This is a genomic window from Streptomyces puniciscabiei (genome assembly GCF_006715785.1).
GTDB classification, from domain to species: Bacteria; Actinomycetota; Actinomycetes; order Streptomycetales; family Streptomycetaceae; genus Streptomyces; species Streptomyces puniciscabiei.
Genome location: NZ_VFNX01000001.1, coordinates 2,787,500 through 2,845,170 on the forward strand (window position 1 = coordinate 2,787,500; position 57,671 = coordinate 2,845,170).

At 69.7% G+C, this 57,671-nt stretch carries 46 protein-coding genes and 3 pseudogenes (2 of these 49 running past the window's edge); 33 read left to right on the forward strand and 16 right to left on the reverse strand.

Translation table 11 applies throughout. From position 1 onward, the window contains the following. The 7 genes and pseudogenes from FB563_RS12690 to FB563_RS12720 form a co-directional block, all read left to right on the forward strand. A protein-coding gene (locus FB563_RS12690) for a transcriptional regulator (protein WP_199832732.1) crosses the window boundary here: on the forward strand, positions 1 to 137 show its 3' portion. It extends 1,093 nt beyond the left edge of the window; 137 of the gene's 1,230 nt are visible here — the last part of the coding sequence; its start codon lies off the left edge, out of view; the stop codon is at positions 135 to 137. 10 nt (positions 138 to 147) lie between these two features. Beyond that, the gene (locus tag FB563_RS12695; protein ID WP_079048563.1) at positions 148 to 639 is read left to right on the forward strand and encodes an NUDIX domain-containing protein; all 492 of its coding nucleotides are present in this window, start codon (positions 148 to 150) and stop codon (positions 637 to 639) included. A gap of 62 nt (positions 640 to 701) precedes the next feature. After that, entirely contained in the window at positions 702 to 2,813 is a 2,112-nt protein-coding gene (locus FB563_RS12700) for a hypothetical protein (RefSeq protein WP_055704529.1), read from the forward strand. Between the two features lie 194 nt (positions 2,814 to 3,007). Then, complete coding sequence (locus tag FB563_RS12705; RefSeq protein ID WP_142218652.1) at positions 3,008 to 3,736, forward strand: hypothetical protein; 729 nt, start codon at positions 3,008 to 3,010, stop codon at positions 3,734 to 3,736. A 528-nt stretch (positions 3,737 to 4,264) separates the two neighbouring features. Beyond that, positions 4,265 to 5,575, forward strand: coding sequence for an aspartate--tRNA(Asn) ligase (gene aspS, locus FB563_RS12710; RefSeq protein ID WP_055704532.1), 1,311 nt, complete (start codon positions 4,265 to 4,267; stop codon positions 5,573 to 5,575). A 71-nt stretch (positions 5,576 to 5,646) separates the two neighbouring features. After that, positions 5,647 to 6,270 (forward strand): nucleotidyltransferase domain-containing protein, encoded by a 624-nt coding sequence (locus FB563_RS12715; RefSeq protein WP_055704533.1) that lies wholly within the window; start codon positions 5,647 to 5,649, stop codon positions 6,268 to 6,270. An 81-nt stretch (positions 6,271 to 6,351) separates the two neighbouring features. Next, positions 6,352 to 7,208: pseudogene (locus tag FB563_RS12720) on the forward strand (hypothetical protein). A gap of 88 nt (positions 7,209 to 7,296) precedes the next feature. Here FB563_RS12720 and FB563_RS12725 read toward each other — a convergent pair. Next, positions 7,297 to 7,947, reverse strand: a complete 651-nt coding sequence (locus FB563_RS12725) for a hypothetical protein (RefSeq protein WP_055704534.1) — start codon at positions 7,945 to 7,947, stop codon at positions 7,297 to 7,299. A 494-nt stretch (positions 7,948 to 8,441) separates the two neighbouring features. Between FB563_RS12725 and FB563_RS12730 the strand changes: the two genes are divergently transcribed. From FB563_RS12730 to FB563_RS12745, 4 genes are all read left to right on the forward strand, one after another. Further along, a complete protein-coding gene (locus tag FB563_RS12730; RefSeq protein ID WP_055704535.1) occupies positions 8,442 to 9,917 on the forward strand; it encodes an ATP-binding protein in 1,476 nt (491 codons plus the stop codon). Between the two features lie 63 nt (positions 9,918 to 9,980). Further along, on the forward strand, positions 9,981 to 12,752 hold the full coding sequence (locus FB563_RS12735; protein ID WP_055704536.1) for a Z1 domain-containing protein: 2,772 nt from the start codon (positions 9,981 to 9,983) through the stop codon (positions 12,750 to 12,752). Beyond that, complete coding sequence (locus FB563_RS12740) at positions 12,749 to 13,759, forward strand: PD-(D/E)XK motif protein (protein ID WP_055704537.1); 1,011 nt, start codon at positions 12,749 to 12,751, stop codon at positions 13,757 to 13,759. The genes FB563_RS12735 and FB563_RS12740 overlap by 4 nt, the downstream gene beginning before the upstream one ends. Continuing rightward, positions 13,752 to 15,761 carry an AIPR family protein gene (locus FB563_RS12745; protein ID WP_055704538.1) on the forward strand — a complete coding sequence of 670 codons (2,010 nt, stop codon included), beginning with the start codon at positions 13,752 to 13,754 and terminating at the stop codon, positions 15,759 to 15,761. Before FB563_RS12740 ends, FB563_RS12745 begins: the two co-directional genes overlap by 8 nt. A 28-nt stretch (positions 15,762 to 15,789) precedes the next feature. On the opposite strand, the gene FB563_RS12750 is transcribed toward FB563_RS12745, so the two are convergent. Next, positions 15,790 to 15,978: an AbrB/MazE/SpoVT family DNA-binding domain-containing protein gene (locus FB563_RS12750; RefSeq protein WP_004939606.1), complete on the reverse strand. Its 189-nt coding sequence runs from the start codon at positions 15,976 to 15,978 to the stop codon at positions 15,790 to 15,792. A 55-nt stretch (positions 15,979 to 16,033) separates the two neighbouring features. On the opposite strand from FB563_RS12750, the gene FB563_RS12755 reads away from it, so the two are divergent. After that, the gene (locus FB563_RS12755; RefSeq protein WP_004939603.1) at positions 16,034 to 16,531 is read left to right on the forward strand and encodes a very short patch repair endonuclease; all 498 of its coding nucleotides are present in this window, start codon (positions 16,034 to 16,036) and stop codon (positions 16,529 to 16,531) included. Here the strand turns inward: FB563_RS12755 and dcm are convergent. Beyond that, positions 16,470 to 18,437 carry a DNA (cytosine-5-)-methyltransferase gene (gene dcm / locus FB563_RS12760; protein ID WP_055704539.1) on the reverse strand — a complete coding sequence of 656 codons (1,968 nt, stop codon included), beginning with the start codon at positions 18,435 to 18,437 and terminating at the stop codon, positions 16,470 to 16,472. The two genes, FB563_RS12755 and dcm, sit on opposite strands and share 62 nt — an antisense overlap. A gap of 421 nt (positions 18,438 to 18,858) precedes the next feature. Between dcm and FB563_RS12765 the strand changes: the two genes are divergently transcribed. From FB563_RS12765 to FB563_RS12775, 3 genes and pseudogenes are all read left to right on the forward strand, one after another. Further along, positions 18,859 to 21,099, forward strand: a complete 2,241-nt coding sequence (locus FB563_RS12765; protein WP_055704540.1) for a sensor histidine kinase — start codon at positions 18,859 to 18,861, stop codon at positions 21,097 to 21,099. Beyond that, positions 21,096 to 22,331 carry a DNA-binding transcriptional response regulator gene (locus FB563_RS12770; protein WP_055704541.1) on the forward strand — a complete coding sequence of 412 codons (1,236 nt, stop codon included), beginning with the start codon at positions 21,096 to 21,098 and terminating at the stop codon, positions 22,329 to 22,331. The genes FB563_RS12765 and FB563_RS12770 overlap by 4 nt, the downstream gene beginning before the upstream one ends. Positions 22,332 to 22,767: 436 nt before the next feature. Further along, positions 22,768 to 23,190 (forward strand): annotated as a pseudogene (locus FB563_RS12775) (DUF488 family protein); the annotation flags it as partial. Between the two features lie 53 nt (positions 23,191 to 23,243). Here the strand turns inward: FB563_RS12775 and FB563_RS12780 are convergent. Then, entirely contained in the window at positions 23,244 to 23,930 is a 687-nt protein-coding gene (locus FB563_RS12780) for a rhomboid-like protein (RefSeq protein WP_159045445.1), read from the reverse strand. A 114-nt stretch (positions 23,931 to 24,044) separates the two neighbouring features. Between FB563_RS12780 and FB563_RS12785 the strand changes: the two genes are divergently transcribed. Genes FB563_RS12785 through FB563_RS12790 form a run of 3 tightly spaced genes read left to right on the forward strand, consistent with a single transcriptional unit; the run spans position 24,045 to position 25,932 of the window. Further along, positions 24,045 to 25,097 carry a sensor histidine kinase gene (locus tag FB563_RS12785; protein ID WP_159045446.1) on the forward strand — a complete coding sequence of 351 codons (1,053 nt, stop codon included), beginning with the start codon at positions 24,045 to 24,047 and terminating at the stop codon, positions 25,095 to 25,097. A gap of 5 nt (positions 25,098 to 25,102) precedes the next feature. Continuing rightward, the gene (locus FB563_RS42895; protein WP_159045447.1) at positions 25,103 to 25,249 is read left to right on the forward strand and encodes an ATP-binding protein; all 147 of its coding nucleotides are present in this window, start codon (positions 25,103 to 25,105) and stop codon (positions 25,247 to 25,249) included. Next, positions 25,246 to 25,932, forward strand: a complete 687-nt coding sequence (locus FB563_RS12790) for a response regulator (RefSeq protein WP_055704544.1) — start codon at positions 25,246 to 25,248, stop codon at positions 25,930 to 25,932. The genes FB563_RS42895 and FB563_RS12790 overlap by 4 nt, the downstream gene beginning before the upstream one ends. Before the next feature lie 149 nt (positions 25,933 to 26,081). Here FB563_RS12790 and FB563_RS45445 read toward each other — a convergent pair. The 3 genes and pseudogenes from FB563_RS45445 to FB563_RS12805 form a co-directional block, all read right to left on the reverse strand. Beyond that, positions 26,082 to 26,251: pseudogene (locus FB563_RS45445) on the reverse strand (site-specific integrase); the annotation flags it as partial. A 17-nt stretch (positions 26,252 to 26,268) separates the two neighbouring features. Then, positions 26,269 to 27,834, reverse strand: a complete 1,566-nt coding sequence (locus FB563_RS12800; protein ID WP_055704545.1) for a hypothetical protein — start codon at positions 27,832 to 27,834, stop codon at positions 26,269 to 26,271. A gap of 262 nt (positions 27,835 to 28,096) precedes the next feature. Then, complete coding sequence (locus FB563_RS12805; RefSeq protein WP_055704546.1) at positions 28,097 to 29,338, reverse strand: serine/threonine-protein kinase; 1,242 nt, start codon at positions 29,336 to 29,338, stop codon at positions 28,097 to 28,099. A gap of 753 nt (positions 29,339 to 30,091) precedes the next feature. On the opposite strand from FB563_RS12805, the gene FB563_RS12810 reads away from it, so the two are divergent. From FB563_RS12810 to FB563_RS12850, 7 genes are all read left to right on the forward strand, one after another. Then, positions 30,092 to 30,316 carry a hypothetical protein gene (locus FB563_RS12810; RefSeq protein WP_107100526.1) on the forward strand — a complete coding sequence of 75 codons (225 nt, stop codon included), beginning with the start codon at positions 30,092 to 30,094 and terminating at the stop codon, positions 30,314 to 30,316. A 119-nt stretch (positions 30,317 to 30,435) separates the two neighbouring features. Beyond that, positions 30,436 to 31,299: an SCO2400 family protein gene (locus FB563_RS42900; RefSeq protein ID WP_079048565.1), complete on the forward strand. Its 864-nt coding sequence runs from the start codon at positions 30,436 to 30,438 to the stop codon at positions 31,297 to 31,299. Positions 31,300 to 32,267: 968 nt separating this feature from the next. Further along, positions 32,268 to 32,924, forward strand: coding sequence for a YeeE/YedE family protein (locus FB563_RS12830; RefSeq protein WP_055704548.1), 657 nt, complete (start codon positions 32,268 to 32,270; stop codon positions 32,922 to 32,924). Next, the gene (locus FB563_RS12835) at positions 32,924 to 33,340 is read left to right on the forward strand and encodes a YeeE/YedE thiosulfate transporter family protein (protein WP_055704549.1); all 417 of its coding nucleotides are present in this window, start codon (positions 32,924 to 32,926) and stop codon (positions 33,338 to 33,340) included. The genes FB563_RS12830 and FB563_RS12835 overlap by 1 nt, the downstream gene beginning before the upstream one ends. A gap of 224 nt (positions 33,341 to 33,564) precedes the next feature. Continuing rightward, positions 33,565 to 33,912 carry a beta propeller repeat protein gene (locus tag FB563_RS12840; RefSeq protein WP_055704550.1) on the forward strand — a complete coding sequence of 116 codons (348 nt, stop codon included), beginning with the start codon at positions 33,565 to 33,567 and terminating at the stop codon, positions 33,910 to 33,912. A 146-nt stretch (positions 33,913 to 34,058) separates the two neighbouring features. Further along, positions 34,059 to 34,553 carry a hypothetical protein gene (locus FB563_RS12845; protein ID WP_055704551.1) on the forward strand — a complete coding sequence of 165 codons (495 nt, stop codon included), beginning with the start codon at positions 34,059 to 34,061 and terminating at the stop codon, positions 34,551 to 34,553. Positions 34,554 to 34,649: 96 nt separating this feature from the next. After that, positions 34,650 to 35,579, forward strand: coding sequence for a hypothetical protein (locus FB563_RS12850; protein WP_055704552.1), 930 nt, complete (start codon positions 34,650 to 34,652; stop codon positions 35,577 to 35,579). Positions 35,580 to 35,628: 49 nt separating this feature from the next. Here FB563_RS12850 and FB563_RS12855 read toward each other — a convergent pair whose 3' ends face one another. From FB563_RS12855 to FB563_RS12865, 3 genes are read right to left on the reverse strand one after another with little or no spacing between them, the layout of a single operon-like run. Next, positions 35,629 to 36,480 carry a phosphatase PAP2 family protein gene (locus tag FB563_RS12855; RefSeq protein ID WP_055704553.1) on the reverse strand — a complete coding sequence of 284 codons (852 nt, stop codon included), beginning with the start codon at positions 36,478 to 36,480 and terminating at the stop codon, positions 35,629 to 35,631. Beyond that, positions 36,477 to 37,289 (reverse strand): polyphosphate polymerase domain-containing protein, encoded by an 813-nt coding sequence (locus FB563_RS12860; RefSeq protein WP_055704554.1) that lies wholly within the window; start codon positions 37,287 to 37,289, stop codon positions 36,477 to 36,479. Before FB563_RS12860 ends, FB563_RS12855 begins: the two co-directional genes overlap by 4 nt. Then, positions 37,286 to 37,978: a DUF4956 domain-containing protein gene (locus FB563_RS12865; RefSeq protein WP_055704555.1), complete on the reverse strand. Its 693-nt coding sequence runs from the start codon at positions 37,976 to 37,978 to the stop codon at positions 37,286 to 37,288. The genes FB563_RS12860 and FB563_RS12865 overlap by 4 nt, the downstream gene beginning before the upstream one ends. 152 nt (positions 37,979 to 38,130) lie before the next feature. On the opposite strand from FB563_RS12865, the gene FB563_RS12870 reads away from it, so the two are divergent. From FB563_RS12870 to FB563_RS12895, 6 genes are all read left to right on the forward strand, one after another. Beyond that, on the forward strand, positions 38,131 to 38,802 hold the full coding sequence (locus FB563_RS12870; RefSeq protein WP_079048567.1) for a response regulator transcription factor: 672 nt from the start codon (positions 38,131 to 38,133) through the stop codon (positions 38,800 to 38,802). After that, positions 38,799 to 40,172 (forward strand): sensor histidine kinase, encoded by a 1,374-nt coding sequence (locus tag FB563_RS12875; RefSeq protein ID WP_055704557.1) that lies wholly within the window; start codon positions 38,799 to 38,801, stop codon positions 40,170 to 40,172. Before FB563_RS12870 ends, FB563_RS12875 begins: the two co-directional genes overlap by 4 nt. 145 nt (positions 40,173 to 40,317) lie before the next feature. Beyond that, positions 40,318 to 41,889, forward strand: a complete 1,572-nt coding sequence (locus tag FB563_RS12880; RefSeq protein WP_055704558.1) for a Na+/H+ antiporter — start codon at positions 40,318 to 40,320, stop codon at positions 41,887 to 41,889. Positions 41,890 to 42,098: 209 nt separating this feature from the next. Continuing rightward, on the forward strand, positions 42,099 to 44,057 hold the full coding sequence (locus tag FB563_RS12885; RefSeq protein ID WP_055704559.1) for an APC family permease: 1,959 nt from the start codon (positions 42,099 to 42,101) through the stop codon (positions 44,055 to 44,057). A 112-nt stretch (positions 44,058 to 44,169) separates the two neighbouring features. Beyond that, positions 44,170 to 44,688: a hypothetical protein gene (locus tag FB563_RS12890; protein WP_055704560.1), complete on the forward strand. Its 519-nt coding sequence runs from the start codon at positions 44,170 to 44,172 to the stop codon at positions 44,686 to 44,688. Positions 44,689 to 44,708: 20 nt separating this feature from the next. Then, complete coding sequence (locus FB563_RS12895) at positions 44,709 to 47,891, forward strand: ATP-binding protein (protein WP_055704561.1); 3,183 nt, start codon at positions 44,709 to 44,711, stop codon at positions 47,889 to 47,891. Here the strand turns inward: FB563_RS12895 and FB563_RS12900 are convergent. After that, on the reverse strand, positions 47,869 to 48,657 hold the full coding sequence (locus FB563_RS12900) for an ABC transporter permease (protein ID WP_055704562.1): 789 nt from the start codon (positions 48,655 to 48,657) through the stop codon (positions 47,869 to 47,871). The two genes, FB563_RS12895 and FB563_RS12900, sit on opposite strands and share 23 nt — an antisense overlap. Next, positions 48,654 to 49,628 (reverse strand): ATP-binding cassette domain-containing protein, encoded by a 975-nt coding sequence (locus tag FB563_RS12905; RefSeq protein WP_142218654.1) that lies wholly within the window; start codon positions 49,626 to 49,628, stop codon positions 48,654 to 48,656. Before FB563_RS12905 ends, FB563_RS12900 begins: the two co-directional genes overlap by 4 nt. A 177-nt stretch (positions 49,629 to 49,805) precedes the next feature. On the opposite strand from FB563_RS12905, the gene FB563_RS12910 reads away from it, so the two are divergent. Then, positions 49,806 to 51,857 carry an NAD(+) synthase gene (locus FB563_RS12910; protein ID WP_055710655.1) on the forward strand — a complete coding sequence of 684 codons (2,052 nt, stop codon included), beginning with the start codon at positions 49,806 to 49,808 and terminating at the stop codon, positions 51,855 to 51,857. 21 nt (positions 51,858 to 51,878) lie between these two features. Here FB563_RS12910 and FB563_RS12915 read toward each other — a convergent pair whose 3' ends face one another. From FB563_RS12915 to FB563_RS12925, 3 genes are all read right to left on the reverse strand, one after another. Next, positions 51,879 to 53,090 (reverse strand): PH domain-containing protein, encoded by a 1,212-nt coding sequence (locus tag FB563_RS12915; protein ID WP_142218655.1) that lies wholly within the window; start codon positions 53,088 to 53,090, stop codon positions 51,879 to 51,881. An 85-nt stretch (positions 53,091 to 53,175) separates the two neighbouring features. After that, positions 53,176 to 53,892, reverse strand: coding sequence for a TIGR03943 family putative permease subunit (locus FB563_RS12920; RefSeq protein WP_055708296.1), 717 nt, complete (start codon positions 53,890 to 53,892; stop codon positions 53,176 to 53,178). Further along, entirely contained in the window at positions 53,889 to 54,911 is a 1,023-nt protein-coding gene (locus FB563_RS12925; RefSeq protein WP_055708297.1) for a permease, read from the reverse strand. The genes FB563_RS12920 and FB563_RS12925 overlap by 4 nt, the downstream gene beginning before the upstream one ends. 154 nt (positions 54,912 to 55,065) lie before the next feature. Between FB563_RS12925 and FB563_RS12930 the strand changes: the two genes are divergently transcribed. After that, entirely contained in the window at positions 55,066 to 56,868 is a 1,803-nt protein-coding gene (locus FB563_RS12930; RefSeq protein ID WP_055708298.1) for an NAD-binding protein, read from the forward strand. A 21-nt stretch (positions 56,869 to 56,889) separates the two neighbouring features. Here FB563_RS12930 and FB563_RS12935 read toward each other — a convergent pair whose 3' ends face one another. Continuing rightward, positions 56,890 to 57,671, reverse strand: the 3' portion of a protein-coding gene (locus tag FB563_RS12935) for a S9 family peptidase (protein WP_142218656.1). The gene runs 1,033 nt beyond the window's last position; 782 of the gene's 1,815 nt are visible here — the last part of the coding sequence; its start codon lies off the right edge, out of view — the gene reads right to left on this strand; it ends in the stop codon at positions 56,890 to 56,892.

A 57,671-nucleotide genomic window follows, 5' to 3' on the forward strand; every position in this document is an offset into this window, starting at 1 on the left:
AACGAGCCGCTCCCGAACAGGTACGCCACCACTACCTGAGTCGGGAACTGGTCATCGGCTGGATCCGCGGCACCCGTGGCCGCCCGTCCCAACCCGTGGCGGACCTGGCACGCAGACTCGGCGTCGTGGGTGGCTAGAGTCCATCCCGTGAGCGAAAACGAGCACGAAGCGAAGATGGCCCACCCGCGCATGGCAGCAGGCGCACTCTTCTTCGACGACGCCGACCGAATCCTGCTCATCGAACCCTCGTACAAGGACTATCGCGATATCCCCGGCGGATACGTCGAGCACGGGGAGTCGCCCCTGCAAGCCTGCGTGCGCGAAGTCCACGAGGAGCTAGGCATCAAGCCCCCCATCGGTCGCCTGCTCGTCGTGGACTGGGCACCGAACCCGGGAGAGGGCGACAAGGTCCTCTATCTCTTCGACGGGGGCCGCCTCAGTGCAGGCCAACGCCAGCAGATCGCGCTGCAAGCCGACGAGCTCCGCGGCTTCGGCTTTCACCACGCCGAAGAGCTGCCCGAGATCACCATCCCCCGCCTCGTACGCCGAATCACTGCCGGCATCCAGGCCCGCGCGAGCGGCTTGACCGCCTACTTGGAACACGGGATGTCGCCAGGAGCAGGGGCGGAACGCCGCTGAACATGGAGTTCAAGAGGGCGAAACAGGGTTAGCGCCTTCCCGGTGCTGCCAGGATCGTCTGCATGGATCGAAGGGACTATCTCGGCCAGTCAATGATGCAGGCCGCTGTGCTGCCGGCGCGCGCCGCCTATCTCATCCGCGTGGGAAGCGACACCGGTTTCCGTCGCGCAGTGCAGGAAGCGAGCACTCGGTGGGGCGGGATGACCGAACCCATCCTTGCCATTCCGGAGAACGGCGAGATCCCCGACGAGCTGCGGCAGACGGTAGCCACCGCGAAGGTCGAAGCTGTCGTCAACGTGGACGTCGACGACGCGCTCGCCCAGCGCGCGGCTGCCGCCCTGAGCCTGACCTGCATCCCGATCGCCCAGATCGACCATGCTGGCGCCGCGATGTTCACCTGCCATCCGCTGCACGTCAACCCCCCTGTGCAGCCATCCACCCTGCCGGTCGTCGCTGTGGAGGGAGCGCCGCTGTGGCAAGTGGCTGCTGCTGGCCTCCTCAGCGAGGACCAGGCGGATGAGCTGCGACACACCGCTCTCGCCGTGCGCTCGGGCCTGCCCGACGAGTACGGCCGGACGCAGCTGTACGGAGCCACCCATCTGCAGAGCACGATCGCGCAGTTCGGCGAGCACCGCAGCAACGCCTTCGGATCGCTGCCCGCAGCCGTGTGGGTCACCGCGCCCGACGACGTCGAGGACTGCCTAGCGTTCTGGAACGCCCGCGCGCTCCGGCCGGCCAGCCGCGCCGGGATGCCTATGCTGCTGCTACCTACCGGACAGGTCCAGCACTGGCTGGGCCTCGCCCAGCAGCTGACCGGTATGCTCAGCCGACCTGCGGAATTCGCCCCCGATGTGATGCTGCTCAGCAGAAACGTCCCCCAAGAGCAATTGCACGAGATCGCCAAGGTCCTGGAGCTGCAGCACACGGAGGAAGAGGTCAGGGCCGGCACAGAGTTCCCCACTCCCGCGCTTCGGCAGGCTCCCTTCACCTACCGGACCGACCTAGATCCACGCCAGTGGCTGCTGCGGGAGCGCGAGTACGGATTGTCGACCTCGTTCGACGCACACGTGTTCGCCGGAGATGCGAGCACACTTCGGTTCACCTCGCCCGTGCACTTCCACACCCAAGGCAGCTGGGCGCTGATCCGGGCATGGGGTAGCCCGTTCGACGGCCTCCCACGGCGCAACTGCGTCGCGACGCTGGTCGAGAAGGCCGCGGAGTGGCGCGGCGACAGCATTCAGCTGCGCTCTCACGCACAGAACGAGTACATCTTTTCGATCACCGTGCCCACGCTCGCGCAGGCCGCCGAAGCAGTGTTGGCGGAGGCGAGCACCCGCCACACCCTGTCTGACAAGGGCAAGCTCGGGGTCGCGTTGCAAGCACAGGCCGAGATCGCCGCTCTGCTCGAACCAGGGGTGTACGAAGCGGTGATCGCCCTCACGACTCCCCGGTCCAAGGAACTCCTCAAGGAGCTGCGGAAGATCAAAGCGGAAGGATCGGACGACTTCGCACAGTTGGTCGAGCTGGCATCAATGTGGGGTGGCCGTGCCGAGCGTCGCTACCGCCCCACCACGAAGTTGGAGCTGCCGCCGAAGCGAGCCTCCGAGGCGGCTGAGCGCCTGTGCGCGCTCGGCTGGGCCGAACGCGGGGTGGAAACAAACTGTGTCCAGTGCGGCGTCCGCACCTTCCACCCCTTCGAGCAGACCCAACGCCGACCGGTGTGCCCAGGCTGCTCCGCCCCTTCCCGCTACGAGACCACTGCGGACGGGCTATCCGTCTTCTACCGGCTGGACAGCTTCGTGGACCGCGCCAGCGACCAGGGCCTCCTCCCCCACCTGCTCGTCATCGCCGCACTGACAGAGAGGGAGCCGAACTCGTACTTCCTGCCCGGCGTCAACCTGTGGTTCTCCGACCAGACACGCGGCGAGGCCGATGTCTTCGGCCTCTACGGCGGGCGCGTGCTGTCCGGCGAGGTCAAGACGTCCGCGTCCCAGTTCACGACCGAACAGCTCACCCACGACATCGCCCTAAGCGCCCGCCTCGGTGTCGATATCCACCTCCTCGCCGCCGTCGACACCGTCCTCCGGGCCACCCGCGAGCAGGCCGCCGAGCTCTGCTCCGACGCCGGGCTGGAGCTCCTCGTCCTCGACAAGAGCAAGCTCCGGCGTTCCTGACGCCGGCTCGACCCGGGCGCACTCCCTTCGACGTGCTCAGGATCGGATCGGCATGCCGTCTGAGATCAATTCCGGTCAGTTGTCTTTCTTGATCAGTTATCTCAAGACATACGGAAGCGCAGGACGGTCAAAGCAACGGGACTGCGGACCTTCTGTCTCACACTGGGCCCGCGAGCAATAGACCGGAGGCCACCGTGGGCAAACTGACGGAGGAGCAGCGGCAGCAGCGGGCCCGAGCGGGAGCCCGCAGAAAAGCACTGCAGGCTGAGGAGGACGACCGGCGCCAGGAGGAAAAGCGCGAGCAGTGGCAACGGGAAGGCATGTACCTGAGCCGTGAGGAGCTGATAGCGGGGCATCCCTGCCGTGGCTGCGGCGAGCCGATTCTCGACGGCCTCGGCGACCGGCCACCGCTGTTGCGGATGACGTCTGAAGAACGGGCCGAGTACGACGCGGAGGAGGCCCGATACAAGGAGCGGCATGGCGAGTGTCGAGCCCATCGCTGGACGGTGAGTGGGTCCCGCACCCAGCATTGTGGCCACTGCTGCCCACCTCCTCCCATGGGTGAGGAACAGGCGAGGGCCATCGCAAAGATCCTTTTCGGCCATAAGACCGACAAGCGGGATTTGAACGACTGGGACCTCACACTCACTTGTGACCACACCGTTCGCCGCACCCAACACCGCGACCACCAGCACTACTCGACATCCGTTGTGCAATGCCCGACCTGCGGGGAGCGGCGAGGCGTGATCGAGGCCGCGCTCGTCGGGCCCACGGAGGACTCCGACGGCAAGGTCCAGCAGGAGCGCTTGGCTACCGAGCTTCGGGCAGCTAAGGCGAAACTGGAGCGTCAGCGCAAGGCCGCGATCAAGACGGAGCAGCGGATCGCCGACATCGCCAAGGAGCTCGGAGGCACTCAAGGGTAGATCCGGCGGTGGCCCGAAGGGGACGAGTAGATTCCCGAGTCCCAGCAACACCAGGTTCTCCGCGACGTCCTGCTCTACCGGAACGATGCGGCATCGACATTCATCTGGGCGACGGAGTAGCAAGGGCGGGGGCCCCGAGCCAGGCTGCGGCCAACAAGGACGGGCGGATATCCGATCTCAGGCAGTATGAGGCCGACCGCGTACGCTGGGTGCATTCTCGATTGCGGACGCGATCGCGGCGTTCGCATCCTTCCGGGCAACGCGTTGACGGAGACGAGTAGCCAGGGACCACGCGAGCAGAGAGAGCCGCCGGCAGCTGGGAAGGCGGTCTCGCGCCCCGAGGCGAAGACCCTCCCGAGCGCGGGGAGGAACGGCCTCTCTTATGGCCCAATGCCCCGCCGGCTGGCCCCCGTCACCGGGCCAGAACGAGGCCGCCACCTGGTGGCGGTGAAAGTGCGGTGGTACCGCGAGTTGCCCTTCTCGCCCGCACTCCCAAGGGATCATGACGATGTCCTTCGGAGGACCGCAATGATCCAAAGCCGCGTACACGTCTCCGACCTGCGAGAACACGTCGGCCGTACCGTCACCGTCTTCGGCTGGGTGAACACCCTGCGCCTGCAGAGCAAGATGCAATTCGTCGTCGTACGCGACGGAACCGGCATGGTGCAGGTGACCCACAAGCGTGACAACGGGCCGCTGGAGGCCCGGCTCCAAGCCCTCACTCCCGAATCCGCCTTCAAGATCACCGGACGGGTCACGGACGCCGCCCAGGTCAAGCTAGGCGGCCTGGAGATCGTTCCGGAGACCGTCGAGGTCCCCAACCCGGTCGCCACCCCGCTGCCGATCGACGAGCAGACGGGCATCGAGCACCGGCTGGACTGGCGCTTCCTGGACGTGCGCCGCCGTCCCGCCGCCCAGCTGATGTTCGCCGTGCAGACCACCCTGGAACAGGGGCTGCGCGAGTACGCCTACGCGCAGGGCGCCACGGAGATGCACACCCCCAAGCTCATGGGCACCGCCTCGGAATCCGGAGCGGAGGTCTTCGAGCTCGGCTACTTCGGCCGCAGCGCCTACCTGGCCCAGTCGCCGCAGTTCTACAAGCAGATGGCGATCTCGGCCGGCATCGAGAAGGTCTTCGAGATCGGCCCCGTCTTTCGTGCCGAGCCGTCGTTCACCTCCCGGCACGCCACCGAGTTCACCGGCGTCGACGTCGAGCTCGCCTGGATCGACGGCATCGATGACGTCATGGCGTTCGAGGAGCGGATGCTCACCCCCGCCATCGCCAAAGTCGCCGACACCCACGGCGAGGCCGTCCGCGAGCGGTTCTGTGTGGAGATCACGGTCCCCACGACGCCCTTCCCCCGCATCACCATGGCCGAGGCGCACGAGATCCTGCGCAAGGGCGGCTGGACCCCGGAGGGGATCAAGGAGGACCTAGGCCCGGAGGGCGAGCGACGCATCAGCGCCCATATCCAGCAGGCCACCGGCCACGAGTTCGTGTTCATCACCCACTATCCCGTCAGCAGCCGACCCTTCTACCACATGCGGCCGGCCGACGACCCCAGCGTGACCCTGAGCTTCGACCTGCTCTGGAAGGGCCTGGAGATCACCACCGGCGCCCAGCGCGAGCACCGCTACGACGTGTTGCTGAAGCAGGCCGCCGAGAAGGGCATGAGCCCGGAGCCGATGCAGGACTACCTGAACGCGTTCCGGTACGGGTGCCCGCCACACGGCGGGCTGGGCATGGGCCTCGGACGCGTACTGATGGTCATGCTCGGCCTGGAGTCGATCCGCGAGGCCACCTTCCTCTTCCGCGGACCAAACCGGCTCACCCCATAGCCGACCACTGCATTCTGCCTACCTGTGATGTCCCCCTCTACCAGAGCCTCGTTCGCTGAAAGCATGGACGGATGAGTGTTCACGAACTGGGGCCTTGGGTGCCGACGCGCCCGGAGGACCTGGCCGCGATGTTCGCCGAAGCCGACTTCCCGTGGTGGATCGCCGGCGGGTACGCGATCGAACTCGCCGTCGGTCGCGAGCTACGCCCGCACTGCGATCTCGACGTCCTGGTCCTCCGCCGCGACCAGGCGCTCGCGCGAGAGATGCTGAGCGACTGGGACATGCACGTTGCGGACCCGCCTGGCGCGGGGCACCTGCGTCCCTGGCGTCCGGGCGAGATGCTTGAAGCGCCCCTCCACGACATCTGGTGCAGACGCACACGTAAGGCGCCCTGGTCGGTGCAACTCATGCTGGACGAGGCCGAGGGCGCCCAGTGGGTCTCGCGGCGCAACCCAGGGGTCCGACTTCCGCTCGCGCGATTGGGGCGGAGGAGTCCGACCGGAATCCCTTACCTTGCGCCCGAGGTGCAGCTCTTCTACAAGACGAAGGCCACACGGGACAAGGACGAGACTGACTTCGAAGCGGTATTGCCGCTCCTGGACGAGTCACAACGCGTCTGGCTAGCGGATTCGATCGCGATGACCGCCCCGGACCATCCCTGGCGGAAACGTCTCTTGTCCGCAGACCGAACCTGAGAGGCCAGCCGTCTTCGCCGTGTCGCACGCCGATACCTCGACTGCCTGAGCCGGGCTCGCTCCGCTGCTACGGTCGCCGATATGGCGCTCTCAAGTCCCGCAACGCAGCCAGTTGATCTACGGGTGGAGCCGGTCGACGAGGTTCTTGATCGGGTTGAGCGGTGTCTCCAGGTGTCCCTACTCCCGGATTCGGTGATCCGCAAGCGTCGGACCGTCGGGGCCCGGACAGACCGTGATACGTGGATCCGGGTGGAGCGGCGCGCACACGCCCAGATCCCAGAACAGGGGTGGAACGGCACAGAGTGTGCCGCACGTCTCGAAGGCGTCGCCCAGCCCGAATGGCACGGATGTATGGTCTGGCGAGCGGGAGACGGCTCGGCGATGTGGCGGGCAGACGAGACCGAGCTCCTGCCGAGCCCTCCTGTCGGCACCGCTGTGCTGAGCCAGGCTCCGAAGCTTCCGAACGAGTGGTGGAATGCGTTGAACGCCACATTGGACGCGCTGGCGTCGCAGCCCACGAGGCGGATCGCTACGCCGGACACCGCCGCCATCACCCAGGAGCTCGTCACTGCGTCCATCCGCAGTGTTTTCCCCGAGGACTTCGACACGACCGTCGAGCGGTGGGTGCCAGCCCACGCCGACCTGAACTGGGCCAATATCACCGCACCGGTGTTCAGCCTCTTCGACTGGGAGGACTGGGGCACGCGCCGCTGGGGCTGGACAGCGCGACATTGTGGGCGAGTTCCCTTGTGATCCCAGCCTTGGCTGATCGCGTGTGGCGGGAGCGCCGGCGCGACTTCGAGACTCGGGACGGCAAGCTGATGACGCTGTTCGTTTGCTCAAGGCTTCTTGGTCCGTACGCGCACCCTGAGGATCCCCGGCTGCGGCCAGCAGGACGCATGGCCGAGGAGGTCATCAAGCAGCTCCAGGCCGGGTGATCGCGAGAGGTAGCTCTGCACGCCGAAGCCGGGGCATGTTCGACGGATGCTGCTCAAGATCGAAAACCGCCGATCCGGCAACAGCTACCTACCTGCGAGGGGACTGCCGCTCCACCTGCCCCAGTATGCGGCTGGCCAAGTCCATGAAGTTCGTGATCGACGGCGCTTCCACGATCAACAACCGTCCGTGGCTACTGCCGTCGTCGAAACCGCATCCTGTGTCGCGGACCAACGGTGTCAGCCAGTGGACGGTCGGGCGCTCCGCTGCGAAGTAGACAACCGGCCGCGGAGACCATGAGTGATCGGACAGGTGGCTCCGGCAGCTTGCCGCAGTGAAGCAGCCAATGGATGTAAGGGCATACGAGAGGCCCGCCACGCCGAGTTCAAGGGAGCCGAGAAGTGGTTCGGCGGTATAGCCGTCCCCGACGAGTTCGACGATCTCACTCTCGGGATGCTCGGCGACAAAGCCTGCTGGCAGGCTGTCCGGGTCGTTTGACTCCAACGCGTTGGCGATTGCCTCGAAGTCAACGTGGGTCAGCGCGGCACGGTCGACCAGGTTGGAGAGGTGTCGCTCCTCCTTGACCATGGCGACGGCCTCCTCGTGGCTCACATCGCCGATGTCCCACACTCCCCGAAAGAACCCGTATCCCTCTTCATCGATCTCGTCCTCAGGTGGCAGACCTAACGCCACATTGGCAGGAAAGCTGGGGTCAACCTCTATGTCCACGACCGGAATCACGGGCGGCTCCAAGTAGTTGTCAGCGACCTTCTACCCCACCGTAACCCTGCCCTTGGCCCATTCACATCAGTCGCTTGCACGCCTGGTTGCGCTGACGATTGCCATCGCCGCTCTCGTCTCGTTCCGGTCTGGCCCCATGGCACAGGTATCCGGCGGGCCGCCGAGGCGCGGGTCTAGAACACAGCCCGAACGCGCTCTGTACTTCCGAGCGATGGCCGGGTCGCGGGAGTAGCTGAAGCGGACGCGCAGCCAGCCTCGGGGCGCCTGCATCATGTCGCTCCGAAGCTGCAGCACAACGACTGCTCCTGGCTGCGGACATACGGAGGTCCTGTTCCTCCGTGCCAGTACCATTAGCGGCGGGTGGGGGGAGCCCTGCGGGACCGGCCTGGCAGGCGTGTTCCAGTCGCGGTCTCTGTCCGCCTGGTGCCTCTGGCTCTCCGGGACAGCTGTGCACCGACCGAGGGTCCCGGGGAGAAGTGGGACTGGGACCACACATGACGTACGACATCGCAGCTCCCGAGCCCGCCGGGATGGTCGCCTCGCTGAGCTCGCTGGGCTACTCGTTGCCGGCAGCGATTGCCGATCTCGTCGACAACAGCATCTCCGCGAAGGCACAGAACATCGACGTCGAGTTCGCCTGGGCCGGAAGCGACTCCTGGATCGCGGTCGTGGACGATGGCGACGGCATGAGCCAGGAGGAACTCGTCACGGCCATGACCGTGGCGGCGCGAGGACCGGCAACGCCTCGCTCGCCCACTGATCTGGGGCGGTTCGGGGTCGGTCTGAAGTCCGCGTCGTTCTCGCAGGCGAGACAGCTCACCGTGGCGACAGCCTGCGACGGCCAGTGGCACACGCGCACGTGGGACCTCGACGTGGTCGAGAAGTACGGCGAGTGGCGGTTGCTCCACGGGGCCGACGACGACACCGCCGCCATTCTCCAGAGAGTCCGGCCTTGCGGCGGCCATGGCACGGTGGTGCTGTGGCGTCGGCTCAACGGCTATCACACCGTCGCTGTCACCGAGGACGACGAGCGTACCCAGAAGCAGTTCTACGCCGAGGCGACACGCACCGAGGCGCATCTCGGCATGGTCTTCGCACGGTTCCTCGTGGGAACCCGGCGACGCGCTCTAAGGGTTTCAGGAACCGCCGTACAGCCCTGGGACCCCTTCATGACTGCTCATCCCTCGGTCCAGCGGCTGCCTGCCGAGGAACTTCCCCTGGGTAACGGATCGGTGAGGGTCGAAGCGTTCGTCCTCCCGAGCGCCCACCGCCTGACTCCTGATGAGTTCAGCCATGCGGCAGGACCGCAGGGATGGCTTGATCAGCAGGGCTTCTACGTGTACCGGCGCAACCGTCTGATTCTTGCGGGGGACTGGTTGGGGCAGCGCGGGATGCGTCGCGAGGAGAAGTACAACCTCGCTCGCATATCTGTCGACATCCCGGCTGAGTCAGACGCCGAGTGGGGAGTAGACGTGCGAAAGTCCAGCGTCGTCCCGCCTGTCAGCCTACGACCCCACCTTCATCGCATCGCACGTCAGGCCCGCACGAGGGCCGCAGAGGTGCTGCGACACCGCGGCCAGGTCGCCGCACGTACACACGGCGATCCCCTGGTGTACGTCTGGAACGTACGTCGTGCGGACGGCCGGCTCACCTGCCGGATCAACCGCAGTCATCCGCTGGTCCAGGCCACGCTGAGGCAGGGAGGCGCGAACCCGGCTGACGTCCGTGCTCTGATCCGTCTCCTGGAGGAGACGGTACCCGTCGCCACACTCCGTGTGATGCACGAGACCGACACCAGCGACGATCCCGATCCCTTCGGCGGGGCGGGTCCCGCTGACGAGACTGCGACCGAGGTCGCACAGCGCATCTACGAGTCCCTTGTCTCAGGTGGCCGTTCGCCTGCTGCAGCGCGCGAACGGCTGCGCACCATGTCTCCCTTCGACCAGCTACAGGGGTTCTGGAGTACCTGAGCCTGTTGTCGGTGGTCCCCCATACTCTGCTCCATACCGTCTCAGACCAGTTGGAGGTTCCCCGTGAGCTCCACCCCCGACGAACCCCTCGCAAAGGCGAAGCGGTTGGTACGCAGCTTCCTGCCACAGGACCGGCAGCCCAGCCCGGACGAGGTGCAGATCGCGGTCAACGCGATCTTCGGCATGCTGGCCGCACAGGGGGAAACTCTGGACCGGGACCAGCTGGCCAAGGAGATCGAGGCCATGATCACGGTGTTCCAGGAGCGTTCCCTGGGACTCGTTGACCCCAAGGGGCACGAGCCCTGGCTCCCTGAGGCGAAGAACAACCGTTCCTGGGATTTCTGGGAGCGATACCGCTGGTTCCTCGAGGATGTCGAGGACCTGCCGCTTTCGGTCGTGCGACGGCTGGACCAGACCTCGGACGAGGTCTTGAGTCAACTGGAGGATCCGCGGCGGCCTGGCCCCTGGCGCCGCAAGGGGCTCGTGATCGGCCAGGTGCAGTCAGGCAAGACCGGACAGTACATCGGACTCGCTTCCAAGGCGGTTGACGCGGGCTACAAGCTCGTCGTTGTTCTCGCTGGCATCCACAACGACCTCCGGAGCCAGACGCAACTGCGCATAGACGAGGGCCTGCTGGGCTTCGACACCCAGCACCAGATGCGCTCCAACGAGAACGGGGACTCCCGCACCATCGGTGCTGGACTCATGCCGCTGCAGGGCAAGAAGCTCGACATCGCGTCTCCGACGAACAGCTCCGAGAAGGGAGACTTCGGACGCCAGGCCGCAGCCACGATCAACTTCCCGCTCGGCAGCTTTCCTGTAGTGCTCGTCGTCAAGAAGCACTGGAAGATTCTCGAGTACCTGCGCAGGTGGGTGACCGACGTGCAGGGCACCGAGGGCGAGAACGGCCGCAAGATCGTGCGCGACGTTCCGCTCCTGGTCATCGACGACGAGGCCGACAACGCGTCGATCAACACGGTCCGCGATCCTGACGACGACCCCACCAGGACAAACAGGGCGATCCGAGACCTCATCAACAGTTTCGACAGGGCGGCGTACGTCGGGTACACGGCCACTCCGTTCGCCAACATCTACATCGACCCCGACGCAGACCACGACGAGGTGGGCGGGGATCTCTTCCCGGAGAGCTTCATCCGCAGCCTCCCCTCGCCCTCGAACTATCTCGGACCGGAGCGCGTGTTTGGACTCCAGGTGGATGACGAGGATGAGGAGGACGTGGATCCGTTGCCGCTGGTGCGTCACGTGAACGACTCCGACAGCTGGTTGCCGAGCCGGCACAAGGCCGGCGACAGGCCCCGTGGGGATCTCCCTCGGTCTCTACGTGAGGCCGTTGCGTCGTTCGTGCTCTCGTGCGCGGCTCGCCGGGCCAGGGGCCAGGTAAGGGTGCACAACTCCATGTTGGTGCACGTGACCCGGTTCACGGCTGTGCAGAGCCTTGTCCGCGAACAGGTGGAGGACCACCTGCACTTCCTTGTGGACTCGCTCCGTGACCGGTACGGGAAAGGGCCGAAGCTTCTTGCGGAGTTCCAGGAACTCTGGGAGCGCGACTTCGTTCCCACCACCGCGCACTTCCCGGCTGACGAGGCTGAACCTCTGACCTGGGAGCAGGTGTCGACGGAGCTTCTGGACGCGATCAGGAAGATCCAGGTCAAGGCGGTGAACGGCACTTCCCGGGACGCTCTCGACTACTACGACAACCGCAAGGACGGCCTCTCTGTCATCGCCATCGGCGGCCAGAAGCTGTCCCGGGGCCTCACGCTTTCAGGGCTCACGGTCAGTTACTACCTGCGCTGGGCCAACACGTACGACACGCTGCTCCAGATGGGCAGGTGGTTCGGGTACCGACCCGGGTACGAGGACCTGTGCAGGCTGTACACCACGCCTGCCGTCGAGGACGCCTACGTGGAGGTCACGGCTGCGACCGACGAACTACGCCGCGAGGTCGAGGAGATGGCCACGCTCGGTCTTACACCCCGGCAGTTCGGTCTGAAGGTCCGCTCGTCGTCGCTGGGGCTCATGGTCACTGCGGCGAACAAGATGAGGCAGAGTGAGAGGATCCTGCTCAGTTACTCCGGCGAGGGGCCGGAGACGGTGATCTTCAACCTTGCCGACCGAGCTGTGAAGCGTAACTTCAAGTCGCTCGAGGACCTGGTGCGGCACCTCGACGGCATCACGGACCCCGAAACGGCGGTCAGCGGCGGCACGGTGATGTGGCGGGGGGTACCGCCGGAAGTGGTCTCCGAGTTCGTGGCCTCCTACGAGACCGACCGCATGGCCCAGAGGGTCCGTCCCCGACTCATCGCAAAGTACATCGAACAGTGTGCCAAGGTGGGTGAGCTGGGCAACTGGACCGTCTGCCTGGTAGGCAAGTCGGCGGCCACTCACGTGGACGTCGCCGGGCATTCGGTCGGACCAGTTACGCGTGCCCCGCTCAACCCGGAGTTCAGAGCAGAGGGGCGGTACACGATCCGTCGTGTCCTCAGCCCGCGCGACGAGGGCCTCGACCTCGACGAAGCACAGCTTGAAGCGGCACGGGCGGCCGCTGGGAAGGCAGCGAAGCAGAAGGAGAAGACCTCGGTCCCGAAGCACCCGTCGGGTCCGTACCTCCGTCGTCAGCGACGTCCCGACCAAGCCCTGCTACTCATCTATCCCATTGAAGTACCGGGATCCGAGGACGACTCCCCGGAGCTGCCGCTGGTGGGCTTCCAGGTGAGCTTTCCCTACTCCCGTAACCAGTCGAAGACCGAGTACGTGGCGAACAGCATCTACCTGCAGGAGGACATCTACGCCCTCGACGAGGAGGACGAGGCGTGACGGTCACCGAGGAGGACTGGCACGAGCTTGAGCGCCCTCACGACTCGCCAGGACGCTCCAGCCGTCGGTTGCATCCGGACTCCCCGCTGGACGTGTTCCTCTCCGTCGCCCATCCGGGGGGACAGCGCATGCTGGTACTCAGGGCCGACGCCCGCTCGGCAGACCACATCGTGCGTTCGGTTGGGCGACTGCCCCGGGCGGCCGGCATCGAGATGCAGCTGAGTGCGGTGTCCCGTCTCGAGTACGAGCTCCAGTTGGTCCTTACGGCGAACGACCTCCGGGAAGTGTTCAACCCACTCGTGACCGACGTTGCCGACACCGCGCGTTCAGCGCCGGCCGCTGCCGACGCTCTGACAGCCGCCGTGAGCAGGTTCGAGCGCTGGCAGGATCTCCTGCGCACGGTTGGCACGGACGGGCTGGGAGCGGAGGCGCGGAGGGGGCTCTACGGGGAACTTCTGGTGCTTGGTGACCACCTCCTGAGCACCCTGTCCGAGACCGAGGCTGTGGAGTCCTGGACGGGACCGACAGGCGCCAACCAGGACTTCCAGCTCCCTGGAGTCGCGATCGAGGTCAAGGCCAGTGCCGCGAAGCACCCCCGCAGCGTCCGCATAGCGAGTGAGCGACAGCTGGACGACACCGGTGTCCCGCACCTGCTGCTGTGCATGATGGTGCTCGACGAACGACGGGGTGGGTCCGGCGAGAGCCTGAACCATCGTGTGGAGCGCGTCCGGGGGCACCTTGCCAGCGCTGCTGCCAGGGCCCGATTCGACGGCCTGCTTATCCAGGCAGGATACCTGCCCGGACATCACGATCTCTATGACGAACCTCGATACACCGTTCGTGACCTACGCTTCTGGCACGTTCGGGATGGCTTTCCCAGGCTTGTCGAGTCGGACCTTCCCGAGGGCGTCAGCGACTGCACCTACCACGTGACCGTCTCGGGGTTGGACAGCTATCTGGCGTCAGTCGACGATGTGAGCATGTTGATCGGGGGAGCCCATGAGTGAGCAGGACCTGGCCGAGTACTCCCGGAGCCTCGTCGCTGACGTTCAGGCGACCGCGGACGCCGAGGGAACGACAACTCCGGAGGCGTTCACACACAGGGTCCTGTTCGACCTGGAGAAGGCCGGCGTCGTCTCCAACACCTTCAGCGCGTACCACAAGGCCCACGGTCACGAGGTCCATGCGTACGGCATCGGAGAGGCGGGTGAGTCCTTGGACCTCTTCCTCACCGATTTCCACCTGGCCCCGCTGGAGACGAAACTCACCAAGGCCCAGACCGAAACCTCGTTCAAACGGCTGTTGACCTTCGCACGTCGTTGCCAGGAGGGCCTGCAGCAACATATTGACGAGTCCTTCGACGTGTACGACATGTGCGAGGCGGTCGAGAAGGCCCTGACCGAGGTGCAGAGGATCAGGCTCTTCCTCCTCAGCAACCGCGTCGCCACGACCGTGGAGGTCCCACCCACCCACTTCGACGGCCTCCCGGTCGTCCACGAGGTGTGGGACCTGGCGCGGCTGCACCGTCACGAGACGTCGGGATCGCTCAGCGAGCCCATCGTGGTTCCCTTCACGCCTCCGCTGCCCTGCGTTTCCGCTCCGAGTTCGGAGCGGGACCATTCCGTCGTGCTCGCTGTGATACCCGGAGAGTTGCTGGCGGAGCTGTACGCGGAGCACGGGACACGGCTTCTCGAACTCAATGTGCGTTCGTTCCTGCAGGCCCGTGGTTCCGTGAACCGAGGCATCCGGGAGACCCTGTTGCACGCGCCCGGCCGCTTCCTGGCCTACAACAACGGGATCACGGCAACGGCCTCCCAGGTCGACTTCGTGACAGGCCCGGACGGAGAGCCGACCCACATCTCCCGCGTACACGGCCTCCAGATCGTCAACGGCGGGCAGACCACGGCGTCACTCCACTATGCCCGGTCACGGGACAAGGCCGACTTGTCCCAGGTCCGGGTCCAGATGAAGTTGACGGAGGTCTCGCCCGAGCGTCTCACCGAGATTGTTCCCAAGATCTCGGAGTACTCGAACACGCAGAACCGGGTGACCCAGGTCGACTTCAGCTCGAACCACGAGTATCACGTGGCGATCCAGCGGATCACCCGTTCCCTCTGGGCTCCCGCAGCCGACGGCAGTGGTCAGGAGACCCACTGGTTCTACGAGCGGGCACGCGGCCAGTACACGGACGAGCTCGCCAAAGCCCGTACGCCTGCCCGACAACGCCAGTTCAAGAGGATCAATCCGACGAAGAAGAGGTTCACCAAGGCCGATCTGGCGAAGTTCGTCCACTCGTGGATCCAGCTGCCCCACCTGGTGAGTCGGGGTGCACAGAAGAACTTTGTCGAGTTCATGCTGCGTATCGACGAGGCGCCACCACGTGTCGACATCCAGTACTGCCAGCGGGTGATCGCAATGGCGATCCTGTTCAAGGCCGTGGACCAGGTTGCCGCCGGCCATGGAGCGGGCAGTCACAAGAGCCTTGTGACGACGTACACGATGGCGAGGCTGTCCCTGGCCACCAAGCAGCGGATCGACCTTGACCGGATCTGGCGTGAGCAGGGGATCTCCGCCGCCCTGGAAGCCGCGGTGGACGATCTGTGCCCCCGCGTCATGGAGGCGGTGACGAACCCGCTGGAGGGCAACCACGTGGGCGAGTGGGCCAAGAAGGTGGGGTGTTGGGACGCCGTTTCACGAGTGCGCTGGGCGGTCCCCGATGCCCTGGCGGCCGAACTCCTGGACCTGCCCCTGGACGAAGCAGCACTGGCCGGCGGCAGCCCGGACGCCGAGGGGGCGGTCGAGGAACTCCTGGTTGTGCCAACCGGCGAGTGGTACGCGCTGGAGCGGTGGGCCAAGGAGACGCACAACCTCGAACCCTGGCAGAGGCAGCTGGCCCAGTCCGTCGGGAGACGGATGGAGAACGGCCAAGAGGTGCCCGAGACACAAGCACTCCAGGCCCTTCACGCGCGTAGCGAGGCTCTGCGCCTGGGGTTCACTCCTGCTCAGTGATGGGACCACGCAGGTCCTGAGTCCTCGGTCAGAGCATGCCCTTCTCGACCAGGTCCCTGACAGCGTCCTCGGCCCGCCTCAGGACAATCCGTCCGTCACCGTCACTGAAGGCGACGAGATCGGAGCCCGGTGCGATGCCGGCCTCCGCCAGCAGGCCGAGCGGCAGCTCGACCCGACCCTGATCATCGACATGGAGTTCGGCTGGTTCCCGGAGCATGGGAAGAGTGTGGCACCCTCCGAGTCGAGGACGTCTACAGACTGGGAATGTGGTCATGAGTGGAGGAGGGCTGACGCCGGACCGTGGGTGGGTCGCCACTCCGGAGGGTGAGCACCTTCGCGGCCGGCGCGTGAGGGACACCAGGCCGGAGGTGGCCCTCAGGAAGGCGGTGCACCGGCTGGGCCTCAGGTTCCGCCTTCACCAGAGGGTGGCTCCCAGGTGCACGGCCGACTTCGTGCTTCCCAGATACCACGTGGCCGTCTTTGTTGACGGCTGCTTCTGGCACGGCTGCCCGAAGCACGGCCCCAAGGTGTTCCGCGGACCGAACGCCGAGCGTTGGACGGACAAGATCGAGACCAACAGGGCCCGAGACAGACGCAACACGGAAGCAGCGGAGGCCGCCGGATGGACCGTGCTCCGGGTCTGGGAGTGCGAGGTCAAGGCCAGTCCAGCGGCGGCAGCACTCATGGTTGCCGAGCGGTGTCCGGCTCCTACTCGCGTGACTGGGCAGGAACAGGCTGCCGACCGTGCGTCCCACTCAGAGCATCCGTGACCAGGTCACCCGCAGCACTTTCCCTGCCCGCGCAGTAGCTACTGAGAGGACACTGGTCACAGAGAGGATTCTTCGCGTTGCACAGGGTGCTTCCGATGAGTCGTAGCGCAGCCATGCGCAGGGGGGCCTTTTCTCCTGCACCGACGAGCTTCACCAAGTGCACCCGGCCGTCACTGAGCCGGTTGGTGCGGTCAGAGTCGCTGTCGTGCAGCCGGGCAGCGACGCGCAGCGCACTCTGTCCCACCCACAGAAGGTCGTCATCGATCAGCAGCCGGTAGAGCGCGCCCTCGGCTGGTTTCATCCCCAGGCGCTTGGGCAGCTCCTTCTGCTTCTCCTCGTCCTCGGACCAGACACTTGACTTGCCGGCCACGGCGGTCAGCCTGTCGAGGCGCGCCCGAACGGCTGCCGTGGGGGCTGATTCAAGGAGAGTGCGCAGAGCGGACTTGGTCAGAGTCGCGTGCTCCCGGATCGTCTCGAGCATCTCGTGCATCTGACCAGGCTGCACCCGGGTTCCCGCCAGCACCGCCACGACCGCCGCGTGCACTGACGACAGCTTGGGCAACTGGTACCAGTTCTCCCCGTTGCGCTGCCGTTCCGCCCAGGCAGTCAGGTCCTCGCGGGCCGTGCGCCAGCGGGGCTGGAGTCCGCCTTCCCCGGCCTGGCACCCCTCGACAGGCAACAGCACTTCCGCGGCGGCCTTGCCCAGAAGGGGTGGCACCGCGTTGCCGATCTGCCGGAAGGCGTCACTACGTGTCCCAGCGAACCTGAACCGGTCCGGGAAGGTCTGTACCCGTGCCGCCTCCCGAACGGTCAGGGTGCGGTTCTGGTCCGGATGGATGTACCAGTAGCCGTCCTTGGCGATGTGGGCGGTGATCGACCTGCTCAGGTCGTCCCAGTCAAGCTTCTTGTACTTGTCGGTGAAGTGCTCGGCGCTGTACCGCTGGAGCTCCGGGTCGATGTCCGAGTACAGGGTGTCGGAGTCCATGCTGTCGAAGATCACCCAGTCGTCCGGCCTGACCCTCCGAGTCATGTGGTCGAAGACGACCTCACGCTTCGCGCGCTTGCGCATCTCCCTGGCAAAGTCGGACAGATCTTCGGAGGGGGTGCCGTAGGCCATCTCACGCTCGCCGACACGCTCCGTGGGCACCACGGTGAGGGGAGGGAGGTCACCAATGGCGTGGCGCAGGGTGGTGCGTTCGTCCTCGGCGACCTCCTGCTGCCACTCGAACCTCTCGATGTCGTTCCTGGCCAGAAGGATGAGCCGCTTCCGGTGCTGGGGTACTCCGTAGCGCCATGCGTCGACAAGGCGTACCTGGGTTGCGTAGCCGAGCTCCTCGAGCTGCTGCTCGATCACGCGGACCACGAAGAAGTCGTCGCCGAGGCCCATGTCCGGGACGTTCTCCATGAGGACGGCGCGCGGCCTGATCCTCTTTATGACGTCCAGGTACGCGCTCCACAGCTCTTTACGGAGGTCGTGAGGGTCGCGGCCATGGTGCTCTACGAGGTGGCGGATCTTGCTCCGCCCAGCCCTGCTGAACGGCTGGCACGGCGGGCCCCCCGCCACCAGATCGATCTTCCCCTTCGCCGGCTCCAGCAGCTCCTCGAGCCTGTCACGCTCGGCTGGGTTCCCCAGGTCCATGTGCAGACTCATGCCGGGGAAGTTGGCCGCATGGGTCTCAAGGGCACGCTCGTCGAAGTCGACAGCGGCTGCAGTGGTCCAGCCAGCTCGCTGAAGCCCAAGACTCAGACCGCCTGCTCCGGAGAAGAGGTCCACGGCGAGGCGACGCCCCTTGCCGTACCCTTCGAGCCACTTTGCGAACCGCTCGGGCCTGCAGCTGTGCCGGTGCCGCGGGAGCTTGAGATAGTCGCTCCGTTCCAGGGGTACGCCATAGTGCGACTCCTGCACAGCACGCACCTCCACACCAGCGAGAACAACGAGCACCAGGAGATCACAGACGCGCTGGTGGAGGCAAGGATTCCACCACGCTGACCTCCGGAAATCCCGTGAGACCGATGCTGCGCTCTGCCGGGTACCGGCGCGAGTCCGCGCGGCCCCCCAGTCCTCGGCTTCGAACCGACGTTCTGGTGCGTTACCAGAGGCAATCGTAGAGGACAGCAGTGACAGCGTCGCTCCCGGGGCCCGGATTGGCCGGACAAGCTGGTCAACGATCCGGCGGGGCTGAAGACACGTTCGAGTCGGCCTGAACCTGTGCACGGTTTCGGCCACTTACGAGAGCCGCCCACCTAGCTCGCTGATGGGTAGTTAGTAGAATCTTGCCCGCCACACACTGCGGAACATGGCTGACAGTTGACGAGCGGGGGCATGGGTGGACTCCGAGAACGCGAAGGCGTATCTCCGGCCGCGGGCCAGGCTCATGAGCACGCTCGGCGAAGAACTGATCAGCAACGAACGCGTCGCCCTCACCGAGCTGGTGAAGAACGCCTACGACGCGGACGCCAGCCTCGTCCTGATCCGCTTCAACCCTCCCCTCGAAGAGGGTGAGGGCTCGATCGAGGTCTGGGACAACGGGCACGGCATGTCGCCGGCCACAGTGCGCGGCACGTGGATGGAGATCGCCACCCCGCACAGGCACCGGAACCCACGCAGTGAGTCAGGTGGGCGTCGCGTGCTGGGCGCCAAGGGCATCGGCCGGTTCGCCTCGGCTCGACTTGGCCATACCGCCACAATCACGACTCGACGGGTCGATGAGCAGGAGGTCACCCTTCGCATCGACTGGGGGGACTTCACGGATGGTGACGCGTACCTGGATGAGGTTCCGGTCTCCCTGTCCACGACCACTCCGAGCGTCTTCGTAGACGGAGGCATAGCAGCGCAGACCTTTTCCGAGGTCCTCCGGGAATTTCAGTCAGCGCCTGCTACAGCCGTCGGCACGGCGCATGGCACCGTGGTCCGACTCGAGAGGCTTCGCACGGCTTGGGGCACGAACGAGATCGAGGCCCTCAAGCGTTCCCTGTCCAGGCTCCTCCCCCCGCCGCCTCCCGCCGAGCTCTCTGTGCCGGACCAGCCTGAGTTCTCGATCTACATCGACACTCCGGAGGGGCCGCTCCGCCACCACAGCGGGTTCGTTTCTGCGAGTGAGACACTGGCCCATCCCCGCTATCGCCTCGTCGGCGCCGTGGATGCCGACGGGGACGCGAGCCTGGCCATTTACGCCGGCGACGAAGAACCGGTGGAGGTCGTCCAGGACAACCTCCGGAAGGACTCGAAGAGGCCCTCATGTGGCCCTCTGAAACTGGACTTCCGAGTCTGGGACCTTGAGTCGTCGGCCATCAAGCCGCTCCTGGCACTCGACACCAGCGCGAGGAACACCAACGACGTACGGGAACTCATCCGGAACAACAGCGGTGTGGCCCTGTACCGGGACGGGTTCCGTGTGCAGCCGTTCGGGGAACCCGGGTTCGACTGGCTTGGTTTCGACCAGCGACGCATCAACAACCCGACGCTGCGTCTCTCCAACCGGCAAGTGGCGGGATTCGTCTACATCTCGGCCGATGACAACCCCGGCCTCCTGGACCGCTCGCACCGCGAAGGACTGATCGACACCCCTGAGTACGAGGAACTGAAGGCAGTCATACTCCAGGCGATTGCCAGGTTGGAGACGCAACGCTACCGGCTGCGTCGGGAACCCACTGCTCCGACGGAAGCCCCGCTCCTTGCCGGGCCGTCCGAAGGCAGGGGCCACGGGCTCTTCCAGAACTTCAACCTGGACCCGCTGCGACAGGTGGCTGCCGAGCGGCACCCAGAGGACATCATCCTCAGTCGCGCCATCGAGGATGCCACGGAGACGATCAACGAAGGCGTACGCAAGGTACAGGAGGTCATCGCCCAGTTCTCCCGCCTCGCGACGCTGGGCACCCTGGTCGACGTCGTCCTCCACGACGGACGTACCGCCCTTTCCCGCATCGGCGTGGGCCTTCGTCGTCTCGGCAAGATCACCACAAAGGTCGAGACACACGATGTGGAGTTGTCAGCTGCGCTGGACAAGCTGCGGACGGACTTCACCGCACAAGAAAGGGCTCTCGACCGGCTCTTCACTCGCATCGAGCCCCTCAGCGGACGGAAGCGTGGACGGCCCCGCCGGCTCTCTCTACACCAGAGCATTTCCGAAGCCGTTGACGTGCTGGAGTCGGAGATCACCAAGCACGGTGTAGATGTACAGATCAGCGGGGAGGACGTGATCGTCACCGCCGAGCCGGGTGACATCAGGACCCTTGTGGTCAACCTCGTGAGCAACGCCGTGTACTGGCTCTCCACAATGCCCAAGGGCACTCCCCGCGAGATCCTGATCGAGACGGAGCGCAATCACGAGGGCGAACTGGACGTGGTCGACATCACGGTCAGCGACAACGGCCCTGGGGTGCGCGAGAAGATCAAGGACCTGATCTTCGATACCTACTTCAGTGAAAAGCCGGATGGCGTCGGCCTCGGTCTCAGCATCGCAGGCAGCGTCGTGAAGGACTTCTACGACGGCGAATTGGGGCTGGTGAGCCCCGGCACCCTCTCGGGTGCGAGTTTCCGGGCACGACTGCGAAGGAGAGTTGGGTGACGTCGACCGACGTTGCGTATCGGGTGCTCATAGTCGATGACGACGCCCAGATGATCGCGGACCTTCGCGAAGTGCTGTCCGAGGAGCTCACAGACCTCGGGGAGATCCACTTCGAGTCCGAGCAGGACTTCTCCGCAGCCGAGCAGCGATTGATTGACGAGGACTTCGACCTGGTCATCCTCGACGTCCGCGACGCCGCCGATGGCATACCCGCCGCTGCCGTCGAAGGACGCGGACACGAACTGTACGACGCCATCGCCGGCGCTCGGTGGCTGCCCGTGGTCTTCTTCACAGCTGTCCCCCAGCAGGTGCGTGACCTGGAGAAGCCTCCCCTCATCCGTGTGGTGACCAAGAACGCCTGGGACGAGGTCGCTCCCGCAGTCCGGGACGGGTTGCTCTCGGGAGTGTCGGAGTTGAGACGCCGTATCTCCGATCTCGTCGAACGCAAGGTCCGCGTTTTCCTCCGTGACGTCGTGGCCCCGCACTGGCACGAGATGGCGGGCGCTGATCCCCACGAGATCACCCCGATCATCGTCAACCGCCTCGCGGCCGAGCTCCGGGAGAACGGCCCCAGCGAACTGGGATACGCCGGGGACGGCGAGGCGGTCGCCACTGCTGGTCAACCCTCCGCTGCGCGGGTCTACTTGAAGCCGTTCGTGACCCATCACCTCACCGCCACGGACCTCGTGGTCAGCCCCGAGGGCGATTGGTGGATCGTCCTCACCCCTGCTTGCGACCTGTATGAGGACCACCCGGACGCCAACGTGGCGAGACCTCGTAAGGCCAAGGCACAGTACGTTCGCCTGGCCAAGGCTGACCGCATCTTCACCGAGGACGGCGAGGAGTCGGAGTCGCCAGCGATCGCCACATGGCTGGCCAGCTCGAAGAGCAACAGCCACAAGGACCAGGCCAAACAGGTCTTCGGGGACAAGCAGAACCGGTACCGCGCTCTTCCTGGCTACCTCGACATCCCCGACCTCTTGGTCGACTTCGAGAACGTGGTATCGGTCCCGCTCGCCGAGGCACGAACCTGGCGACGTGTCGCAACCCTCGACAGCCCGTTCTCGGAGGCGATGCTCATCGCCTACAGCCGCTCGGTGGGGCGTATCGGAACCCCGGACCTCAGCTTCGAGGACGTGAAAGTGCGGTTGGAACTCGAGAAGCCGAAGGCCAGGCACGTGCCGACGCAGGCTTCAACGTCATCAGCGAACGGCGAGATTGTGAAGGACTGAGCTTCCAGGCATTCGGACAGCGTGCGCGATCAACAGCGGAGGGTACGCCGGGCGCGGAAGCCTTGGCCCTCGTTGTGGTCGACACAGGGATGCCTTGGCATAGACCTACACGCAGCCGGTGGGCACCACGCCCGGGGAGCCATCTGGGAGCCGACCCGCTCCCCGAACCCCTTCCAGGCCCCGCGACACCAACCGAGCCCACCCATCTGACCTGCGGAAACGCCATCGAGGCTGGCAGGATCACCAACCGAACCTCATTCGGGACGAAGAGGTCGTGGGTTCAAATCCCGCCACCCCGACAGAGAAACACCAGGTCAGGGGCCTGATCCACCAAGTGGATCAGGCCCCTGACGGGTTTCTGGAGATCGTTTGGGAGAGATCTGGGAGAAGATCTTCAGCGCGTCCTCACGACCACGCCCGCGCGCTCGCCCAGCGAGTGTGGGCGCTGCCGGAAGCCCGTGGGTGGTCACGGGAGCGGCTCGCCCAGGAAGCCTGCATCAGCAACACAACGCTGGCCCGCTTGGAGGGCGAGGGAGCGATCCAGCCAGGTTTCTTCACCGTCGGCGCGGTCGCAGAGGCTCTTGATATCTCACTGGATGATCTGTTCCGGGATGCCCATGTCGCACCCGGTCTGTGGTCCGCCGGATACGAAGGGCGGGACATCGACTCGTTCGTCGCCTCACTCCTCGACAGCCGTATCGATGTGGTGGCGGACGTCCGGCTGACGCCGATCAGCCGCAAGAAGGGCTTCAGCAAGACCCGCCTCGGGCAGGCACTCGCCGAGGCCGGCATCGAGTACACCCACCTTCGCGGCCTGGGGAATCCCAAGGAGAACCGGGCGCCGTTCTGGGACGGCCAGCCCTCCCCTGTGATCAACGAACCCGCAATCGGCCCAGCCCCAAGGCCACCAGCTCAAGTGGACAATGCCCGGCCATTGGTACGCTCCTCGGTCTGAAGCGGCGCTGCGCGTAGCGTCAGTCGGTGCAGGTAGCGGTGGTGGGCGTCGGAGGACCGCAGGGCCCATGCCAGCAGCATGCCGGTGGACAGTGCGGTCACGTGGCCGACGGGAGTGACCCCCAGTGTGGTCAGGCCGCTCGTGATGTGCGGTGCGCGCATCACGAGCGCGGCGAACGCGGTCCACTGGTGCCACCGCCGGGCCCCCGCTGCCGCCACGGCGGCCAGGGCCGAGACGATCACGTAAGACGGGCCGACGTCCAGCGTCGCACGCAGCGCCGGGTCTGCCTGTCCCGCCGCGATCCGTGCCGCCAGCAGCCCTTCGCTCACCAGTGTGCCGAGGACCTGGCCGGCCGCGATGAGCGCGAGCGCCCGCATGTTGCCGAACCGGATGACGAGAAACGCAAGCATGGCCCCGGCGAAGGCGATGCCGCGCAGACTGGCCCAGGGATCGGCGCCGAACAGGAAGGCGGAGGTGATGAGCGCCTCCACAGGATGATCTCCCAAATTGGCCAGGTCGGTCGATGCCCAGGCGTTCACCGCGTGATCACCGCCGTACGTCAGGGACGATACGGCGGCGAGCAGGGCGAAGGCCCAGGGCACAGGGGAAAGCCATCGGCGGGCGGGGGTCCGCGAGAGATCCATGCGGCCGACCCTGGCAGAGGGCGCCCGCCCTGCGGATCTGGCCACGGAATGACCAGCCGATCTCTGTCTCTGGACAGAGGCGGACGATCCCTCCTCCCGGCTAGGGTCGGATGCATGCGAGTCATGACGGTGAGGCATGACGCGGCGTCCCGCACCAGGGAACTGACGTCACATCAGCTGGTCGCGGTGGATGTGCTTTTGGCCGTGGTCCTGGTGGCCTCGACCGTCTTGTGGTGGACGCTTGGCACGAACCGCACGGGCTGGCCGGCATGGCAGACCGTGCTGACGGGCTCGTTGGGTGTGGCTGTCGCCGTCCGGCGGCTGCTGCCACTGCCCGCACTGGCGGTGGGGTCGGTGGTGATGGCCACCGACGGCGGGCTCAGCCTGACGGGGGTGGTGGGGACTGCCTTGCTGGTGTACGGGGTGGCGGTCGCCCGACCCGCGCGTGTCGCGGCGTACGCGGGCGCGGTGGCAGGCGCCGCACAACTCGCCTTGATGATCCCTATGCGGGGCATCACAGGGTTCAGCTTCTGGGGGTGGCCGGGGATGATCCAAGTCCTCATCGTCGAGGCCGCCGCCTGGGCGATCGGCTGGTCCACCAGACAGGGCCGCGCCTACACCCGGGGTCTGGTCGAGCAGGCCGAAGAGCGGGCACAGCTCCTCCTCGTCGAGGAACGCATGCGCATCGCCCGGGAGTTGCACGACGTCGTCGCGCACAGCCTGAGCATCGTCGCGGTCCAGGCGGGCGTCGGCCACCACGTCATCGGCAGCCGGCCCGACGAGGCCGCGAAGTCCCTCTCCGCGATCGAGACGACGAGCAGGCAAGCCCTGGGAGAGCTGCGTTCACTGCTGGGTGTCCTGCGCGATGACGACGGTGCCGAATGGCTGCCCGGCGGCCTGGACGACCTCCACACGCTCCTCGAGCAGATCCGACGGGCCGGTGTCCAGGTCGAGTTGACGATCAGCGGTCACCCGCACGCCCTGCCCCGAGGTCTGGACCGCGCCGCCTACCGCATCGTGCAGGAAGCCCTGACGAACGTCGTCAAGCATGCCCGCACCAGCCATGCCCGGGCGACGGTCGCCTACGCACCGGGCGAGGTCGCTTTCATGTCGTCGATGCCGGAGTCGGCCGCACGTCCACTCCGATCACCGAGGGCCACGGCCTGACCGGCATGAAGGAACGCGCCGCCCTCTACGGCGGCGAGGTTCACGCGGGCCCCCTCTCGCCGCACGGCTTTCGCGTCACCGCTCGCCTGCCGTACGCCGCGGACGAGCGAACAGCCCAGTTCCCCGTGGGCGCCGATCTGGAGGACGCATGACGGTGCGGGTCGTCGTGGTGGACGACGAGACGCTGGTGCGTGCCGGGTTCCGTGTGCTGCTCGAGTCGGAAAACGATCTCCAGGTCGTCGGCGAGGCGGCCGACGGGACCGAGGCGGTCAGGGTGATCCGCGAACTGCGCCCCGATGTGGCCCTGATGGACATCCGGATGCCCGGGCTCAATGGCATCGAGGCCATCCGCGCGCTGTTCGGCGGCCCCTCTCCGGTACCCGTCCACGTCCTGGTGCTCACCACCTTCGACCTGGACGAGTACGTCTTCGAAGCGCTCCGCGCAGGCGCCGCGGGCTTCCTCCTCAAGGACACTCCACCCGCACGCCTGGTCGACGCCGTGCGAGTGATCGCCACCGGGGAGTCGTTGCTGTCACCCGGCGTCACCCGCAGGCTCATCGAGACCTACGTCCGCCGCCCGGGCTACACAGGCCCGGTCACCCATGCCCTGGACGGGGTGACCGGCCGCGAGCGTGACGTGCTGGGTCTGATCGCACGTGGCCTGTCCAACAACGAGATCGCAGCCGAGCTGTATCTGACCGTTGGCACGGTCAAGACCCACGTCAGCCGTCTGCTGACGAAGCTGGGGGCCAGGGACCGGGCCCAACTCGTCATCGCCGCCTACGAAAGCGGACTTGCCGGTACTTGGGGTGCACGACCTCGCGGCGGACGGTGATCCGCAGCCGGGGGCCGGCCGGTCAGGCCGGACAGGTTGGTGATCTCCACCAGGGCGGCCTCCTTGCAGGGGATTGCCGGTCGGCTCGCCTTTGGCGCGGGGCTCGATGGGGAAGGCCGGGCTACGAGACCCTCGGCTGAGAAGGCGGGGCCGGAGATCCCGTCCATGACCACGCGCCGGTCTGGATCACAGGCCGGATCTGCTTCCGGTACACCTCCTCGGTCACGGCCGTCCCGGAGTGCCCGACGAGCCGGGAGATCTCCTCCAGCGGGACAGCACGGTCGGACAGCAGGGACACGAAGCTGTGCCGCAGCTCCTGAACGCAGCTGTCGCCCGCTAGTTCTTCTGCAGGGTGCGGGTGACACCCGCGATGACGGCGGTCGTCAGTACCCAGCCGAAGGCGATCAGCAGGTAGGCCAGCCACTGGAGGCTGTCGTTCGACCAGTACCAACTCGTGCGCTGTCCCAGGCCCCCGATGGGGATCAAGAGGTCGAGTGTGTAGACGAGGGGCTGGAAGGGAGCGCCTTGTCCTCGTTGGACCGGGTTGGGGGAGTCAGTGCCGAAGGCCACTGTGCCCAGCAGGATCAGCGCGAGGAGCCAGACGCCGGCCAGCCAGGGACGGTAGCCGTAGCCGACGGTCATGTCGAGGAGATGGCCCCATGCGCGGGCTGCCGGGGACAGCGTGCGGCGCCGGTGGCGTTGTTTGGCGAGGAGGACGCGGCGGGCGTCGTCGTCGTGCCCGGCCTTGCGGTACCAGGCCGCCAGTTGCTCGTACGGTTGCGGGTTGTAGCCCGGGCTACTGCGTATCCATGCCACGTGGCGGGCCACCGACTCCCGGTCGCCCACGGCCTCGCGGCGCTCGTCGTTCGCGTCCGCCGTCTTGATGGAGCCGTAGACGAAGCCGTCCAGCTCCACCCTCTCCGGCCAGCTGTGCTCGTTCTCGTGGAGGTACGACACCTGGGCGCCCCGCAGGTCGAGGGTGCCGGACGGGGGTCGGGCGAGGGTGAGTTCGAGGTCGACGGCTTTCAGGTGCATGGCGATCAGGGCCGGGGCGTGTCCGTCGTCGGTGGGCGGGCCGTTCAGGACGGCTCCGTCGAAGGTCACGTTGTCCCTGACCTGGGTGCCCCGCAGCCGTACCGTGCCGTTTGCGGTGAATCCCTCGGAGAACTTGAGCGACGAGGCCGTGGCGTTGTCGAGGGTGAGGGCCACGCCGCGAGGGCCGGGGCCTTCCAGGCGGGCTCCCGGCATGACCAGAGTGCCCGGCAACCGCGCCCCCATCAGCCGGACTTCCCCGTATGCGACGAACCCGTTTCGGCAGAAGACGCCCCCTTCCATGGCCAGGCCACCGGCCGACAGGGCCCACCCGTCGGGTGCGATCAACTCGGCCCCGTTGAGGAGCAGTGCGCCACTCACCCGGGCGTCGGTGAGCGACAGGGCGGTGCTCACGCGGTTGAAGGGTGTGGGGGCGCCGCTCTCCACCACGGAGTGCCGCAGGGAGAAGTTGCCTTCGATGCGGGCCGAATCGGCCTCGATGCCGGGTATCCGGCTGCCGGTGAACACAAGGGTCTGCGTCGATGCGCCGAGGAGATTTACCGCCTCCTCGAACCAGCATGCTTCCAGCCAGAGGGCATGGGCGATCTGCGCGCCGGCCAGGTCGAGGCGACCGGAGATCCGTGCCCCTGTGAGTCTCAGACGCGCCACCGCGCCCGGTTGCCCGGTGTTCGCGCCCAGCAACAACGCGGCGATCACCGCCGCCCGCACCGTCCGCTCGGGTCCCCACCGTCCGCCGTCGGCGACCCGGTCCTCCTCCGGCGTACCCGTACGCAGGTCCACGCTCCGCCCCTCGGGGAACGCGTCCCACAGCTCACGCTCAGGTGAAGTCAACTCGTTGTAAGACAGCACTCATGCAGAGTAGTGATCTCATGCATGGGCGTACCGTAGCGTCACCGTCGCCGGCCTGCCGGTGCTCAACCATGGAGCGGTGAGTGTCCCACTGCGTGACAACGCCGACGTACAACGGCGGACAAGCGCGGACGCCTGCGGACCGTCAGCGCAGGTGAGATGCGCAGCGCAGCAGCCCAAGGCAGCCCTCCCACCCAAGTTGCTTCTGCCCGCCCTCACGGCTGGACACGGCATCCGTCGGCGGCTCAGCCCCGCCGGCGGCTCAGTCGCCGGAGTGCCGTTGCCGTCCTTTTCCTGCTTTCCCGTCGTCATGCTTGCCCGACCGTGCGCCGCCCTTGTCGCCGCCGTGCTCCGGCCCGGGTGGCGTCGTGGTGGTCGGAGTCGCGGGTGAGGGCGTCGTGTCCGGCGTCCGTCCGGCGGGCGTCGGTGCGATGCGAGTGGGGGAGGGAGAGGCCGGAGACGTGGGCGCCGTGGTGCCGGAATTGAGCGAGACTCCGAAGGCCGTAGCCCCGGCGAACAGGGCGAGGCCGGCCCCGGCGAGAACTGTCCTGGAGGCCAGTTTGCGGCGACCGCTGGGGCGGGAGTGCGTGCCGGCGCGGGATTCACCGGCGTGCGGGGCCGGAGGCCGGTCAGTGGCCGGGGTGGGCTTGAGGGTGGTGCTGTCGTGCCCGGCCGGTCGTGGTGTCCCGTTCTGCGCGGCGAGCCAGGCGGCTGCCTGCTCGGCGGTGGGCCGGTGGGACGGGTCCTTCTCGAGCATGTGCAGCACGTAGTCGGAGAGCGGCTGCGGGATGTCGGGGCGCAGGCGGGCGGGGGGTGCCGGTGTGGCACTGACGTGCTGCTGGACCACGGCGAGGGACGTGGCTCCGCTGAACGGCGGCCGCCCGGTGAGCAGTTCGTACAGGACGCAGCCGAGGGAGTAGACGTCGGAGGCGGGCTGTGCGGGACGGCCCAGCGCGCGTTCGGGAGCGAGGTAGTCGGCGGTGCCGATGATCTTGCCTGTGGCGGTCAGGCCGCTGGCGGCCTCCTCGGCGAAGCGTGCGATGCCGAAGTCGGTGATCTTCACCGTGCGGTCGGTGGTCAGCATCAGGTTGGCGGGTTTGACGTCCCGGTGGACCACTCCCTGCTGGTGTGCCGCACACAGGCCGGCGGCCGCCTGGGCCGTGATGGCCGCCGCTTCGGCCGGGGGCAGGGCTCCGCGCAGGGAGCGTTCCTGGGCCAGGTTCCAGCCGTCGACGAGTTCCATGACCAGGTGGGGCTGGTGATGGCGCGCGCCGAAGTCGTACATGCCGACGACGTTGGGGTGGTTGAGCCGGGCCGCGATCTGCGCCTCCAGGCGGAAACGCTCGGCGTCTTCCGCTTCCTCGGCATGCAGTAGTTTGACGGCCACGGGCCGCCCGAGGAGATGGTCGCAGGCTCTCCAGACCTCGCCCATCGCGCCGCGTCCCAGCAGTTCCTGCAACTCGTAGCGGTCCGCCAGCAGACCGTGCACACCCACCCCGATCATCGCGTTGCTCGTAGTCCCCCGGGCCCGGTGGTTCGGTCCGTGGTCATCGGGTCCCGGTTGCCCGGGTCGACGCACACTCCCTCTCGGACCGGGCGTCGGGGTGCGCAGGGGGCAGGCAGACGACGGGGGATTCACCTGCCTGCCCCTCATTGCGCGATCACCCGCTCGGAACAGGGGGCGCGCGGGTGCCACGAGGCCCCTGGGTCCCTGGGCCCACTCCTACAGCGCATTGGAGTGCCGGGCCGTCACACTCTGGGGCGCCCAACGCCCCACGGCGCTCCGAACCGGGAGAGCGGGGGCAGGCCCGGCACGGGGGGAACCGGACCTGCCCCAGCACGTCGGCGCCTGCCAAACCTCCCCCCGGAGGATGGGCGCCATGACCCCTCCCGGGGTCGCTTCCCACAGCGCGCCACACGTCAGGATTGTCACAGGGGGACGGGAACGGTTGCGAGACTGACAACTCTTTGAAGGAACACGCCGCATCCCTTCATAATTCGGTCACGAATTGTGCGAACTCCGGCGGCCGACAACTGAGGCGGTATCAGCAGCCATATCCGGGACATCACGGACGCCGGTGTAACGCTGCGGTGCATGCAGAACGCAGAAGCAGGGAGAGGCGGGGTACCGCCGTGCCCCGCACGCATGCGACGCCCTGGTGGTCACAGGACATTTCACGATGGACACAGAGGGGCTACGCGTTGCCCTCAATTACGATCGCCCGGCCGTCGTCTATTTGCTGAAAGCGGGCCGACCATGACACACAGCTCCACCGGAAAAGATCACACTCCGATCTATGAGGACCTGATACGCGAGCGCGGTGACGTCGTCGCCGAAGCCCAACTCGCGGCACGGCACACGCAGCATCAGGCAGCGGCACTGCTGACCGGGCGGGACGCGGGTCAGCAGGCCCGTCATCGGGACGACAGCGCACGAGCCGCCGCGGCCGGTCAGCCGGAGTGGCGCGGGTCGCCGCCGTAGGGGTGGGCCGCGGCGCGGGTACGTCCGCGCGTTCCGTCCTCGCCCAAAGGACCAGGCCGTGGCCCCGGTGGGCCGACGGCACGTCGAACCAGGAAGACCGGAAGACCGGAAGATCGCAGATGGATTACTGCTCTTCATGCCGCCGGCACCTCAATCGCGCACTGGTGTGCCCCGGGTGCGGCGCTTACGCCCCGGACATCGCCCCGCCCGGTGCCGACAGCCACAGCGGCTCGGCCCTGGCGTCGACGAACGCCGCATCGGCCACAACGGCCCACCGGGACCCCGCGGCCTCCGTCACGTGGCACGACAGCCTCCCGGACGGCGGGGCGGAGTCCAGCGCTGCCATGGACGTGGCACCGCGCGCCGCCATGGGCGCCGAGGATCTGCCGCCCGCGTGGCCGGGGCGTGCGGCACGCCGTCGCCGGCTGGCCCGCTGGAGGAAGAACAAGCGCCGGGCGGCGGTCGCGAGCGCTGTCGCACTCGTCGGAGGCGGCCTGAGCATCACCATGTTGGACCGGCACCCCACCGACCGGGCGCAGGCAGCCGCGGCGCCGGACACCCCGAGGACGAGCGCCGTCCAGGAGCAGACGCCCGAGAAGGACCATCCGGCCGCCGCACCAGCGACCGCTCGACACTCCCACCGGCCGTCACACGCTCCTGCCCAGCCGCAGCAGCAGCCGCAGATGACGACCAACGCACCGCAGCGGCAGTCCCTCGCGGCACCGGCCCGCACGACGTCACCGATCGCCCGGCCGGACGCCGTGGCTCCCGCCCGCCCGGCGGCGACGGCGGCCCCGCAGCCGCAGGGCACCGCCCCGGCCGCCGGCGACACGACCCCCGACCGCTCCGGTACGACGGCACGACAGCACCCGGCGCCCCCGACAGACGACGGCACGAAGCCGAACACGTCCCCGACCACCAGGCCCTCACGGGCGTCGACGTCGCCGACGGAGGTCTGCCTGCTCGGGCTGTGCCTCGGCTGACCACGCTTGACATGCACCGCTGAGGTGTCCCCTTCAATAAGGCCCTCATTAACGCCCCAGTAATATCAACAGTTCAGTCACAGTCGTATTTACGATTTCGCCACAACCGGCGCGCATACGTGCACTGCCTCCACGAATAGCCGCCTCCCGCCAGCAGGATGGTCGGCAATGAGGACGCGTCACACCATAAGTACCGCGTGGCATACCTCGCTCAGCGATGTCAAGCGGTGGCGGCAGGAATCTCGCTGAGGTTGCCCGGAACACCGCAACAGTGGTTCCATCTCGCCCGGTCGAGAAATGGAGGCACTGTTCCATGTTGTAACAGGCCGTCACCGCGTCTATTCGAGATCGTCGACCCGGGCGCGGCGAGGGCAGGAGACCGAGAACGGCAACCGCCCTCACGGAATGGGTGGTGTGCGCCGGTCAGAAGGGAGCAACGTGAGTTGCTCGCACGCCGCAGGATGCCCCCTTTTCCCCTTGCTCAGGGCGAGCTTGCAGGGTTGGCGCGACTACTACTGCGACAGCGAGGATCGGTGGCTCGGCTGCGCGCGGTACCAGGTGTCACTCACCGGCGAGCGGGTGCCGATCAGCCTGCTGCCGAACGGAGCCCGCGCGCGACACCTTGAAGACGCGGCCACCGGCCAGGACCGGTCCGGTGCCGTCGGCCCGGAGCAGGGACCCCGGCAGACCCCTCCGCCACAACACGATCCCTGGCAGCCGGAGAACGCGTCCTGGTCGCAGCCGGCACCGGCCGGGCCACCAGAGCCGTCAGAACCTGTGACCGCAGCACCGGAGACCATGGCTCGGTTCGGGGCGGCATCTCCGACGATACCGGTCTCGCATTACCGACCGTCACCATCCCCGCCCTTCCCCCAGCCTTCGGACCGCCCTTCTCGACACGCGGGACAAGGACGCAGTTCGAAGCGCGGCTGGTGGGCTCGACTCACCGAATGGATGGGAGGCCCCGCATGAGTGGCTACTGGCCCTGGTGGGCCGGCGCTGCCGGGCTCGCTCTGATCACCATCAACTACACCCTCGCCACAGACCGGTCTTTCGGGGTGTCGTCCGCGTGGGACCGCGTGTTGCACTGGCGCAGGGAGCGCCGTCTGGAGCGGATGGACGAGGAGTTCACCGACGAGCGTGCTCTGGCCGACGCTCTCGCCGCGGCCACGGCGGAGCACTTCGGCCCGAGCCCCGCCGCGCCCACCGTGCCGCCGTCTCCGTACGGAACGTCACAACCGCTCGCAACGGACGCCGAACCGGCGGTGAGTGAGGACACCTCGGCCACGAGCCCGGGCCCCGCCCCGCTGGTCACCCAGGCTGCCCTGTTGCTCTCCATCTTCTTCGGCGGACTGATCGCCGCGCTCACCTCCGGGCGGTTCCGCCTCCGCTTCGACATGGGTCCGGGATTCCGGGACGTGGTCACCGCGGATCCGGCCACCATGACCGTCCTGCTGTTCGTCGGAGGCGTACTGGTCGGCTTCGGCACCCGGCTGGCCGGTGGGTGCAGCTCCGGCCACGGACTCAACGGCTGCGGCCGTCTGCGCCCGGTCAGCCTGGTCGCGACCGCCGTGTTCTTCGGCACCGCCGTCGCGGTGTCGTTCCTGCTGTGGAAGGTGATCTGATGCGCACCCGGGGCGCGATACTGCTGGCCAACATCATCACCGGCCTCACCCTCGGCTACACCGTCTCCAACATCGGCTTCGGCGACTACGCGGAGCTGAACCGCATGTTCACCTTCCAGGACCTGCGCATGCTCCTCTCCTTCGCCGGTGCCGTCGTGATCATCGTGTGCGCATTCGCTCTGCTGCGGGTCCGCGGGACCCCGGGGCGCATCCATGCCGGCGTGATCCCCGGCGCAGTGCTGTTCGGCACGGGCTGGGCGATCTCCGGAGGGTGCCCGGCAATCCCGATCGTCCAGGTCGCCGGCGGATACCTGCCCGCCCTGGTCACCATCGTCGGCGTCGTCGTCGGCATCCGGTTGTGCCGCTGGGCCAACGCCCGCTACTTCCACCTCGACCGCGGCTCCTGCGGGTTGTGACACCACAGGGGCCCGGCAGCAGGCCCGGCCGCCCTGTCATGTCACGAGCGGGACAGGACGGTCGGGCGGCTGCCCCGCCTCCACGTTTCAGGTGTTCGTCGAGGTCGGTCATGTGAGGCACGGCGGCACCTGGCACCGGGTGAGCCTGCCCGCCGCCTTCCCCGACCGCTACGTCTCCGGCCTGGCCCGACCCGTCCGACGCCTCCGGCAAAACGGTCTACGCGGTGATCAACGGCTTCTCCCGGCACTGGAACGAGGGCCCCGGCGCCGGTTACGGCCACATCTGGAAGACCACCGACGGCGGTGCCACCTGGACGGACGTCAGCGGCGACCCCGCGGCCGCGGGCTCCTTCCCGGACGTCCCGGCCAACGCGGCGCTGATCACCAGGAGCGGCACCCTCGTGGTCGCCACCGACCTGGGGGTGTCCACCGGCACCTCGACCGGCCACTGGGCACACCTGGGCACCGGACTGCCCACCTCACCGGCGGTCTACCTCTCGCCGAGCCCCGACGGCGGCCGGGTGTACGTGGCCACACACGGCCGCGGCATCTGGAAGACCCGCACGCCGTAACGCCGACGGCAGCACAGGGGCCCCGGACGGGTCACGTCCAGGGCCCGCCGCGCGGCCGCTGAACACCTCTGGGCCGCGCCACCGGTCCTCCCCCGTACGGCCGGCTTCCCGGGTTCGCCGTCGTAGGTCCCCGTAAGGTGGAGTGCGTGATCCTCGCGCAGTCCGCCGCCGGCACGGCCGGGGCCCGCATCCGTCGGTCGGTGCGGGCCTCCGTTCTGGTCGCCGTCCTGCTCGGGCTGTTCCTCATGCACGGCGGCCCGGCAGCGGCCGCGGGCGGCTGCCACGGCACCATGCCGGTCGCGGACACCGCCGTCCCGCACCCGGCGTCCGCCCCGATGACCGCGCACCCGGACACCATGCCACCGGCGTCCGGCGCGACGGCCGCGCACGCCGCCCGTCACACCACGGGCGCGGCCGCCATGGCCGGCACCCGGGCGGACGAGGTCATGCGGGGCGCGCTGTGCGTGGCCACGACACCCCGGTCCGAGATTCCGCCGCCGCCGCTCGCGGCGGGCGTCCTCGTGTTCCCGGCCGCCGTCCTGCTGCCGTGGAACCGGCCGGGCTCCGACGGCACCCGGCGCCGGGGGCCACCGGACGGCGGGCGTCAACTCCTGCTCCAGGTGTGCGTCGCGCGGACGTGACAGGACCCCCGGGATCCGGCTTCTCGCCGCGGTCCCGCACGGCTCTGCCACGTTCAGCAGCGCCGCATCCCGGCGCCCACCTGGAAAGACACACTCATGTCCCAGCGTTTCCGCATGCCCCGCCGCGCCCTCGCGGCGGCCGCCGCCACCGCGGCGCTCACCCTGACCCTGGCCGCCTGCGGCGGCTCCGGCGCCGGCTCCGACAAGGGCCACGACTCCGGCATGGCCGGCATGCAGCACAGCGCCTCGCCGTCGCCCTCGGGGTCGTCCGACGACATGGCGTCGATGCCCGGCATGGGCACCACGTCCACCGGCAACGGCCTCGCCGCCGCGAAGGACGGCTACACGATGACGGCCACGGCCGCCGGCCTCCCCGCCGGCAGGGCGACGGAGTACCGCTTCACCGTCACCGGCCCGGACGGCAGGCCGGTCACCGCCTTCGCCGTCGACCAGACCAGGCGGATGCACTTCTACGCCATCCGCTCCGACCTCACCGGCTTCCAGCACGTCCACCCCAGCATGGCCCGGAACGGCACCTGGACCGCGCCGCTCGCCGCGCTGCGGCCGGGCACCTGGCGGATGTACGCCTCCTTCAGCCCGGACAGCGGCGCCGGCAAGGGCAAGGACTTCGTGCTCAGCCGCACCGTGAACGTGCCCGGCATGGCGATGACCTCGTCCCTGCCGAAGGCGTCCGGCACCGCCACCGTCGACGGCTACACCGTCACGGTGAAGGGCGATCCGATGGCGGGCATGGCGCACCAGCTGACCGCCACCGTCACCAGGAACGGCAAGCCGGTCACCGACCTGCAGCCGTACCTCGACACCTACGCCCACCTGACCGCCTTCCACCAGGGCGACCTCGCCTTCGCCCACCTCCACCCGGAGACGAAGGTCGACGGCGGCCACGGCGGGCCGGCGCTGGGCTTCCACGCCGAGTTCGCCCAGTCCGGAAACTGGCGGATGTTCCTCCAGTTCCAGACCGGCGGCAAGCTGCACACCGCGTCCCTCACCCTGCACGTCGGCTGAGCCGACGAAGCGCCCTGGCCGCGATCACGGCCAGGGCGCACCCCCCCTGTCAGTGCCCGCCGATCGCGAGTTCGTAGTCGCCGATCAGGTCGCCGAGCAGGGTTCCGGCCGTCAGGTCACTGGTGACGTGACCGGCCATGTAGAGGCGGGAGTAGAGGACCTGGGCCCGCATCCACTCGTACTCCCCGGCCCGGTGCGGGGAGAGGGCGCTGAGGATGGTGACGGCCGCGGCCGACCGCGCCGCGTGCCGGGAGGGGTAGGAGTACGGGCCCTTGGCGCCGGGCGTGAGGTGCTTGTCCGGGCGCAGGGTCGGGTCCAGGACGTACGGGGCCGGCTGCTCGTCCTTGGCCGCCAGCTGGTCGCTGATCGTCTTGGCCAGCGTCAGGGCCGCCTTGAGCTCGGCCTTCTCCGCGTTGCCCCGCGCGGCAGGGACGAGCTGGGCCTGGTCGTGGAGGTAGAGCTTCCAGATGTCCTTCTTGCCGTTGAGCTCCAGCCAGGCGGCCGCCTTCTTCCCTGCGGCCGTACGGGTCTTGGCGAGGGCCTGGACCTGGTGAAGTTCGGCGGTGCGCTGCTTCGCCGCGGGCGGCGCGGGGACCTGCTGTGCGGCCCAGGCGGCGAACGCCTTGTCGTCGCGGGTGGTGCCGTGCGCCTTCTTCCACTGGGCGAAGAGGGCGTCGGCCTTCTGCCGCTGCGCGCCGGCCGACTTCCCGATCGGCGCGATCGCGGAGTCGGCGAAGAGCGCCGGGGGCGGGCTCTGCTTGATGCGGTCGGTCGCCGAGAGTTTCAGCCCGGGGAAGCCGAGCGCGGCCAGCTGCGGTCGCAGCAGGCCGAAGGAGGCGGCGGCCAGGGCGACCACCGCGATGACGGCGTACGGCCATTTGATGCCGCGCAGGACGTTCATGCGGCGGGGGTCCTTTCCAGGAGCGGGGCGGGGCTCGCCTCGGTGGTGAAGTGGGCGCGGACGAGCCGGCGTACGTCGTTGTCGGGCAGCCCGGGGGTGAGCAGGGACCGGCCGACGACGTACTTGCTCAGGGAGACCGACCGTGCGCCCAGGCGCAGCAGGAGCCGGTCGGCGGGGGCGGGCCGGGCGCCGCCCTTGGTCTCCACGAGGACGTGCCCCGGGTCGAGGGCGGCGGTGCGGTCGCCGTGGTGGCAGGTGAGGCCGCCGTCGAGGGTGACGCGCGTGCCGCGGTCCAGGTCGGCGAGGGCCGCCCGGACGTAGCGGATCTCCGCGGCGGGGGAGAGTGCCGCGGTGGTGACCGGGATGTCCGCCTCGCGCAGCACCCGGTCCACGAACTCGGCGGCGCGGGCATCCAGCCGGCCGTAGTCCTCGGCGGCGGTCCCGAGGGCGTGCTTGACGGTGGCCCCCCGGCCGTCCTTCGTCTTCACCTCCACCCGGCACAGCCCGTCTTCCGCGTACAGGCGTGTGCGGACCTTCCAGCGCCGGCGTCGGCCCTGGACATGGGCCCGCCAGGCCCCGAGCTGGTCGGTGTCGAAGTAGGTGCTGAAGTAGCCGGTCGTACGACGGCCGGCCAGGTCGAGGACGTGGTGGCTGTCGGCGAGCCGGATGACGAGCTCGCGGGCGCGGTCGAGGGGGAGCAGGTACTTGCGGTCCGTGCGGTGCTGGAGCGCGGCCGCCGCGTCGACCTCGGCGAGCGTGGCGCCGCGCAGGGCGGTGAGGCCGAGGGCGGCCGCGAGCGAGGAGGTCATCCGACGGTCACCTGCTCGCGCGGCCCGGCGTCCGCGGCGGGGCCGGGTTCGGGTTCGCCCGGTACGCCGTCCTGGGCGCCGGCGGTCTCGCCCGGTGCGGCTGGGTAGCGGGCGGAGACGCGGGTGGTCTCACGGACGTAGTCGACCTCGTCCACCTCGACCGACAGCGGAGCCTGTCCGAAGCGGAACGCGACGTCGTGGGCGATCAGGGAGGGGTCGTCGTAGATCCGGTCCAGGGTCAGCTTCACCGTGCGGGCCGGCGGCGGGTAGGCGCGGGGGTCGTCCACCAGCAGGACCGCCAGCAGCACCACCGCGTCCAGCGCGATCACCAGCCAGCTGTCGCGCTGCGGAAGCCCGGTGCACAGGGCGATGACCAGGCACACGAAGGTGTAGGCGACGTCGCGCAGGGTGAAGGCGGCACTGCGCAGCCGCACCAGCGAGAGGATGCCGAACAGCCCGAAGCCGACCCCTGCGGGGAACTTGCCCGCGCTGATCGTGCCCATCGCCGCGAACAGGCCTACGTTCAGCACGACCAGGACCAGCGGCATCGCCGGTGCGCTGGGGCGGCGCCGGTAGAGCAGGCCGACCAGGACCATCAGGGCGACGACATCGAGGCCGCCGCGTATGAGGAGGTCTGTGGGGGCGATGTGTGTGGTGATGCCCTTGGCGGCGAGCACCAGTGCGTCCATGGCTGTCCCTTCCGTCCCGGCGCGTCGGACGGCGGACCGGTCGCGGTCCGCGGAGCGCCGCGACGTGAAGGAAGGTAGGGATGTCACATGAACAGACCATGAAGCCATCCGGGCGCCCGGGGCCGGGGGTGAGGGCGGTTAGCCTGACCGCCATGCACTACCTGGTCGTCGACGACGAGACCCGCCTCACCGACCTCGTCGTCCGCTACCTCACCGAGTCCGGGCACACCGCAGAGGGCCGTTACGACGGCCCCTCGGGACTGGCCGCCGCCCGCGACCCCCGGCTGGACGCGGTCCTGCTGGACGTGATGCTGCCGGGGATGGACGGGCTCGCGGTGTGCCGGACACTGCGCGACGAGGGCGTCGACGTGCCCGTCGTCCTCCTCACCGCGCGGGGCGCGATCAGCGAACGGGTCGCCGGTCTGGACGCCGGCGCCGACGACTACGTGGTCAAACCGTTCGCCCTGGAGGAGTTGCTGGCACGGCTGCGGGCGATCTCCCGGCGCCGCCCCGACGGCTCCGGCCGCCTGAAGGTCGGCGACCTGGTCCTCGACCCCGAGCAGCAGCGTGCCTGGCGTGCGGACAGCGAACTCGAGCTGTCCCGGCGGGAGTTCGACGTACTGCGGGTGCTGATGGAGAACGCCGGGTGCGTGGTGACCCGGCTGCAGTTGCTGGACGAGGTGTGGGACGGCGAGACCGACCTGCGCAGCAACGCCATCGACGTGCACGTCTCCAAGGTGCGCGCGAAGGTCGACCGGGCCTTCGGCCGTACGACGATCACGACCCTGCGCGGGCGCGGCTACCGCCTGGAGACCGCCCCGTGACTCCGCTCGGCCGGCTGCGTGCCCGGCTGGGCCGGCTGCCCGTCGTCACCCGGCTCGTGCTGGCCGTCGCCGTCACCATGTCCCTCGTCCTGACCGCGGCGGCCGCGCTGGTCTACTGGAGGGTGCAGAGCGCCCTCGACCGCCAGCTCAGCGACGACCTGGCCGCCTACCGGCACAGCCTCGACCGGGCCGTGCGCGTCGGCGCCGCGCTACCACCGGGCCCCAGCGGCAGCCTCTGCCAGGTCCTCGACACCCATGGCCGGGTCCTCGCATCCAGTGCCGCCGTGGGTCGTCGCGCGCTGCTCACTCCCGCCGAACGCGACGCCGCCGTACGCGGACACGCGGTACGCCGTGACATCGGCTCCCTGCTGCCGATCACTCCGGACACGCTGCGCCTGCAGGCCGAGCGGGTCCGGGCCGGCACGGCGACCCGCGTCGTGGTCGCCGCCGTCCGCCGCGGCCACCGTGACGAGGCCCTGCGGGAACTCCTCGCCCAGCTCGCGCTCGCCTCCGGACTGACCCTGATCGCCGCCTCGTACGTCGGCTACCGCACGGCCCGCGCCGCTCTGCGCCCCGTCGAGCGGTACCGCACCGCGGCCGCCGCCCTCGCCGGCGGCGGGCCGAACCTGCGCCTGGACGTGCCCGCCGACCGCGACGACGAGATCACTCGGCTGGGCCACACCCTCAACCGCATGCTCGACCGCCTGCAGGCGTCGGCGGTTCGCGAGCGCCGCTTCGTCGCGGACGCCAGCCACGAGCTGCGCACCCCGCTGTCCCTGCTGCGGGCCGAGGTCGACGTCGCGCTGCACCGGCCCCGCTCCGCCGAGGAGCTCAACCAGACCCTGCGCTCCGTGGACGCGGAGGTCCAGCGCCTGATCGACCTCTCCAACGCCCTGCTGGATCTGGAGGAACTCGGCAGCACCGGCCGCATCGCACGGGCACCGGTACGACTGGCCGACCTGGTCGAAACCGCCGTGGCCCCGCAGCTGCGCACCGCCGAACGGGCCGGGCGGGGCCTGACCGCCCACGCGGCGGACACCGTCGTCCATGTCGACGCCCGCTGGCTGGTGCCCGCCATCGGCAACCTGGTCGACAACGCGCTGCGGCACGCCGACGGGACCGTCCGCGTCACGGCCACCGCCCACGAGGGCCGGCTGCGGCTGTCCGTCACCGACGAGGGGCCGGGCTTCCCGCCCGAGTTCCTGCCGCGCGCCTTCGACCGCTTCGCCCGCGCGGAGACCAGCCGGACGAGCGAGGGATCGGGGCTGGGGCTCGCGTTCGTGCAGGCGGTGGCCGTGGCGCATGGGGGTGCCGTACGGGCGGAGAACCTGGGGGGCGGGGCGGCGGTCACGGTCGACGTGCCGTGCTGAGCGGTGCCTCGGCCTCGGTTCCTGGGCCTTGACACTGTTTTGACGTGACCTCGCCCGATAGGGTGAGAACCGGTGTGCCGGGAAGTCTGGTCGGCCGGGAGCCGGAGCGGCTTCCGCAATCCCTTCCGCATTTCCAGGGAACGGCATGCGCAGCGTCGGTACGGTTCTCGCCCTCGTGGTCCTCGCCACGGTGGTCGCCACCTTCGCGCGCCGCTGGCGCATTCCCGCCCCTTCCCTGCTCGTGGTCGCCGGTCTCGCGGTGGCGCTGCTGCCCGGTACCCCCGAGATCCGGATCAGCCCCCAGATCATCGGCCTCGTCGTCCTGCCGCCCCTGCTGTACGCGAGCGCCGAGGACATGCCCTGGCGGGAGCTGCGGGCGGTGTGGAAGCCGGTCGGGATCCTCGCCATCGGCCTGGTGCTCGCCTCCGCGGCGGCCGTCGCGGCCGTGGCCGCCCTGGTCACCCCCCTGTCCTGGGAGATGGCGTTCGTCCTGGGCGCGGTGCTGGCCAGCACCGACCCGGTGGCGGTCACCGCCCTCGGCCGCCGGCTCGCCCTGCCCCCCAGAGTGCAGGTCCTCGTGCAGGCGGAGAGCCTGTTCAACGACGCGACCTCGCTGGTGCTGGTCCGGGTGGCGGCGGGCATCGCCATCGCCTCGGCCGCCGCGAGCTGGGGCGCGGCGACCGGCGAGTTCTTCCTGCTCGCGGGCGGCGGCACGGTGATCGGCACGGCGGTGGCCGCAGTGGTCACCCTGATCCGGCGGCGCACCGAGGACCCGGTCCTGGAGACGGTGATCGCCCTCGTCACCCCGTACGCCGCCTATCTGCTCGCGGAGGTCGCGCACACCTCCGGGGTGACGTCCTGCGTGGTCGCCGGGGTGGTGCTGGGCGGCCGGGGCGACCGGCTGACCAACGCCCGCATACGCCTCCAGCTGCACGCGGTGTACGGCACGGTCGTGTTCCTGCTGGAGAGTGTCGTCTTCAGCCTGATCGGGCTGGCCCTGCCCTCCCAGGTGCGGGCGCTGGCCCACGGTGACCGGTCCTGGCCGCTGTACGCCCTCGCCGTCGCCGCGACCCTCGTCGCCGTACGGCTGCTGTGGCTGGCTCCGCTGTCGGCGGTCGTGCAGCGCGAGGGCGGGGTCGCCCGGCTGAACTGGCGCGTCCCGATGGTGCTGACCTGGGCAGGCACGCGCGGTGTGATGCCGCTGGCCGCCGCGCTGTCCATCCCCGAGGTCGCGAAGAACGGCACGCCGCTCGCCGACCGCCCGCTGGTGCTGGTCCTGACCACCTCGGTCGTGGTCGTCACCCTCGTCGTCCAGGGTTTCACCCTCGCCCCGGTGGTCCGCGCCTCCGGCATCGCCCTGGAGCCCGCCCACACCGCGCGCGAGGAGGCCGAGGCCCGCTCCCACCTCGCTCACGCGGGCCTCGCGCGCCTGGAGGAGCTCGCGGAGCTGGAGGTCGTGCCCGAGGTCGTCCTGGACCGCCTGCGCCGGGGCCTGACCGCCCGCCTCGACGACGCCCGCGACCGCCTCTCCCGGAGCGACGGCGGCGTCCCCGCCGAGTCCGCCGACCTGGTCTACCGCCAGCTGCGGCGCGACCTGATCGCCGTCGAGAGCGGCGAACTCCAGCGGCTGTACGACAACCACGCCATCAGTGACACGACGCGCCGCCGGCTGCAGCGGGCCCTGGACCTCGAGGAGGCCCGGCTGTCGGATGTGTGAGGGACGCGACGGCCGGTTCTCCGGCCGCGGGCGCGTTGTGGCTGGTCATGTCCGCCCCCGCCGGTCTTGACGGAAGCTTGACGCCACCGGCGTCCTGGCCCGGGGGCCCGCGTGTCACCGTCTGCTTAGGCTGGTGGCGCAGCGGCGTGACGGCCGGAACCTCACGAACCCCACGCCGAGCGGCACAGCGGCACATCAGGAGCACGCCGATGGCCACGACCCAACACCCTCCGCATACCGGCCGCCTCCGGGCCTGGATGCTGGAGGGGTTGTCCGACATGGGCAAGGCGGGGGGTCACACCGGCCCGCACGCCGAGCCGGAACCTCCGCACCGGGGCCAGCGCTGGTACCGCGTGATGTGCCTGACCGGCGTCGACTACTTCTCCACCCTCGGCTACCAGCCCGGCATCGCCGCCCTCGCGGCCGGCCTGCTCTCCCCGGTCGCCACCCTCGTCCTCGTCGTCGTCACCCTGGCGGGCGCCCTCCCGGTGTACCGCCGCGTGGCGGAGGAGAGCCCGCACGGCGAGGGCTCCATCGCCATGCTGGAGCGGCTGCTGTCCTTCTGGAAGGGCAAGCTCTTCGTCCTGACCCTGCTGGGTTTCGCCGCCACCGACTTCCTGATCACCATCACCCTGTCGGCCGCCGACGCCTCCACCCACCTCATCGAGAACCCGCATCTGACCCACACCCTGCACGGACAGCAGATGATCATCACCCTGCTGCTGGTGGCGCTGCTGGGCGCGGTGTTCCTCAAGGGTTTCCTGGAGGCGATCGGCGTCGCCGTCGCCCTGGTGGTGGTCTACCTCGCCCTGAACGCCGTGGTCGTGGTGGTCGGGCTGTGGCACGTGCTCACCGCCGGGCACCTGGTCACCGACTGGACCAGCGCCCTGACCACCCAGCACGGCACCGTCTTCGCCATGATCGGCGTGTCCCTGCTGGTCTTCCCCAAACTCGCCCTCGGCCTGTCCGGCTTCGAGACCGGTGTCGCCGTCATGCCGCACGTCCAGGGAGATCCCGAGGACACCGAGGAGAAGCCGACCGGCCGGATCCGGGACACGAAGAAACTGCTGACGGCCGCCGCGCTCATCATGAGCGTGTTCCTGATCGCCACCAGCTTCATCACCACGGTGCTGATCCCGGCGAACGACTTCAAGCCCGGCGGCAAGGCCAACGGCCGCGCGCTGGCCTACCTCGCCCACGAGTACCTCGGCAGCGCCTTCGGCACGGTCTACGACCTGTCCACCATCGCCATCCTGTGGTTCGCCGGCGCCTCCGCGATGGCCGGCCTGCTCAACCTCATGCCCCGCTACCTGCCCCGCTACGGCATGGCCCCGCACTGGGCCCGCGCCGTACGCCCGATGGTCATGGTCTTCACCCTCGTCGCCTTCCTGGTCACCTGGATCTTCGACGCCAACGTCGACGCACAGGGCGGCGCGTACGCCACCGGCGTGCTGGTCCTGATGTCCTCCGCGGCGATCGCCGTGACCATCGCCTCCCGCCGGGCCGGGGAGCGCGGCTGGACCGCGGCCTTCGGCGCCGTCGCCGCGGTCCTGCTCTACGTGACCGTCGCGAACGTCATCGAGCGGCCGGACGGTGTGAAGATCGGCGCCTGCTTCATCGTCGGCATCATGCTCGTCTCCTTCCTGTCCCGGCTGGCCCGCGCCTTCGAGCTGCGTGTGACCCGCATCGAGCTGGACGCCATGGCGGAACGATTCATCCGGGACATGTCGCACCGCCGTATCCGCTTCATCGCGAACAAGCCCGGCCGCCGCGACCAGGCCGCGTACCGCGCCAAGATCGAGCAGATCCGGGCCGACAACGACATCCCGGCCACGGAGGACTTCGTCTTCGTCGAGGTCACGGTCACCGACCCCTCCGAGTTCGAGGCGGGCATGACCGTACGCGGCGAGGTCCTGCACGACCGCTACCGCGTCCTCACCCTCGAGCACTCCTCCATCTCCAACGCCCTGGCGGCGCTGCTCCTGCACGCCCGGGACACGACCGGCTGCACCCCGCACATCTACTTCGAGTGGACCGAGGGCAACCCCTTCGCCAACTTCCTGCGATTCTTCCTCTTCGGCCAGGGCGAGGTCGCCCCCGTCACCCGCGAGGTGCTGCGCGAGGCGGAACCGAACCGGCCCCTGCGCCCCCGCGTGCACACCGGCTGAGGGCCGGGCGGGCCGCCACCGCGTCAGCAACCCGTCAAGATGCGGCCGTACGGCGCTAGAAGCCCGTATGCAAGGGCCGCCGTACCCCGCACGGGCACCTAGCGTCGGTGTCATGCGACGGAGCGGACCGCCAGGCTCGGCCGGCGACCGCCACTGGCGTGGCAGCGCCCGGCTGGCGTTCACCTGCGCCCTGGCCTTCTGCGCCCTGAGCCTCCTGGTCGACTGGGACGCGGGAAGCCTGACGCCCCTGCGCGCCCTGCTCTGGATCGCCCTGTCGGCCGCGGTGGGCGCCGTCCTGCTCCCCCAGCGGGTGAGCGCGGGCGCCGGCTGGCTCGCGGTCCGCACACCCTGGCGCCGGCGTGTGGTGCGCACGGACGCGCTGACCTCCGTACGGCAGTACGACGGCCCCTCCTCCCACCTGGTCCTGCGGGACGTCCACGGCCACCGCCTGGAACTCGACCCCCGCGTCCTCACCGCCAACCCCCTGCTCTGGCACGAACTCGACACCGGCGTGCGCCGCTCCCTGGAACGCGGCACCTTGCGCCAGGGAGCCGACGTCCTGGACCGCCTGGGCCACCGCATCGACGACGAGACGGCGCGGGCGGTGCTCCGGGCCTCGGGGCTCCGCTGACTTCTGGCTAACCTGCACGGGTGACCACCGAGCTGACCCTGCTGTCCCAAGTCTCCTGCCGCGGCCGGGAGATCACCGCGCCCCGGCTGCGCGGGCTGCTGGCACTGCTCGCGGAGGAGCCGCGGACCGGCTGCAGCACGGGCCGGCTCGTGGAGGGGCTGTGGACCGAGGAGCTGCCCGAGCGGCCGGGCAAGGCGGTACAGATCCTCGTGTCCCGGCTGCGGGCGCAGCTGGGTGCCGAGCTGGTGGTGAGCACGCCGGCCGGCTACCGGCTGGCCCTGGACGAGACTCAGATCGACAGCTCCGCGCTGCTGCTGCACGAGGCGGCCGCCGCCGGGCGCGCCCGGGCGGGCGATCACCGGGGCGCGCTGGCGGAGGCCGAGGCCGGGCTGGCCCTGTGGGACGGGAACACGGGCGCCGCGGCCGGAGAGGATCTGCACGACCCGGTGGTGGCGTTGCGGACCGTACGGCTCCGGGCGCACCGCGCGCTGGTCCGCTCCCGGGCGCTCGCGCTCGCCCGGCTGGAGCGGCGGGAGGAGGCCGCGGCCCCCCTGGCCGAACTGGCGCGGGAGCTGCCGCGGGACGAGGAGGTGCTGGCGGAGCTGCTGCGCTGCGAGGCCGCGACCGCCGGCCGGGCCGCCGCGCTGACCCGGTACGACGCCTGCCGCCGCAGGCTGCGGGAGGAACTGGGGACCGATCCCGGCCCCGGTCTCAAGGCGGTCTACCAGGAGCTCCTGACCGCGGACGCGCCACCGGTCCGCCACGGCGTGCCGCACGACCCGAACCCGCTGCTGGGCCGGGACGCCGACCTCGCCGCCGTGGCCGGGCTGCTGCGCGAGGCCCGGGTGGTCACCGTGGCCGGCCCCGGCGGACTGGGCAAGACCCGCCTGTCGCACGCGGTGAGCCGCGCGGCCGAGCAGCCCGTGGTGCACTTCGTCCCGCTGGCCGGCGTCACCGCCGACGACGACGTGCCCGGTGAGGTGGCCTCGGCGGTCGGCGCCGGGGAGGGCCGGCAGTTCAGCGGCGGCGGGGACGCGGTCAGCGGCATCCTCGCCGCACTGGGCGCCGGTCCCGCGCTGCTGGTGCTGGACAACTGCGAGCACGTCGTCGCGGGCGCGGCCGCACTCGTCCAGGCGCTCGTGTCGCGGTCCAGTCAGCTGCGGGTCCTGGCCACCAGCCGGGCCCCGCTCGGACTGAGCTCGGAGTCCGTGTACGCCCTGCCGGAGCTGTCCCAGGCCACCTCGGTGGAGCTCTTCACCCAGCGGGCGCGGGCCGCCCGGCCCGGCGTGGAACTCCCCCCGGACCTGGTCGCCGAGATCTGCCGGCACCTGGACGGGCTGCCGCTCGCCGTGGAACTGGCCGCGGCCCGGGTACGCGTGCTGTCCGTGGCCGACATCTGCGACCGCCTCCGGGACCGCTTCGCCCTGCTGCGCGGCGGCGCCCGCGACACGCCCGAGCGGCATCGCACCCTGCGGGCCGTGGTCGACTGGAGCTGGAACCTCCTGGACCCCGACGGCCAGGCGGCCCTGCGCGCCCTGTCCGTGTTCCCCGGGGGCTTCGCCGAGGACGCGGCGGAGTACGTCCTCGGCGAGACCGGGGACACCCTGGCACTGCTGGAGCAGCTGGCCGGCCAGTCCCTGATCAAGGTGGACGACAGCCCCTCCGGGGTGCGCTTCCACATGCTGGAGACCCTGCGGGAGTTCGGCGCGGCCAAGCGCGCCGATGCGGGTGAGGAGGAGCCGGTCACCGACCGGTTCCTCACCTGGGCGCGCGACTTCGGCCGCGCCCACCACGACGCGCTGCTCAGCCACGACCCCGCAGCCACCTGGCTGCGCATCCGGGCCGAGCAGGACAACCTCCTGCTGGCGCTGCGGCACGCCCTGGCCCGCGAGGACGGGCCGAGCACGGCCGCCGTCACCGCCGTACTGGCCTCCCTGTGGGCCACCGACTCCAACTACCTCCGGCTCACCGCCCTCGTCGCCGAGACCGGCGGGCCGCTGTCCCGGTTCCGCCCCGGCCCGGACGACGTCGAGCCGACCCGCAGCGCGGCGGTCGTGTGCACGGCGAGCCTCTTCATGGGCCACGGCCCGCACGCCGTACGGCAGTTGGTGACCCTGCGCCGGCTGCCGCCCGCGCCGCCGGACACCGTGGTGCGGGCGCTCGCGATCGTGCTGTGCGCCGTACCGGACATGCACCCGCCGCGGTACGAGCGGCTGGAGGAGCTCTGCGCGTCCGAGGCGCCCCTGCTGGCGGGCGTCGCGGCCTGCGTGGCGAGCTACGTCTGGGAGGCCCAGCTCGACACGGAACGCGCGCTGGCGTACGCCCGCCGGATGCTGCGGGCGCTGGAACCGCTCGGCAATCCGGCCACGGCGCTGCTCAGTCACGGGCGGATCAGCGAGCTGTGCCTGCAGTCCGAGCGGGGTGCGGAGGCGTACGACCATCTGCGGGCCGCGCTGGAGGCGCTCGGCGAGTTCAACCGGTACGGCGACTGGTCGGACTCCGTCGGGGTCCACTCGGGACTGGTGCTCGCCTGCCTGCAGCGCGGGGACGTCGAGGAGGCGGAGTACTGGCTGGGCCTCGCGGCGCTGGACCAGCCGCCGGAGTCCGCCCAGGTCTTCTCCTCCGACCTGCCGACCAGGGCGGAGATCGCGCTGGCCCGGGGGCTGACCGAGGTCGGACTCGGGCTGTGGCGCCAAGCGGTCGCGCACGTACGGGAGGTCGGCCTGCTGCACGTCGGTGACCCGTTCGTGGAGCCGTGGTCGCTGGAGCTGCGCTCGGCCGCGCTGGCGGCGCACGCACAGGCCGGCCGGCTGGAGCCGGTGGCCGGCCTCGCCGAGGAACTGCGGGAGTGGCTGCTCGGCATGCTGTCCGGCACCCCTGCGGACGGCACCCCGGCGGAGGGCGCTCCGGTCGAACTGCCGGTCCACGGCACGGTGGTGCTGGCGCTGGGCTTCACCGCCCTGGCCCGGGGCGAGGCGGGCGCGGTACGGCTGCTGGCGCTCGCGGAACGGATGCCGGCGGTGCGGGAGTTCCCCACCCTGTCCCTGTCCCGCTCCCGGGAGGCCGCCGAGAACGCCGACAGGGCGGCGTACGCCGACGCGAGATCGAGGTACGCCACCCTGAACCGGGAGGAACTACGCGCGGAGGCACTGCGGGAACTGAGCACCCCGTCAGGGGCGTTCACCCCCGCGGCTCACGATTGAACTGCCCCTTGGCCCAGAAGTAGCCCAGCAGGCTCAGCCCCACACACCACGCCAGAGCCAGCACGGCGTTCGTCGTGCCGATCCCGCTCCCCAGCAACAACCCCCGCAGCGTCTCGATGAAGGGCGAGAACGGCTGGTACTCGGCGAACCAGCGGAACCAGCCCGGCATGGCGTCCACCGGCACGAACGCGCTGGACAGGAACGGCAGCATGACCAGCGGGGTGCCGATGTTGCTGGCGCCCTCCGGGTTGGGGCTGACCAGGCCCATGCCGACCGCGATCCAGGTCAGTCCGAGGGAGACCAGCGCCATCAGCCCGGCCGCCGCGAGCCACTCCACCGGCGTGGCGTTCGGCCGGAAGCCGATGGCCAGCCCGATGAGCAGGACGAGCACCACGGCCGCCAACGTCTTGATCACGCTGCCGATGACATGGCCGATCAGCACGGAGGCGCGGGAGATCGCCATGGTGCGGAACCGGGCCATGATGCCCTCGGTCATGTCGGTGCACACGGACACCGCGGTGCCGAGCGAGGTCATGGCCACGGTCAGGAAGAGGATGCCGGGGACGAGGTAGGCGACGTAGTCGGACCGGTCCGCGTGACCGCCGTTGATGCCGGCGCTCATCACGCCGCCGAAGACGTAGACGAAGAGCAGCAGCAGGATGACCGGGGTGAGCAGGAGGTTCAGGGTGAGGGACGGATAGCGGCGCGCGTGCAGGAGGTTGCGCCGGAGCATGGTGAGGTTGTCGCGGAGGGCGTGGGTGCTCATCGGGCGGTCTCCTTGGTGCTGGACTGGGCGGGAAGGGTGCTGCTGCCGGTCAGGGCGAAGAACACGTCGTCCAGGTCCGGGGTGTGCACGGACAGCTCGTCGGCCTCGATGCCGGCGGCGTCGAGCCAGTCGAGGACGGCGCGCAGCTCGCGCTGGCTTCCGTCGCTGGGGATCTGCAGGCTGAGCGCGTCGTCGTCGCGGGTGGTCTCGCGCAGTGCGGTGGCCGCCCGCTCGTACCCCGCCGGGTCGGTGAAGCGGAGCCGCACATGGCCGCCGGGGACCAGCCGCTTCAGCTCGTCGGCGCTGCCCTCGGCGACGATCCGGCCGCCGTTGAGCACCGCGATGCGGTCGGCGAGCTCGTCGGCCTCGTCCAGGTACTGGGTGGTGAGGAAGACGGTCGTACCGCCGGAGACCAGCTCGCGGATGATCTGCCACATGGTGTGGCGGGAGCGCGGGTCGAGGCCGGTGGTCGGCTCGTCGAGGAAGATGATCCGCGGGTCGCCGACCAGCGTCATGGCGATGTCGAGGCGGCGCTTCATGCCGCCGGAGTAGGTGGAGGCGGGCTTCCTCGCGGCCTCGACCAGGTCGAAGCGCTCCAGCAGACCGGCGACGACCTGCCGTCCCTCCCGGCGGGAGAGGTGGTGCAGGTCGGCCATCAGCAGCATGTTCTCCTCGCCGGTGATCAGCCCGTCCACGGCGGAGAACTGCCCGGTGACCCCGATGGCCGCCCGGACCGCCTGGGCGTCGGCGGTGAGGTCGTGCCCGGCGATCCGCGCCGCGCCGCCGTCGGCGGAGATCAGCGTGGAAAGGATCTTGACCACGGTGGTCTTGCCCGCGCCGTTCGGTCCGAGCAGGGAGAAGATCGTGCCGGCGGGCACCTGGATGTCGATGCCGTCGAGGACCGTCTTGTCCCCGTAGGCCTTGCGCAACCCGGTGGCCGCGATCGCGAGTTCGTGTTCCGTCGTCGTCATGCCCCAGAGCGTGCGGCCGGGGCGGTTCAGACCGGCTTCAACCCGGTTTCAGCCGGGCGGGCAGGGCTTCAGCACGCTGAAACCCGCAGGTGGGCGGTGGGTGACCGGGGTCGCCACCCCGGCCTTTAGGCTTCTTCTTGCAGGAAAACCGCTTCGGAAACTCGGAATGGGGTCCCGTTGAGCTTCTGGTCGATCTACCAGCACGGCTTCGCGCGCGTCGCCGCGTGTACGGGCCACACCGTCATCGCCGACCCGCCCGCCAACGCCGAGGCGGTGCTGCGCCACGCGCGCCGGTGTGCCGAGGAGGGCGTCGCGGTCGCCGTGTTCCCGGAGCTGTGCCTGTCCGGGTACGCGATCGACGACCTGCTGCTGCAGGACGCCATGCTCGACGACGTCGAGAAGGCGCTCGCCAGGATCGTCGCCGAGTCGGCCGAGCTGCTGCCGGTGCTGGTCGTGGGCGCCCCGCTGCGCCACCGCGACCGGATCTTCAACTGCGCGGTGGTCGTGCACCGCGGCCGGATCCTGGGCGTCGTACCGAAGTCGTACCCGCCGAACTACCGGGAGTTCTACGAGCGCCGGCAGATCGCGGGCGGCGACGCCGAGCGCGGCGGGACGATCCGGCTCGGCGGCGCCGAGGTCCCCTTCGGCGTCGATCTGCTCTTCGCCGCGCAGGACGTGCCCGGCCTCGTGCTGCACGCGGAGATCTGCGAGGACATGTGGGTGCCGGTGCCCCCGAGCGCGGAGGCGGCCCTCGCCGGGGCGAGCGTCCTCGTCAACCTCTCGGGCAGCCCGATCACGGTCGGCCGGGCCGAGGACCGCAAGCTGCTGTGCCGCTCGGCGTCCTCGCGCTGTCTCGCCGCGTACGTGTACGCGGCGGCCGGGCTCGGCGAGTCGACCACCGACCTGTCCTGGGACGGCCAGACCCTGATCTACGAGAACGGGGTGCTGCTGGCCGAGACCGAACGCTTCCCGCTCGGCGAGCAGTACGCGGTGGCCGACGTGGACCTCGACCTGCTGCGGCAGGAGCGGCAGCGGATGGGCACGTTCGGCGAGAACCGCCGCACCCACGCCGCGCGCACCGGCGACTTCCGCACGGTGTCGTTCGAGCTGGACCCTCCGGTGACCGATCTGGGCCTGCGCCGCCGCCTCGAACGCTTCCCCTTCGTGCCCGCCGACGCGGACCGCCTCGCCCTGGACTGCTACGAGGCGTACAACATCCAGGTCGCGGGCCTCCAGCAGCGCCTCGCGTCGATCGGCGGCCCGAAGGTCGTCATCGGCGTCTCCGGTGGGCTGGACTCCACGCACGCGCTGATCGTCGCCGCCCGGGCGATGGACCGCGCAGGGCGTCCGCGCAGCGACATCCTCGCCTTCACCCTGCCCGGCTTCGCCACCAGCGACCACACCAAGGACAACGCCCACCGGCTGATGCGGGCCCTCGGTGTCACCGCGTCCGAGCTGGACATCACGCCGACCGCGCGGCTGATGCTGAAGGAGATCGGCCACCCCTTCGCCTCGGGCGAGCCGGTGTACGACGTCACCTTCGAGAACGTCCAGGCGGGCCTGCGCACGGACTACCTGTTCCGCCTCGCCAACCAGCGCGGCGGCATCGTCCTCGGCACCGGCGACCTCTCCGAGCTGGCGCTCGGCTGGTCGACGTACGGCGTCGGCGACCAGATGAGCCACTACAACGTCAACTCCGGCGTGCCGAAGACGCTGATCCAGCACCTGATCCGCTGGGTCATCAGCAGCGAGCAGTTCGACGAGGAGACCGGCAAGATCCTCGCCGCGATCCTCGACACCGAGATCAGCCCCGAACTCGTCCCCGGCGAGGAGCTGCAGTCCACCGAGTCGAAGATCGGCCCGTACGCGCTGCACGACTTCACCCTCTTCCACGTGCTGCGCTACGGCTTCCGCCCCTCCAAGATCGCCTTCCTCGCCTGGCACGCCTGGCACGACGCCGAGTCCGGCGCCTGGCCCCCGGGCTTCCCGGAGGCCGACCGAGGTTCCTACGACCTCGCGCAGATCCGCCACTGGCTGGAGGTCTTCATCCGCCGCTTCTTCGCGTTCTCCCAGTTCAAGCGCTCGGCCATGCCGAACGGCCCGAAGGTCTCGGCAGGCGGCTCCCTGTCCCCGCGCGGCGACTGGCGCGCCCCGTCGGACGGCACGGCCCAGGCCTGGCTGCGGGACCTGGAGCGGTTCGGCCCCCTCGGGGAAGAGGACAGGCAGTAGGCGGGCCCACCGCCCGCCGTCCTACGCCGGCCGCGGTGCTCCGGGGTCCGGCGGAGCAGGGAAGCGGGTGGCTCGCCAGGCCAGGGCGAACAGGGCGACCGAGACCGGCGAACCGAGGGCCAGCCAGGTGACCGGTCCGGTCGAAGCGAGCATGTCCGTGGGGTGGAGGTAGCACAGCGGCAGCAGCCATGCGGCCGTACCGACGAGGGCGCCCACGAACGGCAGATCCGACGGCAGCACCTCGTCATCGGGCCGCCGACGCCACCGCCCGCGCAGCCGCAGCAGCACCTGGGCCGCCGGATACCCCGCGGCGAGGACGAGCGCGGCCGCCGTGACGGCCACGCTGCCGCCCGTGATGACGTGGTCGTGCCAGACATATCGCCGCCCGGCGACCTTCATCACCTGGCGGTGCCAGACGGTGAGTTCCACCCGGTCACCGGCCTGGAAGGCCCGGGCGGCGTCGGAGGACACCCCGAGCCGGTCGGTCGGGGTGCCGTGGGCGAAGTACAGCCAGCTGGTCTGCTTCGGCCCGCGCGGATCCGTCCGGGAGATCACCGCCGGAAGGGTGGACAGGCAGTCGTACGACGCGGCGCCGGACGCCCCGGCCGGGCAGGGCACGGCACGCTCCCAGGCCCGCTCGTGCGCCGTGGCGGCCGATACGAACCACGCGGCCGTACCCGCCGCCACGAGCAGCAGCAGGCAGGCACACAGCCGGCCCGCCCAGCCGCTGCCCACACTCTTGCCGGTGACATATCGGATCCGGCTCGACCCGGGGGTGCCGTACAGGCTGTGCAGCCGGCGCAGCGCGGCCAGCCGTTCGGTGAAGGCCGGTTTGCCGTACGCCACGCCGGACGGCTGGGGCAACAGCAGTCTGCGCCCGTTGCGCAGCACCACCATGACCCGCTGGTTCTCCCCGCCCCGGGGCAGGGTCTGCACCCGGACCAGCAGATCCGCGACCTCCTGCCACGGCACGCTGCGGCGGCGCAGCAACGTCCAGCAGTGCAGCCCGTGCGCGTCCGCACGCGCCCAGCCCGTCACCAGGTACAGCGACCACATCGCGGCCCCCACCATGCAGACGCCCAGGGTCACCAGCACGAGGGGGAGGGTGTCCGGCAGCACGCCCGCGCACCCCGGCCCCGCTCCGGCGAGCAGTCCCCCGCCCGCCCCGAGCAGCACGGACCACCGCACGCCGTGTCTCCAGGGGGATCGGCAGACGATGTCAGAGCTGTTCACGCCTCGATTGTGCGCACCAACACCCGGATGTTCCTGTGCCGTTTCCGGCAATGAAGAGGCGCCCGGCACTGCCCGGACCACGACATCAGGTGTTCCAGGTCTCGTCGTACGGGTCGTGGGGCACCGGGACCGGTCTGGCTGAACCGACCTTCAGGTAGGGGATGGGACCGCCGTTGACCGGGTCGTGGATCAGCCGGGGGCTGTACGTGCCGGTCACCTCCAGCCAGGCGTCCGGGCGCAGGACCGGGGGCAGGTCGCCGGTGAGGGCGATCTTGACGGGCTGGGCGTCCGCGGCACAGCAGTTGAGGGCCATGCGCACCAGGTACGGCGCGCCCGAGGGGTCCAGGGCGAGGAAACCGGTGACGCGGACCGTGCGGCCCTGCAGGGAACGGCCGTGGCCGTAGGCGGCACGCGAGGCGTAGCCGATCACGGTGAGGGGGGCCGGGTCGGCGGCGGGCAGCGGGTCGAGGGCGTACGGCTTCTGCAGGGCCGTACCGGAGTGCAGGGCGCTGTAGGAGCCGAGGGCGGGCGGGGCGATGAGGATGAGGGCGAGGAGGGGCAGCAACAGGAGCCAGGAGACGCGGGGTTCGGGGTGCGCGTGCGTCTTTGCGGCGGCGGCCCTGATGCGTCGGCGCTCGTACCAGACCGTCGCCAGCGCCGCCGCGATCAGTACCGCGCCCGAGGCGAGCAGCAGCGGGCGCAGGCCCTCCTTGACGTACCGCAGGAAGAGGTCGGTGCTGCCCGCGTGGAGGAGGGCTGCGCCGAGCAGGAACATGACGGCGGACTGGGCCTGGCGGTTCACAGCAGCACCGCCCCCGTCACGAGCGCCCCCGCGATCGCCAGCGCGAAGGTGGCGGGGGCGAAGCGGAGGGCGAAGGCGCGGCCGAAGGTCCCGGCCTGCATCGCGAACAGCTTGAGGTCGATCATCGGGCCCACCACCAGGAACACCAGCCTGGCCGTCAGGGAGAACTGGGTGAGGGAGGACGCGACGAACGCGTCCGCCTCCGAGCAGATGGACAGCAGTACGGCGAGGACGGCGAGGGCGAGCACGGAGAAGGCGGGGTTTCCGGCCGCCGCGCGCAGCCAGTCCGCCGGGGTGGCCGCCTTCAGCGTGGCCGCGGCCATCGCGCCCAGGACCAGGAAGCCGCCGGCGTGCATGGTGTCGTGCCGTACCGAGTTCCAGAACGACTCCCCTCTGGTCGCGCCCTCGTGCGCGCCGTGGGCCGGCGGGCGCAGCCAGTCGGTGCGGCCCAGCCGCTGCCACAGCCAGCCCATCGCGCAGGCCACCAGCAGGCTCGCGGCGAACCGGGCCAGCACCATCTCCGGGTCGCGGGGGAAGGCGACGGCGGTGGCGGTCAGCACGATCGGGTTGATCGCGGGGGCGGAGAGCAGGAAGGCCAGGGCGGCGGCCGGGGTGACTCCTCTGCGCACCAGGGCGCCCGCCACCGGGACCGAGGCGCACTCGCAGCCCGGCAGCACCGCGCCCGCGAGCCCCGCCACGGGAACCGCCAGCGCCGGGCGGCTCGGGAGGGCGCGCGCGAAGAAGGACGGCGGCACGAACACCGCGATCGCCGCCGACAGCAGGACCCCGAGGACGAGGAAGGGCAGCGCCTGGAGCGTCACCGCGACGAACACCGTCATCCAGCTCTGCATCAGCGGGGTGCCGAGGAACCCGCGGATCGGGGACTGGGCGAGCACCGCGAGGAGCAGGACCAGCGTCAGCACCAGCGGGGAGCTGAGCCGGCGGCCGCCGTCCGGGCCGGACGGTGCGCCGTCGGGGACGGCCTTCCCGCCGGGCGGGGCGTCTTCGGTGATGGCCACGGGTGGATACCTCCGGGTCTCCTCGCTCCCTCCCCGTCAGTACGCGCATCGTGCCGTGTGTGTTCACCCCGCTGCCGGAACCACTCCTGTCCTTGGGGCAGTCTTTTCCCTCGTGACGAGCGTTCCGTATCAAGGTGGGCCCACTGCCCCGCACATGGTGGTGTGCGGTGACGACGGGCTCGCGCACCGGCTGGCCGCCGAGTTGCGCGGCGTCTACGGCGAGCAGGTCACCCTCGTGGTGCCGCCGAACGAACGCACCGTCAGACCTCCGGTGGTGGGACGGGCCCGGTCCGCTTCGGCCGCGCTGTTCGACCGGATGGTGAACGCCGCGGTGAGCCGGGGCGGCAGCGGCTCGGGAACCGGAGCCGGGGCCGGGGCGACCGGGACGGCGGCCGGCAACGGCAGCGGCGGTGAGGCCGAACGGGTGCTGGAGGCCGCCGAGATCACCGAGTCCGTGCTGGCCCGGGCCGGAGTGGACCGGGCCGCCGCGCTCGCCCTCGTCTTCGACGACGACGAGACCAACATCCGGGCCGCGCTGACCGCCCGCCGGCTCAACCCGCGGCTGCGGCTCGTCCTCCGGCTCTACAACCGGCGGTTGGGCCAGCACATCGAGGAACTCCTCGACCAGGCGGCCGTGTTGGCCGCCGGGGACGGGGGCACCGACGCCTCCACCACCGTGCTGTCCGACGCCGACACCGCCGCGCCCGCGCTGGCCGCCACCGCCGTCGCCGGCACCAGCAAGGTCGTCCAGACCGAGGGGCTGCTGCTGCGGGCCGTCGAACGGCCGACGGCCGGCACCGGACTGTGCACCCTCGCCCTGCTCTCCCCGCCGGGCACGGATCCCGAGGCCGGCGGGGACCAGGAGCCCCGGCTGCTGCCGGACGACGACGAGGTGGGGCGGGCCGCCGGGCGGCCGGCGGTGGTGCTGGAGCAGGTGTCCTCGGCGGGCGGCGGCGAGTCGGCCGCGCCCGGCCGGGGCGGGGTGCCGCCGCTCGCCTCGCTGTTCTCGCGGCGGCTGCGGTGGTCGCTGGCGGGCATGGTGGCGTGCGTGGTCGCGCTCGCCGTCGCGCTGTGGGTGGTGACCGGGATGCATCCGCTCAGTGCCTTCTATCTGACCCTGCTGGACCTCTTCGCGATCGACAACCCGGCCATCGGCGCGCCCCTGGGCCGGCAGATCCTCCAACTCCTTTCCGGGCTCGTCGGGTTGCTGCTGCTTCCGGTGCTGCTGGCAGCCGTGCTGGAGGCGCTGGGCACCTTCCGCACGGCCTCCGCCCTGCGGAAACCTCCGCGCGGCCTGGGCGGGCACGTGGTGCTGCTCGGGCTCGGGAAGATCGGCACCCGGGTACTGACCCGGCTGCGTGAGCTGAACATCCCCGTCGTGTGCGTCGAGTCCGACCCGGAGGCGCGGGGACTGGCGACCGCGCGGCGGCTGCGGGTGCCGGTGGTCCTCGGGGACGTCACCCAGGAAGGGGTGCTGGAGTCCGCGAAGATCCACCGGGCGTACGCACTGCTGGCGGTGACCAGCGCGGACACCACGAACCTGGAGGCCGTGCTGTACGCGCGGAACGTACGGCCCGATCTGCGGGTGGTGCTGCGGCTGTACGACGACGACTTCGCCACCGCGGTGTACCGCACCCTGCGGGCCGCCTACCCGCACGCCCTCACCCGGAGCCGCAGCGTCACGCACCTGGCCGCGCCCGCGTTCGCCGGGGCGATGCTGGGGCGGCAGGTGCTGGGCGCCATCGCGGTGGAGCGGCGGGTGCTGCTGTTCGCCGCGGTCGACGTCGCCGGGCATCCCCAGCTGGAGGGCCGGACGGTACGCCAGGCCTTCCGCGCCGGTTCCTGGAGGGTACTGGCGCTGGAGGGACGCACCGACACGGCACCGGACCATGTGCTGGAGAAGGGGGACCGTGTCGTGGTCGCCGCGACCCGCAGAGGACTGGCGGAACTGCGCTGACCCTCCGGGGAGCCCGGCGCCCTACCCGCCCAGGTGCCTCGCCGCGAAGTCCATCTCCAGTCTCACCTGCTTGATCCGCTCGTCCACCACCAGGGAGCCGTGCCCGGCGTCGTAGCGGTAGACCTCGTGGGGCGCGCCTCTGCTCTCCAGGCGCTTGACGTAGTTGTCGATCTGGCGGATCGGGCAGCGGGGGTCGTTGACGCCCGCCGAGATGTAGACCGGGGCCCTGACCGCGTCGACGTACGTGAGCGGGGACGAGGCCTCGAAGCGCTCGGGGACTTCTTCGGGGGTGCCGCCCAGCAGGGTGCGGTCCATGGCCTTCAGGGCCTCCATCTCGTCGTGGTACGCGGTGACGTAGTCCGCGACGGGCACGACCGCGATGCCCACCGTCCAGGCCTCGGGCTGGGTGCCGAGGCCGAGCAGGGTGAGGTAGCCGCCCCAGGAGGCGCCGGTGAGGATCAGCCGGGCGGGGTCGGCGAGGCCCGAGGAGACCGCCCAGTCACGGACCGCGGCCACGTCCTCCAGCTCGATCAGGCCGACCCGGTGCTTCAGGGCATCGGTCCAGGCGCGGCCGTAGCCGGTGGAGCCGCGGTAGTTGATGCGGATCACCGCATAGCCCTGGTCGACCCAGGCGGCCGGGCCGGCGGCGAAGGAGTCGCTGTCGTGCCAGGTCGGGCCGCCGTGCAGGTCGAAGACCGTCGGCAGCGGGCCGCTCGCGCCCGCCGGCCTCTGGATCAGGGCGTGGATGCGGCCGCCGGGCCCCTCCACCCACGCGTCCTCCACGGGCACCGACGGCGGGCAGG

Coding starts and splice junctions, on each gene's coding strand:
- FB563_RS42900 (WP_079048565.1), top strand. CDS start 30,436: ATGGATTACTGCTCTTCATGCCGCCGGCACCTCAATCGCGCACTGGTG.
- FB563_RS12730 (WP_055704535.1), top strand. CDS start 8,442: ATGACGTACGACATCGCAGCTCCCGAGCCCGCCGGGATGGTCGCCTCG.
- FB563_RS12890 (WP_055704560.1), top strand. CDS start 44,170: ATGCGACGGAGCGGACCGCCAGGCTCGGCCGGCGACCGCCACTGGCGT.
- FB563_RS12835 (WP_055704549.1), top strand. CDS start 32,924: ATGCGCACCCGGGGCGCGATACTGCTGGCCAACATCATCACCGGCCTC.
- FB563_RS12810 (WP_107100526.1), top strand. CDS start 30,092: ATGACACACAGCTCCACCGGAAAAGATCACACTCCGATCTATGAGGAC.
- FB563_RS12750 (WP_004939606.1), bottom strand. CDS start 15,978: ATGCTCCGGGAACCAGCCGAACTCCATGTCGATGATCAGGGTCGGGTC.
- FB563_RS12880 (WP_055704558.1), top strand. CDS start 40,318: ATGCGCAGCGTCGGTACGGTTCTCGCCCTCGTGGTCCTCGCCACGGTG.
- FB563_RS12870 (WP_079048567.1), top strand. CDS start 38,131: ATGCACTACCTGGTCGTCGACGACGAGACCCGCCTCACCGACCTCGTC.
- FB563_RS12805 (WP_055704546.1), bottom strand. CDS start 29,338: ATGATCGGGGTGGGTGTGCACGGTCTGCTGGCGGACCGCTACGAGTTG.
- FB563_RS12755 (WP_004939603.1), top strand. CDS start 16,034: ATGAGTGGAGGAGGGCTGACGCCGGACCGTGGGTGGGTCGCCACTCCG.
- FB563_RS12860 (WP_055704554.1), bottom strand. CDS start 37,289: ATGACCTCCTCGCTCGCGGCCGCCCTCGGCCTCACCGCCCTGCGCGGC.
- FB563_RS12715 (WP_055704533.1), top strand. CDS start 5,647: ATGAGTGTTCACGAACTGGGGCCTTGGGTGCCGACGCGCCCGGAGGAC.
- FB563_RS12745 (WP_055704538.1), top strand. CDS start 13,752: ATGAGTGAGCAGGACCTGGCCGAGTACTCCCGGAGCCTCGTCGCTGAC.
- FB563_RS12850 (WP_055704552.1), top strand. CDS start 34,650: ATGTCCCAGCGTTTCCGCATGCCCCGCCGCGCCCTCGCGGCGGCCGCC.
- FB563_RS42895 (WP_159045447.1), top strand. CDS start 25,103: ATGAAGGAACGCGCCGCCCTCTACGGCGGCGAGGTTCACGCGGGCCCC.
- FB563_RS12930 (WP_055708298.1), top strand. CDS start 55,066: ATGGTGGTGTGCGGTGACGACGGGCTCGCGCACCGGCTGGCCGCCGAG.
- FB563_RS12865 (WP_055704555.1), bottom strand. CDS start 37,978: ATGGACGCACTGGTGCTCGCCGCCAAGGGCATCACCACACACATCGCC.
- FB563_RS12780 (WP_159045445.1), bottom strand. CDS start 23,930: ATGGATCTCTCGCGGACCCCCGCCCGCCGATGGCTTTCCCCTGTGCCC.
- FB563_RS12885 (WP_055704559.1), top strand. CDS start 42,099: ATGGCCACGACCCAACACCCTCCGCATACCGGCCGCCTCCGGGCCTGG.
- FB563_RS12855 (WP_055704553.1), bottom strand. CDS start 36,480: ATGAACGTCCTGCGCGGCATCAAATGGCCGTACGCCGTCATCGCGGTG.
- FB563_RS12900 (WP_055704562.1), bottom strand. CDS start 48,657: ATGAGCACCCACGCCCTCCGCGACAACCTCACCATGCTCCGGCGCAAC.
- FB563_RS12785 (WP_159045446.1), top strand. CDS start 24,045: ATGCGAGTCATGACGGTGAGGCATGACGCGGCGTCCCGCACCAGGGAA.
- FB563_RS12905 (WP_142218654.1), bottom strand. CDS start 49,628: ATGACGACGACGGAACACGAACTCGCGATCGCGGCCACCGGGTTGCGC.
- FB563_RS12790 (WP_055704544.1), top strand. CDS start 25,246: ATGACGGTGCGGGTCGTCGTGGTGGACGACGAGACGCTGGTGCGTGCC.
- aspS (WP_055704532.1), top strand. CDS start 4,265: ATGATCCAAAGCCGCGTACACGTCTCCGACCTGCGAGAACACGTCGGC.
- FB563_RS12830 (WP_055704548.1), top strand. CDS start 32,268: ATGAGTGGCTACTGGCCCTGGTGGGCCGGCGCTGCCGGGCTCGCTCTG.
- FB563_RS12700 (WP_055704529.1), top strand. CDS start 702: ATGGATCGAAGGGACTATCTCGGCCAGTCAATGATGCAGGCCGCTGTG.